Genomic DNA, 57335 nt, shown 5'->3' with positions numbered 1-57335 from the left:
ATGTGTTGCGATGGTCCGGTGCGCCCTTCAGAAAGAACGTTGCCCGACTTTTCCGCCGATTCGCTGGACCCCGCACAATTGCGGGCAGTTGCCGTAGCCGTCGCCGAACGCGCGGCCGAACATGTCCGCTTGCGTCGGCCCGAGGTATTCGGCCTGGTGGGTTCCGGTGCCGCCGAAGGTGGTTCGGTTGCTGCGAAGAGCACGCCCACCGATCCCGTCACGGTGGTAGATACCGAAACCGAACAGGTGATTCGCGACCTTCTGGCGCAATTGCGGCCTGCAGATTCGATCTTGGGTGAGGAAGGTGGGGGAGACACCGACGATGCCGCGGGAGTTCGATGGGTTGTCGACCCAATCGACGGCACCGTGAATTTTCTCTACGGAATCCCCGCGTTCGCAATCTCGGTGGCCGTACAGATCGACGGGGTCTCGGTAGCCGGCGCTGTCGTCGACGTGTCGTTGGAAACCACGTACGCCGCGCATCGTGGCGGCGGCGCAAGCATGACCACGGCCGACGGCGTCGTCAGCGACCTGCAGGCCAATGCGGTGACCGAACTGTCAATGGCGCTGTTGGCCACCGGCTTCGGATACGGAGCGGATCGCCGGAAGGTGCAGGGCACGTTGATCGGGCAGATCTTGCCGCAGGTCCGCGACATCCGACGTATCGGTTCGGCTGCGTTGGATCTGTGCATGGTTGCCACCGGCCGGGTGGACGCTCACTTCGAACACGGACTGAGTCCGTGGGACTGGGCAGCGGGCTCCCTGATCGCTTCCGAAGCGGGCGCCGTGATCAACGTCCCGTCGCCCAATTCCACTTCGGCTGACGGCGAGGTCGTCTACGCCGTCGCTCCGGCAATCGCGGATCAGTTCGCGCAGATGCTCAGCGTGAGTGGCGCGGATCAGCCGATTCCGAGCTGAGGTCGAACCAGGATTTGTCAGCAGCGCGCGGTGCGGGCTGCTTTGAGCAGTGCGATGTCCATCGGGGCGACTTCGGCGTTCGCGGGCTGCTCGGCCAGAGCGTGCAGGATCGCGGTGGCGTCGGTGTTGGGCGTCAGGGCGCCCTTGTTGTAGGTGCCCAGAGCCAAGTCGACGGTGTCGTCGCCGCGGCCGTCCTGGACCAGTTCGGCACAGGGGGCGACCAGCCACACGGAACTGGCGGCGGCGAGGCCGTTCGCTCCGAAGCGGATCTGACCCTGGCACTCCATGTTCTGGTCGACGTAGACAGGGTCGTTTCCGACCTGGACGTCCGGCGCGCTGGCGAAGCCGAACTCGCTCAGTTGCGCTGCCACCTGGGCGGCCTGCCCGTGCTCACCGTTGGCGTTGAACACGCGAACCTTGGTGGCGGCCAGGGGAGCGGGATCGACGTCGAGCAGCTTCGACCGGTCCACGACGGTTCCCAGCGGTAGCGGCGCCGCTGCCGAAGGATCGGAGGAAGGCTGCGGAAGATTGCACGCCACGGTGTCACTGACTTCGGCCTCGGCGCTCAGGATTCGGACCCACAAGACACTGCCGATCAATGCGAGTACCGCGAACACGGCGATCACCGGCCACGCGCGCCGACGGCGGAACGGACGTCCCTGGTCGTCGGTAGAGCTGCCTTCGGTGATCAGAGAAACCACGGTATCCCTCGACTTTCTTGACGAAACTTGTACTTCGCCATCGGGCCGAGCGGTGCCGGCATGACGTTCGGTGCCTACCTTAGAGGGCCTGTGTGACGAGACAGCCGAAGCGAGGCTCGACGCGTCGAGTCCTTGTCGATTGCGAAACGGCAGTTGGCCGATTACCGGCCTGTTTCTACCCGGATTCGGCCCGAAAACATCGCCGAAAGGTCACAGCTTGCTCTTGCCTTGGTGACAATTCGTAGTCATTTTTCGGAAATTTCCGATTCGGTTACTACTTTCGTGCTCGCGTCGGCTACTGTCTGGCGGCCCAGGTCGTTCAACTGGGCATCGGCAGGACGCCGAAATGACAACCAAATGAGGCGCAGATCACGTTCTCGGAAGGAACTTCCGGGCACTAATTCCAGTCCTGCAGCGTTATGCAGCGACAGGGAATGATCTGGATGCCACGGCGGTTTCCATGCGCATCAAGGATCTACTGGATTCTCGGCGCACACGGGACCGGGATACACGAAGAGGATGGGGTAGACGAGATGGCAACTGACTACGACGCACCGAGGCGTACAGAGTCCGACGAGGTTTCGGAGGACTCGCTCGAAGAGCTGAAGGCGCGACGCAACGAAGCGCAGTCAGCCGTCGTCGACATCGACGAGACGGACACGGCGGAGTCCTTCGAGCTGCCGGGTGCCGACCTTTCCGGCGAGGAACTCTCGGTTCGAGTGGTTCCGAAGCAGGCAGACGAGTTCACATGTTCGAGCTGCTTCCTGGTCCATCACCGCAGCCGCCTGGCCAGTGATGCCAACGGACAGCTCGTATGCATGGACTGCGCTGCCTGATCTCCCTTCCCGGTGGTCGACCCGTCATCTCGAGGGTCGACCAAGGGTCGGGGAGTACTGCTTTGCTGTGACCGCGCTGGTCAGCGATCCAGCGCAGCCAGCAGATCAGCGGGACGACGTGTGCTCACCAACCAGTACGGTGTGGGATCCTCCGGATCGTCGAGCACGATCAACACCATTGTCTTGACCCATGGGCGATGTTGGACGAACGCCGACGGATCGAGTTGGCGCCCCATCGCCGCGCTCTTCGCGGATGCCGGCACTGCTGCCGCCCGTGAAATCAGTTCGACCGGCAGGTGGGCTCTACCCACGTGCAGTTCTTTCACCCCTGCTGTCTCCACCACCTCGACGCGCATCCGGCTGAGCCAGAACGCGGCCCAGATCGGGATGGGGAGCAGTACGACGTACGCCAGGTACGAGAGAAGCCCTGGGCGGCCCATGTGGACCTCGGCCGCGAGGAGTCCGGCTACGGCCAGTCCGGCGATCCACCACCAGATCGGCACCCACAGGCGCTCGGAGTACAGCGTCGTGGACGGGGGCGTTGTGGTGGCGACGTCAGGTCGAGATGTTTCGGGCACCTGTCAAGGATAGTCCGTCGCTACGAGTAGTCTTGGCCCACGTGAGCGACCATCTCTCCATCGCCTTGAAGCGACTGGATCCAGACCTGCCCGTTCCACAGCGTGCGCATCCCGGAGATGCGGGTGTGGATCTGTGCTCCACCAGCGACGTCACCATCGAACCCGGCCACCGAACACTGGTCGGAACGGGGATTGCGATCGCTCTGCCGGTGGGCACCGTCGGATTGATCCATCCGCGTTCCGGACTCGCCGCCAAATCGGGACTGTCGATCGTGAATGCGCCCGGAACCGTGGACGCGGGATACCGGGGCGAGCTCAAGGTCTGCTTGATCAATCTCGATCCGGCCACAGCCATCGACATCCGCCGCGGTGACCGAATCGCTCAGCTCGTGGTTCAACGAGTCGAACTCCCGGTTTTCGAGGAAGTCGAGTCACTGGACGACACGACCAGAGGGACCGGAGGCTACGGTTCCAGCGGCGGTCACGCGATACTCGATACCGATGCGCCTGGCGCGGTAGTCGGAGAGGGAGTCTGAATCATGTTCGGACGCAAGAAGAAGACAGACGTCGACGAGGAACCCACCAGCTTCTTCGGTGACGAGAACGACGAGTCGGTGGAGATCGACGGGGTCGAAGAAGACTTCGACGACGGCGCCGGTGACGAATTCGGCGAGGCCGCCGGTGACGAATTCGGCGACGAGTCCGAGGGCCCCTACGACATCACGGAGATCGATTCCGACGATCCGACGGCAGGCCGCGACGGTCAGCGTCTTGATCTCGGATCCGTTCTGGTGCCGATGCCGACCGGCGGACAGTTGCAGGTCGAGATGGCGCCGAACGGTTCGCCGCAGGCCGTACATCTGGTCACCGAGCACGGCCGCATCACCGTTGCCGCCTACGCCGCCCCGAAATCGCCCGGTCAGTGGCGTGAGGTCGTTGCCGAGCTCGCGCAGTCGCTTCGCGACGACAATTCCGCGGTGAGCGTGGAGAACGGTCCGTGGGGCCGTGAACTGGCTGCCGTGACTGCCAACATGGACCTGCGGTTCATCGGCGTCGACGGTCCGCGGTGGATGGTGCGTTGCGTGGTCGCGGGTCCGAGTGGATCCACCGCCGCGAACGCCCCTTTGGTGGCAATCGCACGGGACATCTTGCGCGACACCGTCGTCAACCGAGGATCAGAGCCGCATCCGGTGCGGACACCGCTGCCCGTCGTGCTCCCGCAGGTACTTGCCGAGCAGTTGGCGGCCGCGCACGAGCAGCAGTTGGCGGCAGCGCAGCAGCAACAGGTCGCCGCCCAACAGCAACAGGTCGCCGCCCAACAGCAGCAGTCAGCTCCTCCTGCTCCGCCGGCACCTCCGGCGCGGCCGACCCCGCCGCCGCGTAGCGGCGAATCCGGTTCTGCCATGCAGCAATTGGGCCAGTAACAGAGTTTTTCAGGGTTTCTGTCAAGCGCTCGCGGTGGTATCGGAATCGATCGCCGCGAGCGCTTTGATGCAGGTGGACCCGAGAACGGCGGGGTCGCGCCCGATCATGTCGAGCGTCGTCGTGGCGACTGCGCCGCGGGGGAGTGCATCCGCCCAGGCCTGCGCCACCGCCGCCGGATGAACCGGGTCGTCCACTGCCGAAGCGATGCCGACCGGAACGCTCACCGCCCGTAACGCGCACTCGCTGAGCGAGTGGTACGACGCCGCCTCGTCGAGCGCGGCCGGGAGATCGGGCCACTGCGAGCGCCAGGAGCGCTCGAGTTCGGCCCCGAGCCACGCCGGACTCGACGCGAGCATCGCCGCGATCACCGCCTCCAGACCTTCGGAGCGCAGTTGCCCTGCGGTGAACCTCGCGCTCGCCGCTGCGGGTGCGTCGTCCGCCGACCCGATCCAGGCCGGAAGCGCTGCCAACACACTCACTGTTCGATCGGGATTGTCGGCGGCCCACTGGAGCGCCACGGCTGCCCCGATCGAGACCCCTCCGACGATGATTCGGCCGTACCTGTCCGCGGCTCTGTCCATCGCGTCCAGATAGCCGTCCACGACACGCCGAGGGTCCGGTTCAATTGCGACGATGCGCACACCCAGAGCCGCTAGCGGCGCCCGGAATGCGCGGTCTGCGAAGTGGGCGTCAGAGCCTGTACCTGGGAGAACGACGGCCACGGTCGCCGATTCTGAGATCTGCATCTTTTGATCTTGCCCGGTGCCCCCGAGGCGCGGACTGACCGGTGTGGTTACACGCTCGTAATGGGTCTACAGTGGCGATCACACAGCCCTTCACGTGACGCGAAACCCTTGCGTCACACATGTTCGCAGGAGCGCGCAATGGCACCCGCCGCCGCAGGATATTTTCGTCGACTGACCCAGCGTCTGACCGAGGACGTCGACCAGTTGGACGCCCAGGAAATGGCCGAGTCCAACAAGGCTTCCGGAGGTCAGAAGGCCTGCGATTGTCGTCGCGGTGAAGAGGTCACGATGGTGGGCCGACTCCGTAGCGTCGACGCGTGTCCCAAGTCCGGAAATGCAAGCATCGAGGCCGAATTCTTCGACGGCACCGAGGTGATCAATCTCGTTTGGATCGGGCGTCGCCGGATCCCGGGAATCGAGACCGGTAAGACCCTGCTGATCCGCGGTCGTGTGGGCGAGCGGGACGGTCGCAAGGCGATCTTCAACCCTTACTACGAACTGCGCGGCGAATAGGCGCGTTTCCCGCTTTTACCGTGCAACTCGGTGACTGTGGCACCCTCGACAGGTGACTGAAACAGAACAGCGATCGGTAATCGACCAACTCGGCGGGCTGAGTGGTCTGATCTATTCGTCTTTGCCGATTCTGATTTTTGTCCCGGTCAACAGCATCTGGAACCTCACCGCGGCAATCTGGGCCGCGTTGGGCGTCGCAGTCGCGATCGCGGCCTGGCGACTCTTCCGCAAGGATTCCCTCCAACCCGCCATTTCCGGGTTTCTCGGAGTCGGAGTATCCGCGTTCATTGCCTATCGCACCGGCGACGCCAAAGGATATTTCCTCTTCGGTATCTACACGAGCCTCGCTTACGGCGCTGTCTTCCTGATTTCCATCCTCGTCCGCTGGCCTCTCGTCGGTATCATCTGGGGCTACCTCAACGGGCACGGCAATCTTTGGCGCAAGCACCGCTCTGCCGTCCGCCTCTACGACATCGCGACGGCTGCATGGGCTCTGGTCTTCGGTGCGCGCTATCTCGTTCAGTCACAGCTCTACGACACCGACCACACCGGATGGCTCGCAGTCGCCCGCATCGGCATGGGGTGGCCGCTGACGGGTCTGGTCCTGCTGGTGACCATCTGGGCCGTGCGCAGGGCCGATCGGATCGTCGAGCCGGAACCGGTTGTCGGGCCTGAAAGCAGCGAGCCCACCGCAACGGACACGGGGTCCGAAGAGGTGGGCTCGGTGAATCTGACGAAGCCGCGCGAAGACCGCGATCTCAGCTGATCAGGTCCTGGTACTCAGGGTGCTTGTCGAGGAACTTCACGACGTACGGGCACACCGGGTGAACCTTGAGGCCGCGTGCTCGTAGGTCGTCCAGAGCCTGGCGAACGAGAACCCCGGCCAGCCCGAAACCTTCGAAGGCAGGGTAGATCTCGGTGTGGTTGAACGAGACGACGTCACCGGAGGTGGTGTAGTCCTCGATCCCGGCAAGGTCGCCGTCGGCATGGATCTCGTAGCGGCTCTGGCCTGGATTGTCGGTGACTACGGTGTTTTCGGGTGCCTGTGCCATGTGATTCCCTTTCGTCGTCGGTGTGTTCTCGTCGGTCAATTCTCCAGGCGGAGTGCTACGCGCAACTGATCCTCGGCGTCGACGGCCGCGACGAACAGGAGTTCGTCACCACCTTCGATGGGATCGTCCATCTGCGGAACGATCACACGACCACCACGCAAGATGGTGACCAACGCGCAGTCTCGCGGTAGTTCGAGCTTCTTGACGGCTTTTCCGGCAAGAGGTGTGTTGTCGGGCAACGTGATTTCGACGAGGTTGGCCTGTCCCTGCCGCAGTGTCATCAGTTTGACCAGGTCACCGACGGAGACGGCCTCTTCGACGAGCGAAGCGAGCATCCGCGGTGTCGAGACGGCGACGTCGACGCCCCACGACTCGTCGAAGAGCCATTCGTTGCGGGGATCGTTGACGCGGGCGACAACTCGGCGAACTCCGAATTCGGTTTTCGCGAGCAGACTGAGGACCAGGTTTGCCTTGTCGTCTCCGGTCGCGGCAATCACGACCTCGTACGACTCCATCGACGCGTCCTCGAGTCGGCTGAGTTCGCAGGCGTCCGCGTGTACCCACTTCGCCTCGGGTACCGACTCCGGTTCGATGTGATCGAGTTTGCGTTCGATCAGCATGACGTCATGTGAGCTTCGAATCAGCTCTCGCGCAATGGAGCGGCCTACGGCGCCGGCTCCGGCGATGGCGACCTTCATCGAGAACTTCCAATCACGGTGTAGTGCAACACAGTCGCAGGTTTGTTGTGAGGGACGGCGTTCGGATCAGTCATCTGCGGCCTACCTCAGTCGTCACTCGGCGGCGGGTTGCCGGCCAGTGCGATCGCCTCGGCGACGGTCCCCGACACGGCGGCGATGTAGACCTGATCGTCGGCTTGGATGACGGTCTTGCGGTCGGGGAGAATGCCGGTCCCGAAGCGGATGATGAAGGCGACTCTCGAACTGGTCGCGCCCTCGAGGAGTGCGATCGGCTTGCCCGCCCAATCCTCGTGCAGGGCAAGTTCGGTGATGGCAACAGTGCCCGAAGGATCGCGCCACTTCGCTGTCTGACTTTCCTTGGTCAGCGTGTGCAGGAAACGATCGGTCGACCACGGCACGGTGGCGACGGTGGGAATGCCGAGCCGCTCGTAGACGGCGGCACGCTTGGCATCGTAAATACGTGCGACGACGCGTTCGACGCCGAAAGTCTCGCGTGCGACGCGTGCTGCGATGATGTTGGAATTGTCTCCCGAGGACACCGCGGCAAAGGCGTCGGCGCGCTCGATGCCAGCCCGGACCAGCACGTCACGGTCGAACCCCATTCCCAGAACCTTGGTTCCCGGGAAGTCGAGATCGAGACGCAGAAACGCACTCTGATCGCGGTCGATGACGGCGACCTCGTGTCCGATCCTGGTCAGAGACGCGGCGAGGGACGAACCCACCCGACCGCACCCCATGATGACGACATACACGCCCTACTCCGTTCATGGACCCTCGTGGCGCGATTGCACGCCGAATCGAACGGTACAGCCCCTCACGGGAAGAGCAAGTACAACGGTCGCCTGCGTGCCGGTTGTCACGACAAAAGGTGAAGTTCGGGCGCTGATGACTCCGAATCGGGTGCGACGGCTTACGCTTTGCACGTGTCTAAGCTCTCGACCGCTACCAAGCGGCTCCTGCTCGGTCGGCCGTTCCGAAGCGACAAACTCGGGCACACGCTGCTACCCAAGCGAATTGCACTACCGGTCTTCGCGTCCGACGCGATGTCGTCCGTCGCGTATGCCCCCGAAGAAATCTTCCTGGTCCTCTCCGTCGCCGGAATTTCCGCGTACGCGTACACGCCCTGGATCGGATTGTCCGTGGCCATCGTCATGGCTGTGGTGGTGGCGAGTTACCGCCAGAACGTGCACGCTTACCCGTCCGGTGGCGGCGACTACGAGGTAGCAACGGTCAACTTGGGCCCGACCGCCGGTCTGACCGTCGGTAGCGCGCTGATGGTCGACTACGTGCTGACCGTCGCGGTGTCGATTTCGTCGGCGGCGTCGAACATCGGCTCGGCTCTGCCGTTCGTTGCGCAGCACAAGGTGTTGTTCGCGGTCGCGGCGATCGTGTTGCTGACGGCGGTCAACCTTCGCGGTATCCGTGAATCCGGCACGGCGTTCGCAATTCCGACGTACGCATTCATCGTCGGTATGTTCCTGATGCTCGGGTGGGGATTCTTCCGGATCTACGTCCTCGGTGAGGATGTGCACGCGGAATCGTCGTCGTTCACGCTGAACGCCGAGGATTCGCATCTGTACGGAATTGCCTTCGCGTTCTTGATCGCCCGCGCATTTTCCTCTGGTTGTGCTGCACTGACCGGCGTCGAGGCCATCAGCAACGGCGTACCGGCGTTCCAGAAGCCGAAGTCGCGCAACGCTGCCACTACCTTGCTGCTGCTCGGGTCGATCGCCATCGTCTTGCTGATGGGCATCATCATCCTGGCTCAGAAGATCGGCATCGTCTACGCACACAATCCGCAGGAACAGCTGGTCGGAGCGCCGGAGGGGTACCACCAGAAGACCCTGATCGCGCAGATCGCCGAAGCCGTGTTCAGTGGTTTCCCGATCGGATTCTTCTTCATGGCGATCGTGACGGCACTGATCCTGGTTCTGGCCGCGAACACCGCCTTCAACGGATTCCCGGTACTCGGGTCGATCCTGGCGCAGGACCGGTACCTACCGCGTCAGCTGCACACACGCGGCGACCGACTGGCCTTCAGCAACGGAATCCTCTTCCTGTCCGGTGCTGCCATCGCATTCGTCGTGGTGTTCGGCGCCGAGGTCACCAAGCTCATCCAGCTGTACATCGTCGGCGTCTTCGTCTCGTTCGTGCTCAGTCAGACGGGCATGATCAAGCACTGGACTCGGCATCTGAAGTCCGAGACCGACAAGTCACAACGGGCCCGCATGCAGCGCTCGCGAGTGATCAATTCGATCGGTCTGGCCATGACCGCCACCGTCTTGATCATCGTTCTGATCACCAAGTTCGCCGCCGGCGCGTGGATCGCCATCGTCGCGATGGTCGCGATCTTCATCGTGATGAAGATGATCCGCAAGCACTACGACAGCGTCGCCGCCGAACTCGAGGAGCAGGAGTGGGACGGCGTGCTGCCCAGTCGCACGCACTCGATCGTGCTCGTCTCGAAGCTGCACATGCCGACCATGCGGGCTCTCGCCTACGCGCGAGCCACGCGACCGGACACTCTTGAAGCCATCACGGTCAACGTGGACGAGCCCGACACGCGTGCACTCGTGCGTGAGTGGGAGAAGAGCGACGTGACGGTTCCGCTCAAGGTGATCGAGTCGCCGTACCGCGAAATCACCAAGCCGGTTCTCGACTACGTCAAGCGTGTACGACGCGACGCTCCGCGTGACGTCGTCACCGTGTTCATCCCCGAGTACGTCGTCGGACACTGGTGGGAGCAGATCCTGCACAACCAAAGCGCACTTCGCCTCAAGAGTCGCCTGCTCTTCCAGCCAGGGGTGATGGTGACGAGCGTTCCGTGGCAGTTGAGTTCGTCGGCAAAGGCGAAGCCGCTCGACATCGAGAAGGCCGCAGGTGCGATACGTCGTGGGTACGACACCGGCGAGAAATGACCAGCGGCGAGAAGTGATCAGCGGCGAAAAATGATCGGCAACATCGAAATGGCAGGCGTAGTTCGTTGAGTGAGAATTGGACCGGGCAGAGCTTCGAGGTCGATCTGGGCAACCCCGGCCACGGCGGGTTCGTCGTCGCCCGGCACGAGGGGCGCGTCGTCTTCGTCCGTCACGGTTTGCCGGGGGAGCGGGTGCTCGTCCGGGTGACCGAGGACAAAGGTGGGTCCTTCTGCCGCGCCGACACGATCTCCGTTCTCGACGCATCTCCGCATCGCATCGATCCGACGTGCCCTATCTCCGGGCCGGGCGGGGCAGGTTGCTGCGACTACTCGCATGCGGACCTGAGCGTCCAACGTGAGATGAAGACCTCGGTCGTGCGGGAACAGCTTCTACGACTCGCTCGCGTCGAATCGGATGTCGAGGTGGAGGAGCTGCCCGGAACCGGAGACGGAACGGGCTGGCGCACGCGAGTTCGGCTGGCAGTGGACGGGCACGGCGTCGCGGGATATCACGCCTACCGCAGCAACCGGATCGTGACCGATCTGCGGTGCACCCAGATCGATCAGAGCGCATACGACGGCCTGGGCGGCCCGCAATGGCAGCCTGGCAGTGAGCTGCAAGTCGTTCTCGACGCTGCCGGTGAGCGGCACGTCGTGGAAATCGCCGCACCCGCAGTGTCCAAGACGGGTCGACGCACTCCGGGCCGTCGCGGCGCGATGGCACGCCGAGCGGCGAGCGGCGGTCCACGAAAGACCCGCGTCGCCATCGGGTCGGACACGGTGATCGAGCGCGTCGGCAATCGGGAATGGGCGTTGTCCGCGACCGGTTTCTGGCAGGCGCATCGCGGCGCTGCGGCAGCGTACTCACAGGTGGTCGGTGACTGGGCCGGAGCCGCTTCCGGCGACACGGCCTGGGATCTCTACGGCGGCGTCGGCGTCTTCGCAGCTGTGCTCGCCGACCTTGTCGGTCCTTCCGGGGTCGTGGAGTCCGTGGAATCTTCGGCGCGCGCGGTTGCCGACGGGCGGGCAGCGCTCTCGGATCTCGGTCAGGTCCGCTTCCACAGTGCCCGGGTCGAGAACGTTCTCGCGGATCTGGAGCGTTCGCCTGCCGTCATCGTGCTGGATCCACCCCGGGCGGGGGCGGGCCGTCCGGTGGTGGAAGCGCTCGCCGCAACGGGCGCCCAACGGATTGTCCACATCGGGTGCGACCCGGCGTCTTTCGGTCGCGATATCGGCCTCTACCTGGAGCAGGGCTTCGCAGTCGGTGGACTCCGGGCGTTCGACGCGTTCCCCCAGACTCACCACATGGAGTGCATCGCGCTCCTCGAACGCTGAGACGTCTCGAAATCTTTCCCTGAAACGGTGTGACGCTTCTCGCGTTCACAACAGTTGCTTGCATTACGCAACTAATCGTATAGTTTCGTTCTGCAAGTAGTTTTCCGTTTTCAAGTCACGGCTCGTTCGGGCCACTCGAATTCAGGGGTAGGCAATGTCGGTACAGCCGGAGACGGCCCAGGCGCTCGTCGACACGATCTTCATGTTCGGCAGATCGCTGCGAGCCGCGGTCACCACCGGCGCAGACAGTCTGCTGCCGCCCGCGCTGGTCAGCGTGTTGTTCATGCTGGCAGTGCGGGGGGAGTGCCGACAGAACGAATTGGCCGTCGATCTATGTGTCAGTCAGTCGTCGCTGAGCCGGCAAATGTCGGATCTGGTCGACGCGGGGTATGTCGAGAGAAATCCCGATCCGGCTGACAAACGGGCGTTCCGCATCCGAGTATCGGAAGAGGGGCACGAAGTTTTACGGAAAACCACGCAACGGCGTGCGGCGCGTTTGCGCAACATGCTCGAAGACTGGAGCCAGGAAGAGGCCATGGCCGCAGTGACATCGCTGCAACGTCTCAACGAGACGTTCGGCGCAACGAATCGCCAGGCCTCACCGGCAGTTCCGCACACGGGCGTAGAAAGTATTGGGAGATAAGGCACATGGCAGCAACAGTAGGAGAAACCCGGGCAAGTACCGGAGGTGACGGATCGGCTCGCGAAGCAGGCGCGATGACTCACCGCGAAATTCTCGAAGCACTCACCGGACTCATCGCAGCGCTGTTCACCGCGTTGCTCAGCAGCACCATCGTTTCGACCGCGCTTCCCACCATCATCGGTGAACTGCACGGAACGCAGACGCAGTACGCCTGGATCATCACCACGGCACTGCTCGCCACTGCGGCGTCGACGCCGATCTGGGGCAAGCTGGCCGACCTTTACAACAAGAAGGTCCTGGTCCAGACCGCGATCGTCATCTTCGTGATCGGCTCGGTCATTGCCGGCGCGGCACACAACGTTCCTTTGCTGCTCGGTGCTCGCGTCATCCAGGGCATCGGTATGGGCGGTCTGACCGCTCTCGTCGTAGCCATCATCGGCACGATCATCCCGCCGCGTGATCGCGGTCGTTACTCCGGATACATGGGTGCGGCCATGGCCGTCTCGATGTCCGGCGGACCGATCCTCGGTGGCGTCCTCGTGGACACTGCCGGCTGGCGCTGGTGCTTCTACGTGTGCGTTCCGTTGGCAGTCATCGCACTGTTCCTGCTTCAGCGCACTCTGCACGTCGAGACCGTGAAGAAGGACAACGTCTCCATCGACTGGATGGGCGCCACCCTGCTCACCGCCGGTGTCAGCGTCCTGCTGATCTGGGTTTCGTTTGCCGGCCAGGAAGACTACTACGCCTGGTTCTCGAAAGAGTCGGCTTACTTCGTCATCGGTGGTCTGGCCCTGCTCGGCCTGACGATGTTCGTCGAATCCAAGGTCAAGGACCCCATTCTGCCGATCAAGATCATCACCGAGCGCACCACTGCTCTCGCGATCATCGCCTCGATCGCCGTTGGTGTCGGCCTCTTCGGTGCAACGACCTTCCTGACGCAGTACTTCCAGACCGCCCGTGGATTCGATCCCACCGAAGCCGGATTGCTCACCATCCCGATGGTGGCAGGCATGCTCGTCGCGTCCGTCGGCTCGGGACAGCTGATCACCAAGTTCGGTCAGTGGAAGCCCTTCATCGTCGCCGGCGCTGTTCTCCTGCTGGTCGGTTTCGGTCTTCTGTCGACGATCGACCACGCCACCAGCCTCTGGACCATCGGAATCTTCATCGCCATCGTCGGTCTGGGTACCGGCATGTTGATGCAGAACATCGTGCTTGCGGTGCAGAACACGGTCAGTGTCGAGAACATCGGCGCGGCCAGCAGTATCGTGGCGTTCTTCCGCACCTTCGGCGGCGCGATCGGTGTTTCGGTGCTCGGTTCGATTCTCGCGACCCGGGTCAAGACACTGACAGTCGATTCGGTTTCCACCTTGCCGCCCGAGCAGCAGGCGGTAGCCGGAAAGAGCCTGCAGGACGGACTCGACCTCAGCAACATGCCTGACTTCGTCTCGCAGATCGTCCGGTTCGCTTACGGCGACGCAACAGGACGGATCTTCCTGGTCGCAGCTGTCGTCGCGGTGGTCACGCTCGTATCGGTCATCTTCATCCCGAACCGTCCGCTGCGTACCACGATCGACATCGCGACTCCCGATGCAGAGCAGAAGTTCGAGGAAGAGCGCGAAGAGAAGAACGAGGAGAAGAACCTCACTCGCTGATCCTCACGCCCGGCTGATCTACCTTCAGGCCCCGTCTTCTGAAAGTTCGCTCACGCCATAGCCCATCGAACGCGGACCGAGATCGATTCCTCGATCTCTCCGCGTTCGACGGGTATCGGGGCCGAATCCGCTTTCATTGCCGCGACACGTCCGCGCGTCGGCACGACCTGGTCGAAGTCCTCGAGCACCTCGAGGACTTCGACCAGATCTTTGTCTGCCAGGTCTGCGAACTGCCTCGCCTTCGATTCGGCTGCCGTCCATGCCAACTCGCGTGCTTTTGTCGCCAGATCGCTGCGGTCGTCGAGGTCGAACTCCAGTCCGTCGAGGCGGATGGCATCCCCGCCCACGGATACACACGCCGCGATGACGGCGGCGGGCGAGTTGGCCGCGTCCGGCTCCAGCTCACGCAGTACGACTCGAAAAGTTGTCGATGCGGTGAAACCTGTTGTCTCCTGCCGACCACCGTCACTCCAATGGATCTGTGGATGCACGCTCAGTCCGGCGGTGGTGAGGTCCGCTCCGTGTACACCGCGCGCGTGCAGGGTCTCGGTCAGAGCAGTGGACAGGCGGGCGACGGCATCGAATGCGTCGGAAACGGCTGTCTGCGTCACCGATACTCCGATCGTCAACCGAACGATGTCGGGAACAGCTGTTGCAGTGGCGGTTCCGGTCACCGTGACAGTGGACGACTCCGAGGTGAGGGCGGTGGTCGGCATGTGTACGTCCTATCCGATTCGTCCGGCGGAGATGACACTCCGCAACATCAGGTCCAATTGCTCGTAGGCTCCCGCTGCAAGACGTTCGAGAAGCGCAAGTTTCAACTCGGGCGCCTGCGCGGTCAGTTCTGCATATCGCTCCGGTGTCAGGACGGCCACGGTGACCGTCGAATCGGCGCGAATGTCGTTGAGGAACGGGGTGTCGAGGAACATCGTCATCTCGCCGAACGTCATTCCGGCGGAAAGCGTAGTGATGCGATGCTCGACCCCGTGTGCGTCGGTGAACATGGTGCTGACCTGGCCGCTGAGAATCAGATAGAACCCCGAGGCCGCTTCACCTCGGCGGGCGATCTTCTCGCCGCGGGCATACGTTCGCGTCTCCAATTCCGCCGAGAATCCCTCGATCTGTGCCGCGGAGAGAGCATCGAGAACGGGATGATCCTCGATCGAGATCGTCGACGCCTGTCGATCTGCCTCACAGTGCACCGCAAGCAACGTGTCCTCGCACCACTGCATCGCGGAATCGAGGTCTGCAAAAACTCGACCACTTCTTCTGGCGGGGTCGACGCTCGAACTTCGTTGTCCCAGTAGTCCTTGCGGATCGACGACCGCCACTGCGCAGGCTTGTTCGGCCAGTTGCACTTGAAGTGCAGTGATCATGCGGACCGCGACGTCACTGGCGTCGTCGACGCGGCGCACGTCGATGACGACAACTTCGAGGCCCTCGTCCACCGAGCCGATTTCGCGCACCGCCGATTCGGCGCCGGTGAAGAGGAGATCCCCGTGCAGTTCGTAGACCCGGCTGCGTTTGCCGACGTCGTCGAGCACAGCTTGTTCGGTTGGGGTGCGTCGCACTCGCGACGGCGCTTCGATGACGCTGTACCTGGCCCGGATCGAGGAGCGTGACGCCCGCGTCACATGGAGGAAGTGCAGTTCGAGTTCCTTCGACAGCGCCCGGGCAGCAGCAACTCCACGAACGCTGTTTCCGTGAACGTCGAGTCTGGGGGAGTACACCGCGATGCCGATCTGGCCGGGCAGAACGGCCAGGACCCCGCCGCCGACGCCGCTCTTGGCCGGCAATCCGACCTCTACCAGCCACTTGCCGGCGCCGTCGTACATCCCGCAGGTGGCCATGACGCTGAGGACCTGCTCGACGCCCGCGGGAGCCAGCGCACGCTCGCGCGTGACGGGATTCAGGCCGTTGTTCGCGAGCGTCGCGGCCATCAGACTCAGATCACGGCAGGTCACGTCGATCGAGCATTGACGGAAGTACAGGTCGACGGCCTCGTCGGGATTGCCGGTGATGACGTCGAAGGATCGCAGCATGTGGCCGATCGCGCGGTTGCGGTGACCGGTACGAGCTTCCGAGGTGTAGACCGACTCGTTGAAGCTCAGCTCCCGTCCCGCATATCGCGAGTAAGCCGAGCGAATCCGCTCGAAGCGGACCTCGGCATTGACGCCGGCGACCAGGGATGCAGCCGTGATCGCGCCGGCATTGATCATGGGGTTTCGCGGACGTTCGGTGAGCGGGTCGAGGCTGATTTCGTTGAACGGTTCGCCGGACGGTTCCACATCGATTTTCGCGGCAACCGCCTCACTTCCCCGATCGGCGAGAGCCAACGCATAGGTGAAGGGTTTCGAGATCGACTGAATGGTGAACGGGACTCGTGAGTCACCGATCTCGTACACGTAGCCGTCGACTGTGGCGATGCAGATCCCGAACGAATCGGGGGCGACCGCCGCGAGTTCGGGGATGTAGTCGGCCAACTCGCCCTCGTCGAGTGATCGGACTTCGTCGAATACTCGCGCTATCAGGTCGTCGACCACAGTTCCCATACGTCGACCTTAAGCTGACATGGCGGTCGTTTTGTGGAACAAGAGTCGCCGAGTCGATTGCGACCGATCCCATTTGTCTGTGATTGCGATCACGAGCGATCCGCGGGAATTCGCTGTTACGCGAAGTCACACCGGAATCGGGCCGAGTCCGCGTGTCGGTTCGCCGGAACGCTCCGTAGACTGGCAGCACTGTCGCGAAGACAGCCGCGGCGCGCACCGGTGCAGCTGTGAAGCACGGAGGGAGCGATCTCGTTGGGTGTTCTTGCCCGCATTCAGGGTCCTGACGATCTACGTCAGTTGAGCCACGCCGAGTTGACGGAGTTGGCCGACGAGATTCGTGAGTTCCTCGTGCTGAAGGTCGCTGCGTCTGGTGGTCACCTCGGGCCCAACTTGGGTGTCGTGGAATTGACCCTCGCATTGCACCGAATTTTCGACTCGCCGCAGGACGCGATCATTTTCGACACGGGCCATCAGGCCTATGTACACAAGATCCTGACCGGTCGTCAGGATCAGTTCGACACGCTGCGCAAGCAGGGCGGACTGTCGGGATATCCGTGCCGCGCCGAGAGCGAACACGACTGGGTCGAGTCCTCTCATGCGTCCGCCGCGTTGTCCTATGCCGACGGCCTCGCGAAGGCCTTCGCGCTGACGGGTCAGAATCGCCACGTTGTTGCCGTTGTCGGCGACGGCGCCCTGACCGGCGGAATGTGTTGGGAAGCGCTAAACAACATCGCAGCCGGCAAAGATCGTTCGGTGGTGATCGTGGTCAACGACAACGGTCGCTCGTACGCACCGACCATCGGCGGCCTTGCCGATCATCTCTCGGCGCTGCGCACCGCACCGAGTTACGAGCGCGCCCTCGACAGCGGCCGACGCATGGTCAAGAGACTGCCCTGGGTCGGGCGCACTGCTTACTCAGTCCTGCATGGGATGAAGGCCGGTCTCAAGGACGCGGTCAGTCCTCAGGTGATGTTCACCGATCTCGGTATCAAGTACCTCGGACCGGTCGACGGTCACGACGAAGCTGCCATGGAATCGGCGTTGCGCCGGGCGAAGGCCTACGGCGGACCCGTCATCGTTCACGCCGTCACCCGCAAGGGCAACGGTTACGCGCACGCCGAGAACGACGTGGCCGATCAGATGCATGCCACCGGCGTCATCGATCCCGTCACCGGTCGCGGCACCAAGTCGTCAGCGCCGGACTGGACGTCGGTCTTCTCGGCCGCACTGATCGAGCAGGCTTCGCGTCGTGAGGACATCGTCGCCATCACCGCGGCCATGGCCGGCCCCACCGGGCTCGCGGCATTCGGTGAGAAGTTCCCCGACCGCATGTTCGACGTCGGTATCGCCGAGCAGCACGCGATGACCTCGGCCGCCGGCCTTGCATTGGGCGGACTGCACCCCGTGGTCGCTATCTACTCGACCTTCCTCAACCGAGCGTTCGACCAGTTGTTGATGGACGTCGCACTGCTCAAGCAACCGGTGACAATCGTGCTCGACCGCGCCGGGGTCACCGGAGTCGACGGCGCCAGCCACAACGGCGTCTGGGATCTTTCGCTGCTCGGAATCGTCCCCGGGATTCGCGTCGCGGCACCGCGTGACGCCGACACACTGCGTGAAGAACTGGACGAGGCACTCCTCGTCGACGACGGACCAACTGTCGTACGCTTCCCGAAGGGCGCTGTACCCGAAGCGATTCCGGCCGTGAAGCGACTCGACGGAATGGTCGACGTTCTCAAGGTCAGCGAGGGCGAGCGCGGCGACGTGCTGCTCGTCGCGGTGGGTCCGTTTGCCTCCTTGGCGCTCGAGATCGCCGATCGACTCGACAAGCAGGGCATCTCGGTTGCCGTCGTTGATCCGCGTTGGGTTCTGCCGGTCGCGGATTCGCTGGTGAAGATGGCGGACAAGTACGCGCTCGTTGTCACCATCGAGGACGGCGGTCTACACGGCGGTATCGGTTCGACGGTCTCCGCTGCGATGCGCGCCGCCGGAGTTCACACCTCGTGCCGCGACATGGGCGTTCCCCAGCAGTTCCTCGATCATGCCAGTCGCGAGGCCATCCACAAGGAGCTTGGCCTGACGGCTCAGGACCTCTCCCGCAAGATCACCGGCTGGGTGGCAGGAATGGGTAGCGTCGGAGTCCACGTCCAGGAGGACGCGTCTTCGGCCTCGGCTCAGGGTGAAGTCGCACAAGGCTGACAGGTCGTCTACCGACAAATCTCGAAAAGCGGTGGCCCTCGGATCAATCCGAGGGCCACCGCTTTTCGGTTGAAGGTGTGAAACCGGGAGAGCGCTATTGCACGGATTCGAGTGTGCTGCCTCGCGTTTCCTTCACGAATCTCAGGACGACGAACAGCGACAGTAGCGCCATGACTGCGTATCCGGCGTAGGTGTACGACAGATTCCAATCGGCGAGTGCCGGGAACGTCCAGGACACCAGGAAGTTCGCGACCCAGTTGGTGGCGGTGGCGATTCCGACTGCAGCGGCGCGTACCCGGTTCGGGAACATTTCGGAGATCAGTACCCACACCACGGGACCCCAGGACAAAGCGAAGAAGAAGACGAACGCGTTGGCTCCGATGAGTGCGATCGTGGCGTTGGCGCCGGAAAGCGTCGCTACGGATTCACCGATCTCGTTCTTCGTCACTGTTGCCGAATGGAAACAGAATGCTGCGGTGCCCAGCGATATGGCCATACCGACAGAGCCGACAAGGAGCAGTGGCTTCCGCCCGACGCGATCGATGACGGCGATGGCGACAAACGTACCGACGATGTTCACCAAGGCGCTCACGACGCTGATGAGCAGCGAGCGATCGGCTCCGAAACCAACTGCCTGCCACAGGGTGCTCGAGTAGTAGAAGATCACGTTGATGCCGACCAGCTGCTGCAGTGCGGCGAGTGCGATGCCGACCCAGACCAGATGGGATACGCCGAGCCGCTTCGAGAAGAGCTGACGCACCGTGGTTTTGGCTTGTTTCTCCGTCAGTGATTCGCGGATCTCGTTCATGCGCACGGTGACGGCGTCGTGATCTCCACCTTCGAGATCGGAGATGATCTTGCGCGCACGATCGTCCTTGCCCTGCGCCACGAGGAACCGTGGAGACTCCGGAATCGTGGTTGTCATGATCAGGTACAGGACTGCGGGAACGGCCTCGAGCATCAGCATCCACTGCCAGGCTTCGAGACCCGCGATCTGATTGCGATCGCCACCGGCCGCGGCTTGGAGTGCGTAGTTGACCAACTGCGATACAGCGATTCCGAGAACGATCGCCAACTGGTACATCGAACCGAGGCGACCGCGTATCGCGGCGGGGGAGATCTCCGCGATGTACGCCGGGGCGATGACGGACGCGAAGCCCACTGCCAGGCCGCCGACTACGCGCCAGAAGGTGAGATCGTAGACGCTGAACGGAATTGCGGAACCGACGGCGCCGATGATGAACAGCACCGCGGCTATCTGCATGACGCGGATGCGGCCGAGGCGATCTGCGAGTGTGCCTGCGATCCAGGCGCCGAGTGCTGCGCCGAGCAAGGTCAGCGAGACCGTGAGCCCGGTGCCCGATGCGCCGATGTCGTACTTGTCTCGGATCGCACCGACGGCCCCGTTGATGACGGCGGTGTCGTATCCGAACAGAAAACCACCGAGCGCGGCGGCGCCGGCGAAGAGCACTGCATGTCCGACGTCGGCGCGAGTAGCGCCGGATCCACCGCCGGCGGCGGTTCCGCTGAATGCCATTCCTGCCCCCTCAAAAGGCCCTACGGTCGACACCCCGATGCGTCGATCCATCCCGCGAGCACTCTGCACGCTACGCCCACCGGGGCAGATTTGGCGGGGACTCACGCGCCGTTATCCAGCTGAGTCCATTCCGTGGTCGAATCAACCGTTCGCAGAGATGGAGTATTGATTACAGTGATTATGCAAACAATAAGATCAATGCAGGTGAAGTCGGTTTACTTGCCCGCGAGACGCTCGGCTTTTGTCGCGATGTCCTCGAGATCCTTGGCCATGAATTTCCGGGTCACCCGCGCGCCCAATCGACCGAATACCGCTGTGAAGATCTTCGAGATGCGTGAGGTGGATTCGGATTCGCCGGAGAAAAACATCTCGAGGATCGTGCCTGTGGCGTCAGGCTTCAGGGTGAACCCACTCGTGTAGTTCATGCCGTGGGAGTTGGCTTTGACGACCGTGCGGGTGGGAGCCTCGACCTCGGTGACCCACATGTCCTCGGTTGCTTCCTTGCCCATCATCTTCCGCGTTTCACGCCACTTGGTGCCGACGGCGTATCCCTCTCCGGCGAGACGTTCGATCCGGATCACGCCGGAGAGGGTGTCGGCAGCATTGTCGAGGTCCGTGAGGACCTGCCACACGGTATCGACCGGTGCATTGACGTGTCTGGTCACGGAGATCGAAAGTTCAGCCATGCAGGTGAGCATAAAGACCGCGACCGACACTGCATCTTTTCTAGGCCGAGGCGCGCTTTGCGGCTTCGCTCAACGTCGGTGTGATCTGGCCGAGGACCCAGGGCGTGCTGAGGACGTTGACGTTGCTCAGTCCGCCGATGACGCGGGTGTCGCTGAGGAAGGCGGTAGATCCGCGCTTGACCGCGTCGAGCCCGCCGACTGCAGGGATGCCGGACGGATCGCCGGAGCCGTCGGTGAAGCCGACGATCACATCGGCGTCGATGTCGGCGATGTTCTCGTAGGAGATCGTCTTGAAGAAGGTTCCGCCTGCATTGTCCGCCGCGAGCTTTTCGACGCCGGGCGCATTGACGAATCCGAGTTCCGTCAGCACCTGGACACGCGGATCGGTGGGCAGGTAGACGTTGATGTTGCTCGAATCGGTGTCGAAGTTGACCACTGCCAGTGTCTTTCCGGCGAACTCCGGGTGGGCTGCGGCGGTATCGGCGAGGGTTGCGTCGAGGCCGTCGACGAGCTTGTCGGCCTCTTCGCTCTTACCGACAGCCTTGCCGACGATTCGGGTCTGGTCCTGCCAGGTCGTCTGCCACGCTGCGCCGGGGTAAGCAGCCGTCGGTGCGATCTTGCTCAGCTGGTTGTAGACGGACTCCTCGAAGCCCTCGTACGGCGCCAGGATCACATCCGGTGTCAATGACGCAATGGTCTCGACCGGCGGCTCGCCGCTCGCCGGCATGTCGAAGAGTGTGGTCTTGTCCGCGTCGAAGTAGTCCTGCGCCCACGGCATGACTCCGTTGGCGTCCGCGCCGTAGGTGTACTTGGGCTGGCCGACCGGAGTGAGATCGAGTGCGTACAGGATGTCTTGTGCGTTCCAGCCGAGGGTGACGAGCCGTTCGGGCTTGGATTCGATCGTCGTCGTTCCGAAGGTGTTCTCGATACTGACGGGGAATCCGTCCGTAGCTTGTGATGCTGTCGAGGTGTCCGAATCTGAGGAGCACGAAACGAGAGTGGTGACTGCAATCGCAGCCGCACCGAGGGCGGCGAGGCCCCGAACAGATGTTTTCATGAAGGGCAGCCTAACCTACTGCTATTTGGCGGCCAAACGAAACCGTTCGTGCCGTTTATGCAGGTAGGACTCAGATGTGCACTGCGTTTCGTCGCCCGGAATTTCGGTGCGCGATACTTTCCTCGTGCGATCACAGCAGAAGATTCTCAGCGCCGCCCTAGGCCTGATCGAAGGCGGTGGGTTCGAAGCTGTGAATATCGCTGCGGTGGCCACGGCGGCGGGCGTCTCACGTCAGACCGTCTACTCGAACTTCGGAACGCGCGAAGAGGTTGTCTCCCAGGCGATGGGCGGCCTTGCGATCGAGGTCCTCGGGGAGATCACGGCGCAGGTGGAGTCGGTTGCCACTGCGTGTGAGTATGTCGTGGAATTCATCGTTGCCGCGCGCACAGCGGTTCGCGCGCACCCGATTCTGGCGACGCTGCTGCTTGCCGAGCGGGGCAACCCCGTCTTCGACCTCGAAATGATGAGTCGAGCAATACCTTTCGCTCGTCAGATGCTCGCTCCCATGGTCGAGCGTGGTCTCGCCACGGAGGCAGAGTTGGACGAGACGGTGGAAATCGCCGTGCGCCTGGGGCTTTCGGTTGTTGCTTTCGACAGTGAATTCGTCCATTCCGACGACTCCCTGCGGGCCTTTCTCGGGCGATGGCTTGGGCCCGCGATGCGGTCGACCTCGTAGATCGTCGTTGCTGTCAACACCTTGACACTTCATTGCGAGAGTGTCTAGTTTTGGCGTGCCCGGAATTCTCTGGCGACATTCTTCGAGGGAGCACCAGTCATGTCCGGAGTCAAACGTAGATCGTTCTTGGCCGGTACGGCCGCCGTGGGAGTTGCGATGATGGCGCCACGCACTGCCGAGGCCGCAACCGGGATTCCGCTGACACGTGAAGAGCACCGCGTCGTGGTAATCGGCTCAGGTTTCGGGGGCGGCGTGACGGCTCTTCGCTTGGCTGAGGCCGGAGTTCCGGTCACCCTGCTGGAGAGAGGGATTCGGTGGCAGACGGGGCCGAATGCCGAAACTTTTCCGCATCCCGCACGTCCGGACAAGCGCATCCTCTGGCATCAGTCCAACCCGACCCTGTTCGGTAGGCCGGCGATCTTCGAGCCCTATGCAGGTTTGCTGGAGACAGTGACCGGTGAGAACATGACAGCGATCTGCGCTGCCGGCGTGGGCGGCGGATCGCTTGTGTACCAAGGGATGACGCTGCAGCCGGAAGCGGCGGTATTCAACGTGCATTTCCCGGAGGAACTCGACTATGCACGAATGGACCGCGTCCACTACCCGCGGGTGGCACGGATGCTACAACTGGAAACTGCACCCGAAGAACTGATCTCCAGTCCGAACTACGAGGCGGCACGCGTCTTCGCGCGCAACGCAACGCGTTCCGGTCTTCCGGTGTCGAAAATTCCGATGCCGATCGACTGGAACTTCGCGTTGGCCGAACTTCGGGGTGAGATGAAGCCGTCGTACACCAACGGTGACGGCGCGCTCGGGGTCAACAACGGTGGCAAGCATTCCGTGGACGTCACCTACATTGCGGCCGCGGAAGCGACCGGATTGGTGAATGTCGAGACTCTGCACCAGGTCACCGACGTCGAGCGGGCCGCCGACGGGCGGTGGCGTGTGTACGTGGACCGGACCGACATTTCCGGCAACGTTCTCGAGAACAAGATCTTGACGACGGATGCGCTCGTGATGGCTGCCGGCAGCATGAACACCACCAAACTCCTGGTCCGCGCCGCGGCAACGGGGCGGATCACGGATCTGCCGGACGATCTCGGCGCAGGGTGGGGGACCAATGCCGACCGGATCTACATCTGGTCGGATCTCGCCGAGAACTTCGGTGCGACGCAGGGCGGACCGGTCGTCTACGGCAGCCGGAACTGGGAAGACCCGCACAACGCGTTCACCGTCATACAGGCGTCGTTCCCGCCCGTGGCGTTCGACGCCCACAGCACGGTGATGGTCGGATTCGGTGTGAGCCGCGACCGAGGTCGGTTCGTGTACGACTCGGCGCGGGGTGAGGCGGTGCTCCGTTGGCCGAAGGACGGGGATTCGGCGATCCAGCAAGGCCACATCGGGCCGGCGGCCCACCGGATCGCGGCAGACGGTCTACTCACCGACACGAACGCGATACTGCCGTCCACGTGGCATCCCCTCGGCGGTGCCTGCATGAACTCGGTGTGCGACCTCGACGGTCGAGTTCTCGGCCAGCGGGGGTTGTACGTGCTCGACGGTGCTCTGCTGCCGGGCAACTCCGCCGCGTGCAATCCATCGATGACCATCGCCGCAGTGGCGGAGCGCGCGCTCGAGAACATCGTGAAAGACGATGTGGGAACACTCTTCTGAGTCGCCGCAAACGTCACGGACGGCGTACCCGAGGGCACGCCGTCCGTGACGGGTCTATCGACTTTCTCAGACGCTGGCAACACCGGGCGCGAGGAAGCGCTTGCCGTTGACGGCCTCGGAGGTACCGGTGCGGTCCAGGTACGGCGTGATGCCGCCGTTCCAGAATCCGAATCCGCCGCCGAGCAGCAGGCAGAGGTCGATGTCCTCGGCCGCCGCTACGACGCCCTCGTCGAGCATGATCTGAATTTCCTCGGCGAACGCGCGACGTGTGCGCTCGAGGACCTCTTCCGAGGTGGACGCCTTGTCACCCTGCGGCCACAGTGCGGCGACCTCGGGGTCGACGGCCTGACCGTTCTCGCCCCAGGTCCACACGCCGGGCTTGCGGGCGTCGACGAGTGCTTCGAGTCCGGGTGAGCTCTTGAACCGGTCCGGGTACGACTCCTGCAGGGTCTCGCCGGTGTGCAGTGCCACGGCGGGTCCGACGAGGGCCAGCAGCGTGAACGGCGACATCGGCATGCCGAGTTCGGCGATCGCATTGTCTGCGACGTCGAAGGGGGTGCCTTCGTCGACGGCGGACATGACCTCACCCAAGGTGCGGGTGACGAGGCGGTTGAAGACGAAGCCGGCCTTGTCGCCGCAGAGGACGGCGGACTTCTTCAGCGACTTCGCGGTGGCGAAAGCCGTTGCGAGAGTAGCGTCGTCGGTCTTCTCACCCTTGATGATCTCGAGGAGGGGAAGAACGGCCACCGGGTTGAAGAAGTGGAAGCCCACCACACGCTCGGGATGCTCGAGCCCCGACGCCATCTCCGTGATGGAGAGCGAGGAGGTGTTGGTCGCGAGGATGGTTTCGGGAGCGATGAACTGCTCGAGTTCCGCGAAGACCTTCTTCTTGACGTCCATGTTCTCGAAGACGGCTTCGATGACGAAGTCGGTCTTGGCGAACGCGGCCTTGTCGAGCGAGCCGGAAACGAGTGCCTTGAGGCGGTTCGCGGCGTCGGGGGACAGGCGTCCCTTGCCCTGGAGCTTCTCGATCTCGGTGTGGACGTAGCCGACACCCTTGTCGATGCGCTCCTGGTCGATGTCGGTCAGGATGACCGGCACCTTGAGCTGGCGGACGAAGAGCAGCGCGAGCTGGCTGGCCATGAGGCCAGCACCGACGATGCCGACGCCGCTGACCTTACGAGCGAGTGAGCGATCGGGTGCTCCGGCGGGACGCTTGGCGCGCTTGTTCACCAGATCGAAGGCGTACAGACCAGCACGGAGCTCGTCCGTCAGGAGGAGATCGGCAAGAGCCTCGTCCTCGGCCGCGAAGCCCTTGTCGAGCGAAGCGGCATCGGTGATGTCGGTGCTGCGAGCCAGTTCGAGCAGCTCGACGGCCTTGACGGCGCCGGGTGCATTGCCCTTGGTCTTGCCGTCGACGATTGCCTTCGCGCGGGCGATCGCGTCGTCCCAGCCCTGGCCACGATCGATCTCCGGGCGAGCGGGGGTGACGGTGCCGGCGAGGACCTGCGACGCCCAGGCGAGGGACTGCTCGATGAAGTCGGCGGAGTCGAGAACGACGTCGACGACGCCGAGTTCGAGTGCCTTCTTGGGGGAGAGCACCTTGTTCTGGTTCAGCGAGTTCTCGATCACCACGGTGACTGCGTTGGACGGGCCCACCAGGTTGGGGAGCAGCTGCGTTCCGCCCCAACCTGGGACCAGACCGAGGAATGCTTCCGGAAGCCCCAGCGCGCCCGCGTTGGCGGCAACCGTGCGGTAGTGGCTGTGCAGGCCTACTTCGAGGCCGCCGCCCAGGGCGACGCCGTTGATGAAGGCGAACGTGGGAACGGAGGACTCACGGAGGCGTCGGAACACCTTGTGGCCCAAGCGGCCCAGCTCGAGTCCCTGCTCACGCGAGGTGATCGCGGGAACACCCTTGAGGTCCGCGCCGGCGGCGAAGATGAAGGGCTTGCCGGTGACCGCGACGGCAACCGGGTTGGCGGCAAAGGCTTCGTCGAGGGCAGCGTCGAATGCTGCGAGTCCGCCGGGACCGAAGGACGACGGCTTGGTGTGATCGAAGCCGTTGTCGAGGGTGATCAGTGCAAACGGGCCCTCGATACCGGGAACCGAGATGATCTTGGTGTAGGCGTTCGTGACGACCTCGTCGGCGAATGCTGTTGCAATATCAGACATTTAGTTGACTCCTGCCTGGTAGTCAGCGTGGTTCGGGTTCTCCCAGATGACGGTGCCGCCCATGCCGAGGCCGATGCACATGGTGGTCAAGCCGTAGCGCACGTCGGGGCGTGTCGCGAACTGGCGGGAGAGCTGCGTCATCAGGCGAACGCCCGAGGAAGCGAGGGGGTGGCCACACGCGATGGCGCCGCCCCACTGGTTGACGCGCGGGTCGTCGTCGGCGATTCCGTAGTGCTCGAGGAACGCGAGAACCTGAACGGCGAAGGCTTCGTTGATCTCGAAGAGTCCGATGTCCTCGATCTTCAGGCCGGTGCGGGCCAGAAGCTTCTCGGTGGCGGGAACCGGTCCGATGCCCATGACGGCGGGGTCGACGCCCTGGTAAGCAAAGCCGACCATGCGCATGCCGACGGGCAGGCCGAGTTCGGCTGCGGTGTCCTCGCCGGCGAGGAGTGCGGCGGTGGCGCCGTCGTTGAGTCCGGCGGCGTTACCGGCGGTGATGCGTCCGGCCGGGCGGAAGGGCGTCTTGAGCTTCGCGAGGTCTTCGACGGTGGTTCCGGGACGCGGCGGCTCGTCCTCGGTGGCGAGGCCCCAACCGGCTGAGCTGCGGGTCGCGACGGGAACCAGGGTATCGGCGATGAAGCCGGCCTTCTTGGCGGCGTCGTACTTGTTCTGGCTGTTCACGGCGTACGCGTCCGTGCGGTCCTTCGTGATGGTCGGGAACCGGTCGTGCAGGTTCTCGGCGGTGTTACCCATCACGAGTGCGCTCGGGTCGACCAGGCGGTCGGCGAGGAAGCGCGGGTTGGGGTCTGCGCCCTCACCCATCGGATGGTGGCCCATGTGCTCGACGCCACCGGCGATCACGACGTCGTACTGGCCGAAGCCGATGCCCGACGCGGTGGTGGTGACGGCGGTCATCGCGCCGGCACACATGCGGTCGATGGCGAATCCGGGGACGGTTTCGGGGAGACCGGCGAGGATCGCAGCGGTGCGGCCGATGGTCAGGCCCTGGTCACCGGTCTGCGTCGTGGCTGCGACGGCCACTTCGTCGATCCGCGCGGGATCGAGCTGCGGGTTACGACGAAGCAGCTCACGAATCGCCTTGACGACGAGATCGTCTGCGCGTGTGTCGGCGTACATGCCTTTAGGGCCGGCCTTGCCGAACGGGGTGCGAATGCCGTCGACGAAGACGACGTTGCGTTGGTTGTTTGTGGATGGAGCCACGCGAATTCCTCCTGATGGAGCTGCCCACCGCACCGAAGGGCGGTGAGACGTTGGTTCGGCGATCACGGCCAGGCGTCCGGCCTCGTATCGAGCGTACTACTGCCCATTACTGACCGGTAACTTAACGTGCCGAATTGCTCCAACTTCACACCGGGGTCAGGTCAGGATTCAGGCTCTTCCACTTCGGGCTCGGCCGGGACCACGGAGTTCAGTGCCTCTGCGAGGACGGGAACCGTCAAAGTGCGTTGCCAGCCACGTGCGCCACCGGAAGTGAGCTTGGTCTCGATTGCATTCTCGACTTCGGCGATGTCCGAGTCGGGTTCCAATTTCCAGTCCCAGCACAGGCGCCTGACCAGATCGGGTTGGAGCAGGTTTTCCACCGGTACCGAAACCTCTTTGCTCAGGTCCGACAGTGCTGCGCGCGCCGCCGTCAACCGGTCGGCAGCGGCTGGATCTTGTCGAGCCCAGCGACCGGCGGCGGGGGGCCCGACGATCGGCGGAGTCTTCGGCGGAAGCTCACTGTCGGGGAGCCTGCGCGCGGCTTCGAGTGCATCCATCCAAATACGCGAATAACGGCGTTGACGTGGTCCGCCGAAGACGGGAAGGGAGCGGAGCGCGTCCAACGACTGAGGATCTTTGAGAGCGGCATCGATGATCGCGGAGTCGGGAAGTACCCGGCTCGGAGACACGTCGCGTTTGCGTGCGAGATCCTCACGGGCCTGCCACAGCGCCCGCACTGCCGCCAACTGACGGGTGGTCTTGAGCGAGGTGATGTGCGACGTACGACGCCAACGGTCAGGCTTGGGTTTGGGCGGGCCGGCCAGCCGGATGTACTCGAACTCTTCCTTCGCCCACTCGAGCTTTCCCTGCGATTCGAGTTCAGCTTCCATCGCGTCGCGCAGCTCGAGAAGCACTTCGACGTCGAGGGCGGCGTAGTTCAACCACGCGTCCGGCAGCGGACGCGTGGACCAGTCGGCAGCGCCGTGACCCTTGCGAAGTTCCACCCGCAGGGTTCGTTCGACTATTGCGGCCAGTCCGACTCGCTCGAAGCCCGCCAGTCGTCCCGCCAATTCGGTGTCGAAGAGTTCCGCCGGTGTCAGGCCCAATTCTGCGAGGCCGGGGAGATCTTGATCCGCAGAGTGAAGCACCCATTGCAACGGGTTGATCGCCTCGGCCAACGGCTGTAGATCCTGCGCCGTCGGAATCGGATCGAGCAGGAACGATCCCGCGCCTTCGCGTCGGAGCTGGATCAGGTACGCCCGTGCCGAATAGCGGAATCCAGATGCCCGCTCGGCGTCCACCGCGAGCGGGCCGTGGCCGGAGGCCAACGCGGCCGCGGCGGCTGCGACGCCGGCGGCAGTGGTGATGACTTCCGGAACTCCGTCACGAGGTACGAGCAGCGGAACTACGTCGGAGGTGGGCTCGGTCGCATCATCGGTGACTTCGGACATGGTCACTGACTCTACGTCGCAGTGGGGACAGTGGTTGTCACCTCAGCCTCGAACAGTTCGTCGAGAGCTGCCCCGAAACCTTGCGCGAGCTCATCCAATTCGGGTGCCAGATCAGAGCAACTGACGATGCCGACGTCGAGTTTTCCGTCGAGCGACATCACCGTCACGTTGAGGCCCGCCCCGTGAAAGATCGGACCGAGTGGGAACATTCCTTTGATTTGCGCGCCCAAAAAGTAGAGCGGGACCGGCGGCCCTGGCACGTTGGAGACCACCAGGTTGGACACGACGGGGTGACGTTCGGCGAGCTTGAGTGACGAGTACACGCGCATAGCGGCGCCGAACACCGCCGGCGATGCGAACTGCGACCAGTCTTGAAGCATGTTCGCCCCGAGTGCTTCGTTGTGGTTCTTCGAGGTGGCGTTGTAATCGCTGATCGCGTGCAGACGTTCGACCGGATCGGCGATCTGGGTGCCGAGTTGCGTGAACATGCCCGAGATCTGGTTCGTGCCCGGACGATCGGATTTGCCGTGGACCGACACCGGCACCATGGCGACGAGGGAATCCTCCGGCAGTTCGTCCCGGTCCTCCAGATACTTACGCAATGCTCCGGCGCAGAGCGCGAGAACCACGTCGTTGACCTTGACGCCGTGACGGTCCTTGACGGCTTTGACCTTCGCGAGATCGAGTTGGCTGAACGCGACGTTGCGGTGACCGGTGATCGCGCCGTTGAACGAGGTCCGCGGCGCGGTGAACGGAGCAGGCATCGCTTCACCCTTTCGCGCACGCGTCACCCACTTCGGGAGCATGGCGATCCCGCCGGGGACCAGACGGGCAATTCGTGCGGGTCGGGCGATGACGGCCATGAGTCCGCCGATGGCGATGTCCAGCGTTCCCGCGTCGCCTGCCCCTTGAGCGTCGGGGTCCACCAGGGCCGGTGAATCCGGTTCGAGGCTGCACAGCTGAGCCAGGATGTTTGCGCCGGTTATGCCGTCGGCGGCGCTGTGGTGGATCTTCGACATGACCGCGATCTGTCCGTCGGCGAGTCCCTCGATGACCCACATCTCCCACAGCGGACGCGACCGATCCAATGGCTGGCTGGCGATGTGCCCGGCAAGTTCCGCCAGTTCCGCGTGGGTGCCCGGCGCGGGTACCGCGGTCCGATGGCAATGCCGCTCGATGTCGAAATCGTGATCGTCGACCCACACCGGGTAGTCGAGATTGAGGCGCGAATCCTTGAGTTTGCGCCGGAAGGTCGGCATGGTGGCCATCCGCGAGTCCAACTCGCGAAGCAGCTTCCGGTAGTCGTAACCGCCCGGGATGGTCGTGGGGTCGAGCAGGACAAGTCCACAAACGTGCAATAGCTGGGTCGGTGTTTCCAAGTAGAGGAAGGTCGCGTCGAGTCCGCTGAGACGTTGCATGACTCATTTTAGAACAGGTTCTAGTATTTTTCCGGGGGAATGCTCAAACGAGTAACAGAGTCAGTCGTTCTGCCGCGACAGCGTGGTTATCCCGGCGGGAGGAAGTCCCGCCGCATAGGCGAGAACTTCACAGAAAGCCTCGACGTGGTGGGCCAGTTCGGACGAAGTTGCAGTCCAGGACGCTCGTAGTTCGAGCTGATGGGCTCGGGGCGGCCCGGCAATGTCGCCGTAGCGCACCGAAGTTGTGGCCGTGACCGTACCGCCCAGGGCGACAAAAGGTTCCGGCCCCGCCTCCAATGCGTCCACCAGCCAACTCCAGGCTACTTCGGGAAGCAGTGGATCCGCGGCGACCGCTTCGTCGAGATCGGCCTGGATATAGGCGACCAACCGCATGGTGCCGTTCCACGCCTCGTCGCCGTCCGGATCGAACAGCAGGATGAGGCGGCCGAAAGCGTCACCTTCGGATTGCTCTGCCACGACGTCGGAGTCCGGATGCAGTACCTCCGCCCCCACGGCGTGGCTGTACGGAGCGAGACGCTGCGGCGGACGGATGGGACCGACCTCTATCTCGGGCCGAACCCGCGCAGCGGTCATCGCCTCCACGGCGGCACGGAACTCGGCCGGGTCGGCTGTCGATCCGGATGTCGTCACAGGTCAGGACGTTAGTCGGGGATGCGGGCGGGTAGGTGGAGGCGCGCCGACCGAGTGTGGCTCGGGTGTGTGGCCGCTCACGAACCGCTCGGGTGTCCGATCCGGAGTGTGGGACATGGCAGCATTGAGTCGATCGAAGACACACGTTGGCGGAGAGCGCGAGGACTGATGAGCGGGTTGGACAACATGAATTCAGGCACCACCGGGTCGGCGGAATACAGCGCTCGGCGAGTTTTGCCCGAGGCACCGTTGCTTGCCGCGGCGACCGGACGCACCCCGAGTCGACGGCCGGTGTGGTTCATGCGTCAGGCCGGGCGTTCGTTGCCGGAGTACCGCGAGATCCGCGCCGGGATCGGCATGTTGGAATCATGTTTCGATCCGGCGCTGGTCTGTGAGATCACGATGCAGCCGGTGCGCCGTCACGACGTGGACGCGGCAATCCTGTTCTCGGACATCGTCGTTCCGCTCAAAGCCGCGGGAATCGATCTCGACATCGTTGCCGGGGTCGGACCGGTGGTCGCCAATCCGATTCGCTCTATCGCCGACGTTGCAGCACTCCCGCGACTGGTCCCCGAAGAGGTAGGAGCAATCGCGCAGGCCGTTCGGCTTCTCACCGCCGAGTTGGGCTCGACGCCGCTGATCGGTTTTGCCGGAGCGCCGTTCACGTTGGCGTCGTATCTGGTCGAGGGCGGTCCGAGCCGGAACCACGAGAAGACCAAAGCGCTCATGCACTCCGACCCGAAGACCTGGCACGCGTTGCTCGGAAGCTTGGCCGACACCACGATCTGCTTCCTGCAAGCGCAGCTCAAGGCAGGTGTCGACGCAGTCCAGTTGTTCGACTCGTGGGCCGGCGCACTCTCGCTGGCCGACTACCGGGAATTTGTTCTCCCGCATTCCGAGCGCGTATTCGCCGAGGTTGCCGCTGCGGGCGTTCCGCGCATCCACTTCGGTGTCGGAACCGGTGAACTCCTCGGCGCGATGGGGGAGGCCGGCGCCGACGTCGTGGGTGTCGACTGGCGGATCCCGCTCGACGTCGCGGCTGGTCGTGTCGGTCCGGGTAAGGCACTGCAGGGCAACCTCGATCCCGCCGTCCTGTTCGCCGGTCCCGAGGTGATCGATCGCGAGGTACGCCGGATCGCCGCCGAAGGGGATCGCGCGATCGAAGCCGGTGCCATCGGCCACATCTTCAACCTCGGCCACGGCGTCCTGCCCGACACCGATCCCTCGGCGATCACCGCGGCGGTGGAGCTGGTGCACTCGCTGTGACGACCACTCGGGCGTCGGTCGCGGTGATCGGAGGCGGAATCTCCGGTCTGGTTGCCGCGTACCGGCTTCGGCGCAATCTGGGTTCCGATGCCGACATCACGGTCGTCGACGACTCACCGCGACTGGGCGGGAAGCTGCGAACAGTCGATCTGGGCGGCGGACCGATCGACGTCGGTGCCGAGGCGTTCATCGCCCGTCGGCCCGAGGTTCCCGCGCTTCTCGCCGAGCTGGGGCTGACCGATCAGATCGTCTATCCCGCGGGCCTGAGCCCGTTGATCTGGTCTCAGGGATCACTGAATCGGTTGCCCACCGGAACCCTGATGGGAATTCCGGCGTCGGCGGAGTCGGTGCGAGATCTTGTCGACGAGCAGACCCTGGCGCGCATAGCGGCCGAGCCGGCTTTCCCGTTCGAGTGGACCCGCGGTTCCGATTGCAGTGTTGCCGAACTGGTTTCGCAGCGATTCGGTGATCAGGTGGTCGGCCGATCGGTGGATCCGCTTCTGGGAGGGGTGTACTCGGGGCTGGCGGAGACCATCGGCGTCCGCGCAGCATTACCGACGCTCGCTGCGGCGCTCGATGCCGGGGCTCAGAGCCTCACGGATGCAGTCGCGGCTGCGTTGCCGACCCCTGGGCCCGGACCGGTGTTCGGAGCGCTCAGGGACGGTTACGGCGTCCTGCTCGATGCGCTGCGGGAGGCCGCCGACGCGACATTCGTCCGCGGAGAGGCCTCGGAGTTACGCCGGGACGGGACGGGTTGGCACGTCGATCCGCTCGGCACCGTGGACGCGGTCATTCTGGCGGTCCCGGCGCCGCGTGCAGCGACGCTGTTGGCCGGAGTCGATACGGATATTGCGAGTACCGTCGCTCGGATCGAACTGGCGTCGTCCGCGGTGGTGGCGCTCCGCTTGTCCGGGCAGGTCGAACTGCCGCAGAATTCGGGGATTCTTGTTGCCACCGACGCCGACCTGACCGCCAAGGCGTTCACGTTGTCGAGTCGAAAATGGACGCACCTCGCTGATCGCGGCGAGCATCTCGTTCGGGTGTCGTTCGGCCGATTCGGTGCATCGGAGATCGTCAACCGGCCCGATGGGGAACTGATCGAACTCGCGCGGGCCGATCTCGAGGTCGTGACCGGAATCACCGAGGAGCCGAGAGCGAGCTTCGTCCAGCGGTGGCACGGAGGCCTTCCGCAGTACGCCCCAGGTCACACGGAAATCGTGGCTGAAATCGAGTCCGAGATGACGCAGTTCGACGGTCTCGAAGTGGCTGGGTCGTGGCTGCACGGTGTCGGGGTTCCGGCGTGTGTCGCAGTCGGCACGACGGCGGCTACACGGATATTCGAGCGAGTGGCACGATAGACCCATGGCACGCCTTGATTTCGACAAACTGAACTCTGAAATCCGTTACCTCATGTTCTCCGTGTTCCAGGTGGAACCCGGTGTGCTGGGCGATGATCGGGAAGCTGCGGTCAAGGACGCCCGCTTGTTCTTCGAGGGTCTCGAAGACAAGGGCGTCGTGGTTCGCGGCATCTACGACGTCGCAGGCTTGCGCGCCGACGCGGACTTCATGATCTGGACCCACGCGGCCAGTATCGAGGAGCTGCAGGCCGCGTACGCGGATTTCCGTCGCACCACGGTCCTCGGACAGGCGAGTGCTCCGATCTGGAGCAACTCGGCGGTGCACCGCCCCGCGGAGTTCAACAAGAGCCACGTGCCCTCCTTCATCGCGGGTGAGGATCCGGGCGACTACATCTGCGTCTACCCGTTCGTCCGCTCGTACGAGTGGTACCTGCTCCCCGACGAGGAGCGTCGCAAGATGCTCGCCGATCACGGTATGGCTGCTCGTTCGTACAAGGACGTTCGCGCCAACACGGTCCCGGCCTTCGCGCTGGGGGACTACGAGTGGATTCTCGCGTTCGAAGCGCCGGAGCTCATCCGTATCGTCGATCTGATGCGCGATCTGCGTGCCACCGAAGCTCGCTTGCACGTTCGCGAGGAGGTGCCGTTCTTCACGGGGCCGCGCGTGGACATCGAGAAGCTGGTCCTTTCCCTTCCCTGACCTACTTCGAAGGTAGTTTCTGTGACAACTGCACCGAACCGGCGTCGTCAACACATGTCCCATTGGGGAATGTTCACCGCCGAGTCGGTCGCCGGCGAGGTGACCGCAGTGCATCCGTACGAGGGTGATTCGAACCCCTCGCCGATGCTCGGTAACCTCGCCGGTTCGGTGCGCAGTCGAGCTCGCGTTGCCGGCCCGGCGGTGCGCCGAGGTTGGCTCGAGAACGGACCGGGTCCCAGCGACCAACGTGGAGCGGACGAATTCGTCTCGGTCTCCTGGGACGAGCTGACCGAACTCCTCTCGCGCGAGTTGCGTCGCGTGGTCGACACACATGGAAACAACGCGATCTTCGGTGGCTCGTACGGTTGGGCCAGCGCCGGTCGATTCCATCACGCGCAGAGCCAAGTTCACCGATTTCTGAATCAGCTGGGTGGATACACCAAGTCGGTCCACAGCTACTCGCTCGGTGCCACCGGCGTCATCATGCCGCGTGTGGTCGGAACGCACTGGAAGTTGTTCGCGCGCTCCACGTCGTGGGACGTCATCGCGGAGCATTCCGATCTCCTCGTCTCGTTCGGGGGAGTGCCGATCAAGAACACCGGAGTCAATGCCGGTGGTACGAGCGATCATCCGACGCTCGGGGCGCTCAACGCGTTTCGGGCCCGCGGCGGAAAGATCGTGTCGTTCAGTCCGCTGCGTGACGACGTCGATGGCGACTGCGAGTGGATCGCACCCGTTCCGGGCACCGACGTGGCAATCATGCTTGCCCTGGCGTTTGTCCTGGCGTCGGAGAACCTGCACGATCGCGAATTCCTGGGCCGCTTCTGTGTCGGCTACGAACGCTTCGAGGACTACCTGCTCGGACGGACGGACGGAGTCCCGAAGGATCCCCGCTGGGCGCAGGAGATCTCCGGAGTTTCTGCCGAGTTCATCACCGACCTGGCTCGGAGAATGGCGTCTGGCCGGACGCTGGTGACCGTCACGTGGTCGTTGCAACGCATCAAACACGGTGAGCAGGCGCCGTGGATGGGCGTGACACTCGCAGCGATGCTCGGCCAGTTCGGTCTTCCGGGTGGCGGTTTCGGGCACGGCTACGGTTCGATGAACGAACCCGGTCTAGCCCCGGTCCCGTACCCGTTGCCGACATTTTCCCAAGGTCTGAATCCGGTGTCGGATTTCATACCGGTAGCCGCGATTTCCGATCTGCTGCTCTCGCCCGGGGAGGAGTTCGACTACGACGGCCGACGCCTGACCTATCCCGACATCCGGTTGGTCTACTGGACCGGTGGCAATCCCTTCCATCACCATCAAGATCTCCCGCGGCTGCGACGCGCGTTTGCACGGCCGGACACGATCGTCGTTCACGATCCGTACTGGACGCCGATGGCTCGCAGCGCCGACATCGTTGTCCCGTCGACCACCTCGCTCGAACGAAATGACCTGAGCTGCACTCGGAACGACCCGCTTCTGGTTGCGATGCAGCAGGTCGTTCCACCTTTCGAGAACTCGCGTGACGATTACGACACGTTTGCCGATCTGGCTTCTGCGCTCGGATTCGGGGAACAGTTCACCGAGGGGCGATCCTCACAGGAGTGGATCGAGCACCTCTACGATCAATGGCGGCCGTTTGTCGATGCAGACGGCGGCAACACACCGACGTTCGAGGATTTCTGGGCAGACGGGCACTACCGGATGCGAACCGAAGACAACCTCGTGCTCTTCGGCGACTTCCGCGAGGATCCCGAGAAGTATCCGCTCTCGACTCCCAGTGGGAAGATCGAGATCTTCTCCGAGACCATCGAGTCCTTCGGCTACGACGACTGCTCCGGGCATCCGCGCTGGTACGAGCCCGACGAATGGTTGGGTGGCCCGCGTGCCTCGCAGTTTCCGCTTCACCTGATCGCCAACCAGCCCAAGTCGCGGCTGCACAGCCAACTCGATCACGGCGCTGCGAGCCAGGCGTCGAAGATTCAGGGACGCGAGCCGATTCGTATGCACCCCGATGCAGCGGCCGCGCGCGGCGTGTCGGCCGGAGACGTGGTGCGCGTGTTCAACGATCGTGGGGCGTGCCTTGCTGGTGTGATCGTCGATTCGGATTTGCGGAGCGATGTCGTCCAGCTGTCCACCGGTGCGTGGTACGACCCGCTCGATCCTGCCGATCCCGACGCCATGTGTGTGCACGGAAATCCCAACGTTCTGACGCCGGACATCGGTACGTCGTCACTCTCGCACGGCTGCACCGGCCAGCACGTTCTGGTACAGATCGAGAAATTCGACGGGGACCTGCCGCCGGTCAAGGCGTTCGATCCGCCGGTGCTTCGTTCGCGCTGACGGAACCGATCGGCCACCTCTCGCGTCGAACCTCGTGAGCGCCTGAATCAGGTGTCACGATCTATCGAAGGCGGGGGCCATCGTGAGTGCAGCGGATGTTGGTTCGATGCGGGGGCAAGTCGAAGTTCTTCGGGCCCAGATCGATTCGATGCAGGACGTTCTGTTGGAGCGGACGCGATCGCTGGCGGACTTGCAGGAGAGGATCGCTCGATCCAGGGCGAGCGCGCGTTCGAGTGACGGCTGCGTGGAAATCGTCGTGGACGCTTCGGGGGCAATTGTGGGAGTTACCCTCTCGGGGAGTTCTTACGGCAAGCATTCGCCGGCAGCGTTGGGGAATCTGATTCTGGATACGGCCACCTCTGCGGCAGAAGACATGCGCCGACAGGTTGCCGAGATGACGAAGCCGTTCACGGAGGCGGCCACAATCGACTTGCCGGACCTGGTTCCGGGTGTGCTCGGATTGCGCGAGATTCTCGAGCCTCGTCCGAGCTCCACACCGGTCACCGGCGACGAACACTGGGACCGCACCGTTCTGAGGAGCTCCGGCAATGTCTGAACTAGGTGTGGACGTGGCCGCGATGAAGAGTGCTGCACCAGCCTTCGCGGTGGTCGCTGCCGATCTCGACGAGGCTCGGAGCGCTCTCGACGCAGTGGTCGCCGCCGAAGAGGGTTGCTGGGGAGGTGACCAGTTCGGAACCACATTCTCGGGCGCATATGTTCCCGGTTCGGCGTCAGCGGTCGGTGGGATGTCGCTGGTCGCGGGCGCGCTGCGCGAATTGACCGCCACGCTGATCGAGATCGCCGATCGTTTCGAATCGATCGACTCCTCGCTCGCCGACGACATGGCGGGTGGGCTCTGATGGGACTCGAGATTCCGGGCTGGTTACAGGCGGTTGCGTCGGTCGCGGTAGGCAGCGACTGGCCGCAAGGAGACGAAACGGCACTGTGGCGATTAGGTGATGCCTGGTCAGGTGCGGCTGATCAAATCGAGGCTTCGGCTGCTGCCGGTGGTTACGGATTGCAGGCCGTACTTGCATCGATCGACGGTCAAGCCGGCGACTCGTTGTCTCGGTACTGGTCGGAGGCCGGCGGAGTTGCGGAGGTCTTCGAGCGGTTGTCCTCTGCTGCAGCCGAACTGGGCCAGTCGTGCACCGATACGGGCACGGACATCGAGTACACCAAACTGTCGATCCTCGCGGCGCTGAGCGCACTGGCGCTCGAAATTGCCGCCATGGTGGCGGCCGCTGTCCCGACGTTGGGTGTCAGTACCGCCGGGGTCGTGGCGGCTGAGGTGGCAACAACCCTCACGGTCCGAATGTTGTTGCAGCAATTGTTGATACGAGTGATCGAGGCTGCGGCAGTGGAAGCTGCGGCAGCCGTCTTCTCCGGTCTCGCCATTCAACTGGGCCAGATGTCGATGGATCACCGCCAGTCGATCGACGGTGGCAAGGTCGTGACCGAAGGGCGCGACGGTTTCATCAAGGGGCTCGCGAACGCAGGATTGAAGACGACGCCGGATCGTGTCGGGCCGGACCCGAACCCGCTTCCGACCGGTTCGAGGTTGCAGGAGATCGCGCGAGGCGCCTTCGACGACGCGGTCTCGGGAGCGTCCGCTGCGATCGTGACGAAGGAGGTCACGGGCGGCGACGCCTCACTGACGGACATCACTTCCGGCGCGATCGGTGGCGGGACCGGGTCCGTCAAAGACGGTCTTGTCGCTCGCAACGAAGACCTGAATGCGGCCGGTCTGAACCCGACTGCGCTGAACTGGGACTTCTGAGTCGAAGTCTCGAACCGTGGGCTACTCCCGTACCACGGGGGGTAGCCCACGGACTGCTTACTCAGCAGGCTTGAGAACCAGCGAGATCGAGTTGATGCAGTACCGCTGATCGGTCGGCGTCGGGTATCCCTCACCCTCGAAGACGTGGCCCAGGTGGCTGTGGCACTTCTTGCAGATCACCTCGACGCGGCGCATCCCGAGGCTCACGTCTTCCTTCAGGATGACGGCGTCGGAGTTTGCGGGATCGAAGAACGACGGCCACCCGCAATGTGATTCGAATTTCTCCGTGCTGCGGAACAGCTCGGCGCCGCACGCGCGGCAGGAGTACACACCTTCGGTGGTGGTGTCGGTGTATTCGCCCACGCCGGGCCGTTCGGTGCCGGCTTGCCGCAGAACCGCGAACTCCTCCGGCGTCAATTTTTCGCGCCACTCGCTCTCGGTGTACGTGACCTCAGGTGTGCTGTCGATGCCATCGTGTGAAGAACTCATGCCTCCACGCTAATGCTTTGTCGCCGTTTCGGCTTCGCCGGCAGGTGAGACGGCTGCGAGCGGGAGATCGAGGAGGTAGGCGGGATCGATTCCGCGATCCAAGCGGCCTTCGCGACGCGCGACCAGATACCGGTATCCGAGGACACAGAAGATCACGATCAGCAGGAGGCTCCAGCCGAGGGTGCTCTTGGTGTATTCGGCAGCCCGGCCGAAGGTTGGCCAGCGGTTCGACCACCAGCTGTCGAAAGTCATGAAGCCGTAGACGGCGAGCCAGGCCGGCCAGTTCCGCATGACCGAGTTCTTGAGCACCACGGACATCAGGAGCGGGAGCAGCATCATCGAGTAGTACATCTGACCGAGCGAGGGCAGCAGGAACGATGCGGTCATGATCACACCGGTTGCGGTGGTGAGGAAGAAGAGTTCGTCGTTGCGGTAGTAGCGGTACAGAAGCCACAGAGAGACGGCAACCATGGCGGCCAACACGACGCGCAGCAGCAGGATCAACCATTCGGGCAGACCGAAGTAGGCGCCGTTTCCGACAATCGAACTGTTGAAGTAGTCACGCGATTCGAGAAGGTACGGCACGGTGCGGCGGACGAAGTCCATCGGATCCGACGCCAGTGGCCACGCCACGACGGTGAGAATGAACGGGATGCCCAGGGCGGTGACGAACACCTTCCACTGGCCGCGAACGAGTGGCAGCAGGAGCAGCGGCGCGAGCGTGGGTTTCACTGCGATGGTGAGCCCGATCGCGGCGCCGGCCCACAGATCCTTCTTGCGCATCAGCAGCAGGAGGAAGGCAATTTCGCCGAGCAGTACGAGCCCGTTGATGTTGGTGAACACCAATGTGTTGGTGACCGTCTCCGACATGAAAGCGCCGAGCACGAGAATCGGCGCGGCAATGGAACTGATCGTCAGGTCGAACAGGCGCAACAGCAGGTAGAGGGCCACGAGGATGGCGACGGCATTGACACCGATGAACAGCCACCGCGAACGCTCGGGATCGAGGATGGCCAGGGGCGCCATCAACAACGAACCCGATGGTGGGTAGAGGTAATGGGGGTCTACCGAGTTGAAATCTGCGGTGTAGACGTCACGCCCGTTCCAGAACGCCAGTGCGGCGTTGTAGACCGGTCGGAAGTCATCGGTGATGGCGCCGTTGACTGCTGTGACGATGACACGATTGAGCACGGTCATCACGGCGATCGGCCACAAAACGAAGTTGACGACTTGTTGGGTTGTCCGCCCGGTACGCGGCTCGAGCTGTCGAAGGAACACTTCGGCACGGTACACCGGAGCAGGGTGTGATCGGGGGATGCACCCCTTTTCGGTCGTGGTGGACAAGCGCCCGAGTCAGGCCGGGCACACGCTTCCGTTGCTGGGCAGGGAGGCGTCGCTGAGGTAGAGGCGCATCGCCTGTTGAGCGCACGTCGACTGCGCCGCGGGATGACCCGCACCCTGCCAGTCCAGGGTTGCGAAGCGCGACCCTGCGTTAGTCACGACGCCGGTGACGGTCGAGAGTCCGGAGTTCCCGACGGCCGGGTCACCCTGACCGCTCAGCACGAGGACTGGGGGCTTCAACTGATTTGGCAGGGGAGAGTTGGCGGTCGACGGCCAGCTGGCGCATGCGAGCAATCCGAGCGCGGCTTCTCGACCGAATACCGGATAGTTGGTGCCCCACGTGTCCGCAAGCTCACGCGCACGCCCGATCCCCGGCCACTGCATACCGTCTGTGCATCGTCCGATGAACTGGCCGTCGCCATCCACATCGTTCTCCGCCCGGGCGGCGCGCTCTCGAATCGGTGAAGCATTTCCGGTACCGAGCGCGGTCAGAGCGTCGGCGAGTGAGCGGGTCTCTTGCTCACGATTGGTTCCGGCTGTCCACAGGCTTGCCGAAATCGCGTTAGACACTGCTGCGGCGGACAGTGGTTGGAATTCATCGGCCCGAGCGCGTTCCATCAAGTCGGTGACCGCTTTTTTCGGATCCGGTCCGAGCGAGCACCCCAGCGCCACGCATCGCTGAGCGAACGCGGTCAATGCCGCTTCCTCGCCCTGCACGCGGCTCTCGGCTTCGGTGGCAGCGTCAGTGGCCACAGGAGCGGGAGAATCGAGGATCAATCTCGCGAGGTTGTTCGGGTGGGCTGCCGCATAGCTCAGCGCTATGTCCGAGCCGGACCCTGCTGACCACAGAGCGATGGTCTCGACGCCCCACCGTGTGCGCAACGCGTCGATGTCCTCGGCTGCGGAGTCGGCGCCGAACTTCAGTTCCTGGGGGTCGAGGTAGTCCGTGCAGGCAATGGTGGCGTCGTGACCGAGGGCCGCGACCGCATCGGCGGCGTCACCGGTGGTGTCCGAGTCGAATTGGCCCAGATCGTGAAGTCCGCGCCGAATTTCCGGCGTCATGCAGTCGATTGCGGTGGACCTGTCGATTCCGCGGCGATCGAGGGCAACCACGGGATGTTCGGCGAGAACCGTGTTCAAGCCGGATGCGGCGAGCATGGCGAGCGAGTTTCCCGACGAACGATCGGTGCCGGATGTGAACACGATCGGGTATGCGTCGGCAGGCGTCGACGACGTACGAGCGCGGGTCAACCCGGCCGTGAAGTTGCCGTCGATGGCGCCGGTCACGTCGATGGGGGCACTGAATTCTGCGCATTCGAGGATGACTCCGGCGCTCGACGCTGCGAGAGCCTGGTCTGCGAGTGACGTGCCGGTGCAGTCTCGCCACGGTAGGTCGTCGGTCGGGACGCCAGGGACAGCCGGCGGCGCATCGGGCGACGGGCCCTCGCTCTGGGCAGGGCTGCCGTCGGTGCGGCCTTCGACCGCGACGGCGGGCCGAAGCGACGGTCCGGCGCCGCACGCACAACACGTCGCGAGGACGACGGCCATCAAAGCAACTCTGCGCATGCCGACCAGAGTGCCAGGTTCACCGATGTGGCTGGTGACGAACCCATCGAGTGAGGATCGTGCCGTCCGAATCGCCGAGGATGTGCGCGGGACGCATGGCTGTGGGCATTGCGTTGGGGGAGAGTGAGATTCGGCCGACTTTGCTACCCACCATTTGAGGTGACGTGGTGATGCAGAGTTCGTCGACGGCATTGTCCTCGATCAACTGGCCGAAAAGTGACGGGCCGCCCTCGCACAGCACGCGACGGAGTTTGCGAACCGACAAAGCCCTGTCGATGTCGCCGCTGGTGACGTTCGGCGAGTCCGTCACCTCCACCTGCGCTCCGGCGGATCTCAGCGCCGAAATTGCCGCGGAGTCCGCGTCGCGACCCACGACAAGGATCGGTGGAACTTCGGTATCGCGAAGGAGTCGGCTTCCGGGGTCGATCGACGCGTGCGCCGAGACGACCAGGATCGGTGGCACCGGAGCAAGGCCGCCGGCCGTGCGTCGGGCCCGGGCTGCGTCCGAGATCTGCACACCCCCGTAGTTCTCGGCTCGCGCTGTGCCTGCGCCGACCACGACGACGTCACAGAGTTCGCGCAAGATCCCGAAAACCGACTTGTCTGCAGGTGTGCCCAGTCCGCCGCTCACCCCGTCGACGGAGACGCACCCGTCGATGCTGGAAACGAAGTTCACGCGCATCCAGGGTTGCGAGAGATTCTCCGGATAGGCATACAGGCTGCGGAGCTCGTCTTCGTGGCCTGGTGTGAAGTAGGTCGCAATATCCATACGGTGCACATGAGAGATCACATCACGTAGATACCCTTGACGGATGCATGAACGTCTTGTCGATCGCAGCCCGGTGGTACCCGCCGATCAACTGGTAGCTCAAATGGTGCCTCCCGCAATGTTCGACGAGGTGAGTTTTGCGTCCTACATTCCTGATCCGAAGGAACCGAGCCAGGCAGCCGCTGTCGCCAAGGCCGAGGAATTCTCCAAGCGCGTCACCAAAATCCGTAGTGGTGGACGCCGTGGATTGTTCGGCAAGAAGACCCAGGCGACCGGCGCCGGCCTGTACCTCGACGGTGGATTCGGTGTCGGTAAGACGCACTTGCTGGCATCGATCTTCCACAGCGTTCCGTCGCCGAAGGCGTTCGGAACCTTCGTCGAGCTGACACACGTCGTCGGCGCTCTCGGCTTCAACAAGGCTGTCGAAGCGCTCGCCGACCACAGCGTTCTCTGCATTGACGAATTCGAGCTCGACGATCCGGGCGACACCATGCTCGTCTCCCGCCTCCTCTCGGAGCTTTCCGCGCGCGGCGTGTCCATCGTCGCGACGTCGAACACGCTTCCCGGTCAGCTCGGTGAGGGTCGCTTCGCCGCGCAGGACTTCCTGCGCGAGATCAAGAAGCTCGGCTCGATCTTCGAGACGATTCGCGTCGACGGCCCTGACTACCGTCACCGTGACCTTCCGCCCGCGCCGGAGCCCATCTCGTCGGAGGAATTGGTTTCTCGGGCCGACGCCATCGACGGCGCCACGCTCGACAACTTCGACGAGCTGTGCAAGCACCTCAGCACTCTGCATCCGTCGCGGTACAACAAGCTGGTCGAGGGTGTGAAGGCCGTCTTCATCGACGGCGTCCACCCCGCAACGGATCAGTCGGTTGCACTGCGCATCGTGGTTCTCGCCGACCGCTTGTACGACGCGAGCATCCCGGTCACCGTCTCCGGCGCACGCCTCGACGAGATCTTCACTCCCGAGATGCTCGCCGGCGGGTACAAGAAGAAGTACCTGCGCGCGACCTCGCGGCTGCTCGCACTTTCTCGTTTCGAGGTCGCGGCCGGCTGATCGGCACGCCCGTCAGCTGACGGGGCGCTCCATCACGAAATCGTGGTGGAGTTGTGCGCCCACGAGGAAAGTCTTCGTGCCGACCTGGGTGAAACCGTGCTTGGCGTAGAACTTCTGGGCACGCAGATTCTCCTGATTGACACCAAGCCAGATTCCGGCACTTCCACTGCGTCGTGCGTGGTCGACGACGGCGTCCATCAAGGATGCTGCCGCGCCGGTCCCGTGATTACCCGGAAGCACGTACAACTTGCTCAGTTCTGTCGTCGGGCGGAGAGTCACAGCAGCTTTGACGTCCGGGTCGGAGGGCTCATCGTCGACAAGCATCGCGTAGCCGACGATCGAATTGTCGCGAATGACCTTGAGAACGGTTCGCGTCGGATCGGTGAGGTACTCGGAGAACTTGTCGACGGAGAGAACGTTGTCGATGAAGGCGCTGATGTCGTCGTCCGACGCGTCCGGCGGACACGCCAATGGAAATGTCACCGCTGCAACGTCGGCGATTGCTTCGGAATCCCAGATTCCGGCCCGGTCAACGGTGATCGTCACGTCAGTTTCTACCTCTCGCGCACACAATTCGGTCGATCAAGTACACCACTTTCCATGGGCGCAATGCTCAAGCGGCGTTCTCGGTGACCGGACTTGTGGCTCGTTTCGGCGCGAAGGCGGGAGCAAGAACTATCAAGATCGCGCAGAACGCCAGCGGAATCAGGAACCCGATGCGAAGGTCACTGAAGGCAGCGACTGCGCCGACGATGCCACCACCGACCACGGTGCCGACGTAGTTGAAGAGGTTGATGCGTGCGATCACCGCGTCGACCTGATCCGGGGGCGCCATCCGGCCGGCGGCGCTGAAGCAGATCGGAGCGATCACCGGTACGCCGAGCCCGACGATGAGGAAACCGGCGATGGCAACGGCGGGAGATTGCGCGAGCACAACGACTGTCATACCGACTACGCCGATGAGAGAGCCGATCCGCACGACGGTAGTCTCACCGAACTTCCCGACCCAGTAGTCGCCGGTCAGTCGCGCGATCAGTGCGGCGATTTGGTACGCCGCCACGGACAGGGCAGCGGTACCGGCGTCGGCGAGCAGTTCGTCCTTGACGTAGAGAGTCGACCAGTTTCCGACGCTGAAGTCGACCGCGTAGAACAAAGCCATCGCGACGCCGAGGAGGACGAAGGCGCGGGTAGGGACGGTGAACTTCGCGGTGCTCGTGATGTTTGCATCGGCAACCGGAGACTCGGACCGATCCAGCAGTTGCGGGCCGAAGGCCAGAAGCATCAGTCCGACAACAACTCCCGCGATCACCTGCGTCACGCGGATCGAAATGTCGAGACCTGCGGTTGCCGAGATGAAGAGAGCGCCGACAATCGCTCCGACGCTCCAGGAAGCATGGAACGAGGAGAGGATGAACCGGCCCTTGGCGTGTTGGATCGAGACCGCCTGCATGTTGGCGGCCGCGTCGACCATGCCGAGTCCGATGCCGTAGATCGCCAGGAAGACGAAGAACATGGCCGCGTTGGGCGCAATACCCGTTGCCCCGCCGAAGACTGCGATGACGGCGAGTCCGGTTCGCAGAGTCATCTTGCTCGACGTCCGTACCGCCAGCATCTCGGCGAGCACGCTGCCGAGGCCGGCGATGACGGACACAGTGACAACCGCAACCACAACCAGCGTCTCGCTCAGCTCGAACAAGTCCTTGTACTGCGGAAGCTGCGTCAGAATGGCGGCGAGCAGAAATCCTTGAAGTCCGAAGGCCACCGAAGTGGCGATCCGGGCCCTCGTCAGGGTGCGGGTGTTATCCGTCATCAAGCAGGGCCTTTGTCTCGTTCGTTCGGTTAGGCCGAACGGTACTGGATCTTGATACTGGTCGAGTGTCCAACAAAGCTGCGTGTTTTGCACGGTTCTTTGATTAACTGACCGACATGACTCGGCAGCCGACACCAGAATTTCCGTCTTCCTTCGTCTGGGGAACCGCTACTGCGGCCTATCAAATCGAGGGAGCTGTGGCCGAAGACGGTCGCGGACCGTCGATCTGGGACGAGTTCTGTGACCGTCCCGGTGTAGTCGTCGGGGGCGACACCGGGACGGTCGCTGCCGATCATTATCACCGCTGGGAATCGGACATCGAACTGATGACACAGCTCGGGCTCGACGCCTATCGGCTCTCGCTGTCCTGGTCGCGAATACTCCCCACCGGATCGGGGACGGTGAACGCGAAAGGGCTCGACTTCTACGACCGATTGATCGATCGACTGTGTTCGGTCGGAATTACCCCCGCTGTCACGCTCTTTCACTGGGATCTGCCCCTCGCCTTGCAGGAGCAGGGCGGCTGGATGAACCGCGACACCTCGTATCGACTGGGGGAGTACGCGCAGGTTGTCGGTGAGCGACTGTCGGATCGCGTCGGAATGTGGATGCCGCTCAACGAACCGGTAGTGCACACGCTCTACGGGCATGCTTTGGGAGTTCACGCCCCGGGACTGGCCTTGGGGTTCGAGGCCTTCCAGGCCGCGCATCACCAGCTGCTCGGGCACGGCCTCGCTGTCGAAGCGCTTCGGTCAACCGGGTGTACGAACATCGGAATCGCCTCCAATCATGCTCCGGTGCGGGCAGCTTCGGATTCCCCGGAAGACGTGATGGCTGCCGACATCTATGAACACGTCGTCAATTGGATGTTCGCCGACCCGGTATTGGTCGGAAAGTACCCCGCAGACGAATTTGCACAGCTGCTCAGCGGCCCTGTCGAGGAGGACTTGAAAATCATCGGGGCGCCGCTCGACTGGTACGGGATCAATTACTACGAGCCGACGATGATTGCCGCTCCAGTGGAAGGTCAGGGGACCGAGGGCGTGCTCGAGGTCGACCTACCGCCAGGCCTGCCCTTTGCTCCTGTCGCGATAACTGGTTATCCCACAACCGATTTCGGGTGGCCGATCGTTCCGGAAGGACTGGGCGAGATCTTGCGGACGTTCCACGCGCGCTTCGGTGATGCACTGCCGCCGATCTACATCACGGAAAGCGGATGTTCTTTCCACGACTCGCCGGATGCCGCGGGGATCGTCGAGGACGAAGCACGAATCGATTATCACGATGCGCACCTTCGCGCCCTCCGGTCGGCCATCGACGACGGCGTCGACGTCCGCGGTTATTTTGTGTGGTCGCTTCTCGACAACTTCGAATGGGCCGCTGGATACAAGGAGCGATTCGGCCTGGTGCACGTCGATTTCGACACTCAGAAGCGCACACCGAAGTCCTCGTTCGAGTGGTACCGCGCTTTGATCGCCGACCACAAGGCGGCTCAGGTCTGACCTGTGCGTAAGCGGTCTGGGTTGCTGTGCGGAGGCGGTCAGGGTTGCTTTATGGAATCAGGCCGCCTAGCCTCTTCTCTCATGAAGCGAATTCTCGTAGTAAGCCGCCGTAGCGGGGTCTGAATCGGACCGACCCCTCGCTGCGGGTCGTCTTGCTACCAGTTGGTCCTCCACTTCATTCCAGGAAGACCACGATCATGACTTACAACTTCGCCTTCGCTTCTGATTCCTCTTCTACGGCTGCTGATCCTTTCGCGGCGCGCCACGGAAAATCTCTGCCTGCCGGCCTGCGTGCAGAATGCTCTGCGATGTCCTGGACCGAGTTCGAGTCCACGTACGCGGCTATGAGCGGCCCGGTCCGTCTGGGCGCGTGGTCATCCGAAAAGATTGCACCGGGTCGGTGGACCTTCGAAGCGACTCTCGGTCTGGGGGAGCGCATCCAGAAAGCGTCCGCCACCTCGACCGGCGCGATCTCGGCTATGACCTCGATGCTGCACGACGCGGGAATCTCGCTCGAGATCCTGTCTTTCCACCAGCACCAGATTGGTCACCGCACTGCGACGTTCATCTTCACCGAGTGCGACGGACGTCGGAGCTGGGCGATGGGTATTGCGGAGTCGTCCACGGAGTCCTCGTTGCGCGCGATGACCTCGGCAGCGAACCGCTTCTCTCACTGATCAGCTCCATCACCCTGATCAGCTACTTCAAACGCAGCGCTGACGCGGATTCCCCAGGGGGCTTGCGTCAGTACTGCGGTTAGTGTTTTCGGTGCTCAAACGCAAGAAGCCGGAACCCTGAGGTTCCGGCTTCTTGCATTCTCAAATGGTGCGCGATACTGGGATTGAACCAGTGACCTCTTCCGTGTCAGGGAAGCGCTCTCCCGCTGAGCTAATCGCGCGGGTTCTGGAGAAAAATGGAGCGGACGACGGGATTCGAACCCGCGACCCCAACCTTGGCAAGGTTGTGCGCTACCAGCTGCGCCACGTCCGCATGAGCAATGAACTCCGTTACCGGAACTCAGTACTTTTCTAACTTATCAGACCTGCAAGCAGGCCTTGACCATCAGGCCCGAAGGCCTGACGTGGTGCGCGATACTGGGATTGAACCAGTGACCTCTTCCGTGTCAGGGAAGCGCTCTCCCGCTGAGCTAATCGCGCGAGGTGGAGACGGGAATCGAACCCGTGTGCACGGCTTTGCAGGCCGTTGCCTCACCACTCGGCCACTCCACCGTAAAAGGTTGAGTCACACCTCTCGAGCGGACGACGGGATTCGAACCCGCGACCCCAACCTTGGCAAGGTTGTGCGCTACCAGCTGCGCCACGTCCGCATCGCACCGTGTTGCTTGGGGAGCTGCTCGCTCTCCTCGGTGCGTTGGAAACATTAGCCGACCGTGTCGGATACACACAAATCACCAGCTCAGTGGCGTGTTCGGAGTCGAATCGGCCCGTCGCGCGCGTTGCAACTGTCCGTCTCGGCGATGAATACGGTCTGAAATCAGCTCGAATTCGTAGATTTCGGGGTCGCCTGGAGCAAAACGAATGCCAACCTGGTGATTCGTATTCATCGCGCAGCCGTGTTAATGTTCCAACTCGTTCGAGCGCATGCGTTCGGATGACTTACGGTCCCGTGGCTCAGTGGGAGAGCGTCCGCTTCACACGCGGAAGGTCGCTGGTTCGATCCCAGCCGGGACCACAGAAAACATTGAAGGCGTTCCCGATTATCGGGGACGCCTTCAGTCGTTTGAGAGCACAGTCGTTTGAGAGCACAGTCGTTTGAGAGCACAGTCGTTTGAGAGCACAGCTGTTCGATGGCACGGTCGTTTCGGCATGCAGACCGTCGTCGCAGGTCGCCGGGCGACGATTTCGGTAGCCTGGTCGAAGAGACATTTCGCGACCGAAAAGGTGACCGACTTGAGTACCGAAAAGGTCGATGCTGCCGTCGATGATTCAGACCTGTCCGTCTTCCAAGACGCTGAGTCCCGCTGGGAGCGGTGGCGTGCTGGAATCGCCGCGCGCCCCACCCTCAATCTTGCGTACCGCATCGGCGTCGGAGTCGTCGGCGTGATCGTGCTCGCCGCAGGTGTCATAGCTATTCCGTACCCCGGCCCCGGATGGCTCATTGTGTTCGCCGGCCTGGGCATCTTGGCGTCGGAGTTCGCCTGGGCTCATAGACTCCTTCATTTCGCGAAGGCTCGGTACGACAGGTTCATGGAATGGTTCGGCAAGCAGTCGCTGTTCGTCAAAGGGTTGGGCGTTCTGTTCACCACAGTGTTCGTCCTGGCGACTTTGTGGGTGCTCGGCACCTTCGGCCTGATCGGGACATGGGTAGGGCTGGACTACTCGTGGCTCGAGTCGCCACTGTGAGCTGAACGAGGTCGGTTTCCTTCACTCGGTTGTCTCGACATGTCGGTAGGGCCGATAACATGATCGTGCGCGTGCTCGCAGTGGGTGCGACGCCTGTCTTACTTGTCGCAATACCTTAGGAGCACATCGCCGTGACCAGTCCCGCGCCAGAGCACTCAGCCGCCCCACTTCGGGTGCCCGCGGGGACGACCGCCGGGACTGCAGTGCGTGAAGCCGGATACCCCACGAAGGGGCCCGACGTGATCGTCGTCGTGCGGGACGGCGAGGGAACGCTCAAGGATCTGTCGTGGACTCCTGAGGTCGATGTCGACGTCGAGCCGGTCGCGGCATCCACCGAAGACGGTCGCAGCGTCATCCGACACTCCGCGGCCCACGTCCTCGCTCAGGCGGTCCAGAAGGAATTCCCCGATGCGAAGCTGGGCATCGGGCCGCCGATCAAGGACGGCTTCTACTACGACTTCGCGGTGGATCGTCCGTTCACTCCGGAAGATCTGACCAAGCTCGAAAAGCGTATGAAGCAGATCATCAAGGGATCGCAGCGCTTCTCGCGTCGAGTGGTCGATTCGATCGAGGACGCCCGGGTCGAGTTGGCCGGCGAGCCTTTCAAGCTCGAACTCATCGACGACAAGTCCGGAATCGACGATCCCGAGATCATGGAGGTGGGTGGCAACGAGCTGACCATCTACGACAATCTCGATCCTCGTACCGGCGACAAGATCTGGTCCGATCTGTGCCGCGGTCCGCATATTCCGACCACCAAGCACATCCCGGCGTTCAAGCTGACGCGTAGCTCCGCCGCGTACTGGCGCGGAAATCAGGACAACGCCGATCTTCAGCGTGTCTACGGCACCGCGTGGGAGTCCACCGAGGCTCAGGACGAGTACCTCGAGTTGCTCGCCGAGGCCGAGCGTCGTGATCACCGCAAGCTCGGTACCGAACTGGACCTCTTCAGCTTCCCCGACGAACTCGGCTCCGGTCTGCCGGTCTTCCATCCCAAGGGCGGCATCATCCGTACCGAGATGGAGAATTACTCCCGCAGCCGCCACATCGAGGCCGGCTACGAGTTCGTCAACACTCCGCACATCACCAAGGGCCATCTGTACGAGGTCTCCGGTCACCTCGACTGGTACCGCGACGGCATGTTCCCGGCGATGCACGTCGACGAGGAACTCAATGAGGACGGCACCGTGCGTAAGCCGGGCCAGGACTACTACCTCAAGCCGATGAACTGCCCGATGCACAATCTGATCTTCCGTGCGCGCGGACGTTCGTACCGTGAATTGCCGTTGCGGCTCTTCGAGTTCGGCTCGGTCTACCGCTACGAGAAGTCCGGCGTCATCCACGGTTTGACCCGTGTGCGCGGCATGACTCAGGACGACGCTCACATCTACTGCACCCGTGAGCAGATGCGCGATGAGCTGACCACCACGCTGCAGTTCGTACTGAACTTGCTCAAGGACTACGGCCTCGACGACTTCTACCTCGAGCTGTCCACCAAGAACCCGGACAAGTTCGTCGGTAGCGACGACGTCTGGGAAGAGGCGACCGCAACGCTCGCCGAGGTCGGCGAAGCCTCCGGCCTGACTCTGGTCCCGGACCCGGGTGGAGCCGCGTTCTACGGTCCCAAGATCTCCGTTCAGGTCAAGGACGCACTCGGCCGCACCTGGCAGATGTCGACCATCCAGCTCGACTTCAACCTGCCCGAGCGGTTCGAGCTCGAATACACCGGCAACGACGGCGTCAAGACTCGTCCGGTCATGATCCACCGCGCTCTGTTCGGCTCGATCGAACGGTTCTTCGGTGTCCTCACCGAGCACTACGCCGGCGCTTTCCCGGCATGGCTGGCACCGGTGCAGGTCGTCGGAATCCCCGTGGCCGAGGCATTCGCCGATCACCTGTTCGACGTCACGAAGAAGCTCAAGGCTGCCGGTGTGCGCGCCGAGGTCGACTTCAGTGACGACCGCATGCAGAAGAAGATCCGCAACCACACCACGCAGAAGGTCCCGTTCATGCTCCTGGCGGGTGAGCGTGACGTGGAAGCCGGCGCGGTCAGTTTCCGCTTCCGCGACGGAACCCAGATCAACGGAATTCCCGTCGACGACGCCGTCCGGATCATCACCGAGTGGATCAGCCGTCGCGAGAATGCCTCGCCGACAGCCGAACTGGTGCAGCCAAGCGTGGCGCAGTGAGCGCCCCCGGTGACGAGGGACCAGGTTCGCTGATCGACCACGGCGTCGGTGACCCTGACCATTTGCAGCGCATTTGGTCGCCGCATCGGATGTCGTACATCACCGAGGCGCCCAACACCCCGGGTACGACGGGTGAGCCGTTCATCGACATCCCGAAGATGTCGGACGAAGAAGGGCTCATCGTCGCCCGCGGTGAGCATGTCTACGCGGTTCTGAACCTGTACCCGTACAACCCCGGGCATCTCATGGTGGTTCCGTATCGCAAGGTCGCGGCTCTCGAAGATCTGACGCCGGAGGAGAGCGCCGAGTTGATGGCGTTCACCCAGCGTGCGCTGCGGGTGATCAAGAGTGTGTCGAATCCTCACGGATTCAACGTCGGCCTGAATCTCGGTGCCGCTGCGGGCGGTTCGCTGTCCGAGCACCTTCACCAACACGTAGTGCCCCGCTGGGGTGGCGACGCCAACTTCATCACCGTGCTCGGTGGGGTGAAGGTGATGCCGCAACTGCTGCGGGAGACCAGGGGACTACTCGCCGGTGCCTGGCAACAATAGATCGATGCGTCCGGCTTCATGGCAGGATGCTTTGCTGCGACGAGTTCCAATCCGGAACTCACGACGGGGAGGTTTCCTGCGGTGTTGAGCTTCTTCGGACGCGAATCGGTGTCCAAGGTGACGGCACCTATGGGGAAGGCGCTGGTCAAGACCGGCCTGACGCCAGACGCGGTGACGGTAATCGGCACGGTGGCGAGTGTCGCCGGGGCGGTGACTCTGTTTCCGTCCGGACACCTGTTCTGGGGAACCATGTTCATTTGGTTCTTCGTCATGTTCGACATGCTCGACGGCGCCATGGCCCGCGCCCGCGGTGGTGGAACGCGTTACGGGGCCGTCCTGGACGCCACCTGTGATCGCGTGGCCGACGGTGCGATTTTTGCCGGCCTTGCGTGGTGGGCGGTCTACCACGAGAACAGCAAGTGGCTTCTCGTGGCGACGCTCATCTGCCTCGTCACCTCGCAGGTCATCTCGTACGCGAAGGCACGCGCCGAGGCGAGCGGGCTGACCGCCGACGGTGGTTGGATCGAGCGTCCGGACCGGCTGATCATCGTGTTGGTCGGATCGGGCCTTACGGGCATGGGTCTACCGTGGGCAATCCACATCGCGATGTGGGTACTTGCCGCCGGAAGTATCGTCACTGTCTTCCAGCGAGTGCTCGCGGTCCGCAATTCACCTGGCGCTCGGGAACTTCTGTCGATCGCCCCGGCCGCATCAACGGTCGAAGGTGAGTCGAACACCGACGGCGAGGCAGAGCAATGAGTTTTGCCGAGCGTGCAACCGATCTGGGATACGCCGCGGGTTGGCGTCTGGTCCGAAGCCTGCCGGAATCGGTGGCGGTCAAGCTGTTCGACGCCGGAGCGGATTTCGCGGTCCGCAAAGGCGGACCCGAACAACTCAGGAAGAACCTCGCGAGAGTTCTGGCGACGACACCGGAGGAAGTCCCGGATCAGCTGATCAAGGATTCGATGCGCTCGTATGCCCGGTACTGGCGTGAGGCGTTCCGTCTACCGTCGATGGACCTGGTCGCCACCGGTAAAGCATTGCATGCGCTGGTCGAGGGCCAGGAATATCTGGAAAAAGCGATGGCGGCAGGTCATGGCGCAGTGCTGGCGCTGCCCCACAGTGGCAACTGGGACATGGCCGGCGTGTGGTGCGTTCAGCAGTGGGGTGGATTGACCTCGGTGGCCGAGCGTCTCAAACCCGAATCCCTGTACGAACGGTTCGTCGAATATCGCGAGAGTCTCGGCTTCGAGATCTTCCCGCTCAGCGGCGGAGAGCATCCTCCGTTCGTCGAACTTTCCAAGCATCTGCGTGAGAACAAGATCGTGTGCCTGTTGGGGGAGCGCGATCTGGCGAAGAAGGGTGTTCCCGTCACGTTCTTCGGAGAACCCACACGCATGCCGGCAGGCCCGGCGAAGCTCGCGATCGACACCGGAGCGCCGCTTCTACCGGTCCACTGCTGGTTCACTCCCGACGGGTGGGGTTTCAAGATCGACCCGCCGATCGACGTTTCCGGCGGCGTCGGCCCGGCCACGCAGGCACTGGCCGACCGATTCGCGGTCAACATCGCAGAGCACCCCGCTGACTGGCACATGCTTCAGCCGCTGTGGCGCTCGGATCTCTCCGAATCGCGGCTCGCCCGCATGGAGGGTGAATGAAAATCGGCATGATCTGCCCGTACTCCTTCGACGTCCCCGGCGGGGTGCAGGCGCACGTGGTGGATCTGGCCGAGGTGCTGATCGAACGCGGCCACAAGGTGAGCGTCCTTGCGCCGTCGTCCGACGATGACGAGTTGCCGGATTTTGTGGTCTCCGCTGGTAAAGCCGTCGCGATTCCTTACAACGGTTCTGTTGCGCGGTTGTCCTTCGGCCCGACGGCGAATGCCCGCCTCCGCAAGTTCATCGCGGAAGGTGACTTCGACGTTCTGCACATCCACGAACCCAATGCGCCGAGTCTGTCCATGCTCGCGTTGCGTATCGCGGAAGGCCCGATCGTGGCCACCTTCCACACGTCGACCACGAAGTCTTTGGTGCTGAGCACATTTCAGGGTGTCCTGGCGCCGTATCTCGAGAAGATCAGTGGCCGGATCGCAGTCTCGGAGTTGGCGCGTCGTTGGCAGGTCGAGTCCCTCGGATCCGACGCGGTCGAAATACCCAACGGCGTCGACGTCGCAGCGTTTGCCGAGGCCGACATGTTGCCCGGCTATCCGCGCGAGGGTGGAACCATTCTGTTCCTCGGGCGCTACGACGAACCGCGCAAGGGAATGGCCGTCCTCCTCGGTGCACTACCGGAGTTGGTCGAGCGTCATCCTGATCTCGAAGTGATCGTGGTCGGGCGCGGCGACGAGGAAAAACTCCGTAAAGAGGCGGGCAAGTACTTCAAGCATCTCCGACTGCTCGGGCAGGTCAGCGACGAGGAGAAAGCGTCGGCACTTCGCAGCGCGGATGTCTACTGCGCGCCCAACCTCGGCGGCGAGAGCTTCGGGATCGTGCTGGTCGAGGCCATGGCGGCTGGTACCGCCGTCGTCGCGAGTGAGTTGGACGCCTTCCGTCGTGTTCTTCGCGACGGCCAGGCCGGCTTGCTGGTCCCCATCGGGAACTCCGATGCCCTGGCCGAGGCAATCGATTCCGTTCTCGGCGATCCGGACCGACGCCGTGCTCTGGTCAACACCGCTACAAGTGTTGTCGCCGAATACGACTGGCCGGTCGTTGCCGAGCAGATCCTGCGTGTTTACGAGACCGTCACGGTCGGCGGCACCGGCGTTCGTGTGGTGGGGTCATGACCTTTTCCGCTCTGACGATCTTCATTCTCGGACTTGTCGCCGCCGTCGTCTTGGTCGTCGGGCTGTGGGCCTATGGGACGGCGAATCGACTCGATCGGCTGCATGTGCGTTCGGATCAGTCCTGGTTGGCGCTCGATGCGGCGCTGTCCCGCCGTGCAGCGGTGGTCCGCGCGGCGGCCGTGGACATGAGCGCCGACGACGCTCGCAGATTCGTCACCTTGGCGGACGCCGCTGAACGGGCAGACCGGCAAGACCGGGAACTCGCGGAGAACCGGTTGTCCAACGCTCTAGCCGCCTACGGCACGACGTCGCTGCGACCTCAACTGGTGGCCGAGCTGGCCGACGCCGAAGCGCGGGTTCTGATCGCCAGACGGTTCCACAACGACGCGGTGCGAGACACCCTTGCACTCCGTACGCGTCGACTTGTTCGCTGGCTTCACCTCGGTGGAACTGCGCCGCTGCCTCAGTATTTCGAGATCTCCGAGCGCACCACCGCGGCCGCGGTGCCCGAGGGCATCACCGTCGATACGTCGCGGACCTCCGCCCGTGTGGTGATGCTGGACGAGGACGATCGGGTGCTGCTGCTGCGCGGGCACGATCCTCAGATCCCGAACACGTACTTCTGGTTCACCGTCGGCGGCGGGCTCGAACGCGGTGAACATCTGCGGGCCGCTGCCGTTCGTGAGATCGAGGAGGAAACCGGATTTGTCGTGGCTTCGGAGGATCTGCGAGGTCCGCTCTGGCGTCGTGTGGCGATTTTCCCGTTCGACGGTGAGCTGATCCGTTCGGAAGAGCTGTTCTTCGCAACGCGCACTCACGGCTTCGAGCCGGTCTTCCAAGGCCATACGGAATTGGAGCAGCGCGCGATTACGGGCCATCGCTGGTGCAGTGCCGACGAGATCCGCCGACTGGCCAAGTCCGGTGAGCCCGTCTACCCGTTGGATCTGGCAAACCTCCTGGTGGAAGCGGCGACGATTGCGGACGGTACCGAGGATCCGGAAGTGCGCTCCATCCGCTGATCCATTCGGCAGATCAGGTGCCGCGGCCATTTAAGGCCAGCAATGGCAAATTGGATACGGAATCGAAGGCCGGTTGGTCCTAGAGTTCTGGCAGAGGCCTCCGTGCGAATGAACTCGTGTGTTCGCCGTGCCTCGTTTCTTTTGTCACGCCACTACTGCAGGAGTTTGCTGTGAGCACCCCCGACTCTGCCCCCACCACCGCCATCGGCACCGCACGCGTCAAGCGCGGCATGGCTGAAATGCTCAAGGGCGGTGTGATCATGGACGTTGTCACCGCTGAGCAGGCCAAGATCGCCGAAGACGCAGGCGCCGTCGCCGTCATGGCACTCGAGCGGGTCCCCGCGGACATTCGCGCACAGGGCGGCGTCTCGCGCATGAGCGACCCGGACATGATCGACAGCATCATCTCCACCGTCAGCATTCCCGTCATGGCAAAGGCACGCATCGGTCACTTCGTCGAAGCGCAGATCCTGCAGAGCCTCGGCGTGGACTACATCGACGAGTCCGAGGTCCTGACCCCGGCCGACTACGCCAACCACATCGACAAGTGGAAGTTCACCGCTCCCTTCGTCTGTGGCGCCACCAACCTCGGCGAAGCGCTGCGTCGCATCAACGAAGGTGCCGCCATGATCCGCTCGAAGGGTGAAGCCGGCACCGGAGACGTCTCCAACGCCACCACCCACATGCGCACCATCCGCGGCGAGATCCGTCGGTTGACGTCGCTGAGCGAAGACGAACTGTACGTCGCTGCCAAGGAACTGCAGGCCCCGTACGAACTGGTCGTCGAGGTCGCCAAGGCCGGCAAGCTGCCGGTCACCATGTTCACCGCCGGCGGCATCGCCACCCCGGCAGACGCTGCGATGATGATGCAGCTCGGCGCCGAGGGCGTGTTCGTCGGATCGGGCATCTTCAAGTCCGGCAACCCGAAGCAGCGCGCCGAGGCCATCGTCAAGGCCACCACGTTCTACGACGACCCGGACGTGCTCGCCAAGGTCTCGCGCGGACTCGGCGAGGCAATGGTCGGCATCAACGTCGACGACCTGCCGGTTGGACACCGCCTCGCAGAGCGCGGCTGGTGACACCAGGTTTGACGACCGGGCCCAGTGCCTGAAGGTTTTCGACACCGAAGGGGCGCCGGGTTGCAGATGCAACCC

53 protein-coding genes and 6 tRNA genes are annotated in these 57335 nt (G+C 63.4%); 32 read left to right on the top strand and 27 right to left on the bottom strand.

All coding sequences use genetic code 11. The annotated features are described in order from the left end of the window. Window positions 1-39: 39 nt before the first annotated feature. A complete protein-coding gene (locus tag ACWF6P_RS27340; RefSeq protein WP_378630592.1) occupies window positions 40-918 on the top strand; it encodes an inositol monophosphatase family protein in 879 nt (292 codons plus the stop codon). 17 nt (window positions 919-935) lie between these two features. Here ACWF6P_RS27340 and cei read toward each other — a convergent pair whose 3' ends face one another. Next, window positions 936-1619: an envelope integrity protein Cei gene (gene cei, locus ACWF6P_RS27335; protein ID WP_378445822.1), complete on the bottom strand. Its 684-nt coding sequence runs from the start codon at window positions 1617-1619 to the stop codon at window positions 936-938. A gap of 533 nt (window positions 1620-2152) precedes the next feature. On the opposite strand from cei, the gene ACWF6P_RS27330 reads away from it, so the two are divergent. After that, window positions 2153-2455 (top strand): DUF4193 domain-containing protein, encoded by a 303-nt coding sequence (locus ACWF6P_RS27330; protein ID WP_003942593.1) that lies wholly within the window; start codon window positions 2153-2155, stop codon window positions 2453-2455. 80 nt (window positions 2456-2535) lie between these two features. Here ACWF6P_RS27330 and ACWF6P_RS27325 read toward each other — a convergent pair whose 3' ends face one another. Beyond that, window positions 2536-3033 carry a DUF3093 domain-containing protein gene (locus tag ACWF6P_RS27325; protein WP_075833062.1) on the bottom strand — a complete coding sequence of 166 codons (498 nt, stop codon included), beginning with the start codon at window positions 3031-3033 and terminating at the stop codon, window positions 2536-2538. Between the two features lie 41 nt (window positions 3034-3074). On the opposite strand from ACWF6P_RS27325, the gene dut reads away from it, so the two are divergent. Together dut and ACWF6P_RS27315 are read left to right on the top strand one after the other, a co-directional pair. Further along, window positions 3075-3569 (top strand): dUTP diphosphatase, encoded by a 495-nt coding sequence (gene dut, locus ACWF6P_RS27320; protein WP_003942635.1) that lies wholly within the window; start codon window positions 3075-3077, stop codon window positions 3567-3569. Window positions 3570-3572: 3 nt separating this feature from the next. After that, window positions 3573-4457 carry a DUF3710 domain-containing protein gene (locus ACWF6P_RS27315; protein ID WP_452623155.1) on the top strand — a complete coding sequence of 295 codons (885 nt, stop codon included), beginning with the start codon at window positions 3573-3575 and terminating at the stop codon, window positions 4455-4457. Window positions 4458-4478: 21 nt separating this feature from the next. Here ACWF6P_RS27315 and ACWF6P_RS27310 read toward each other — a convergent pair whose 3' ends face one another. Then, window positions 4479-5204, bottom strand: coding sequence for an alpha/beta fold hydrolase (locus ACWF6P_RS27310; RefSeq protein WP_452623154.1), 726 nt, complete (start codon window positions 5202-5204; stop codon window positions 4479-4481). Window positions 5205-5342: 138 nt separating this feature from the next. Here ACWF6P_RS27310 and ACWF6P_RS27305 point away from each other — a divergent pair, with 138 nt between their 5' ends. Together ACWF6P_RS27305 and ACWF6P_RS27300 are read left to right on the top strand one after the other, a co-directional pair. Beyond that, on the top strand, window positions 5343-5717 hold the full coding sequence (locus ACWF6P_RS27305) for an OB-fold nucleic acid binding domain-containing protein (RefSeq protein ID WP_003942613.1): 375 nt from the start codon (window positions 5343-5345) through the stop codon (window positions 5715-5717). 52 nt (window positions 5718-5769) lie between these two features. After that, a complete protein-coding gene (locus ACWF6P_RS27300) occupies window positions 5770-6483 on the top strand; it encodes a DUF3159 domain-containing protein (protein WP_378533358.1) in 714 nt (237 codons plus the stop codon). On the opposite strand, the gene ACWF6P_RS27295 is transcribed toward ACWF6P_RS27300, so the two are convergent. From ACWF6P_RS27295 to ACWF6P_RS27285, 3 genes are all read right to left on the bottom strand, one after another. After that, a complete protein-coding gene (locus ACWF6P_RS27295) occupies window positions 6476-6769 on the bottom strand; it encodes a GNAT family N-acetyltransferase (protein ID WP_378533356.1) in 294 nt (97 codons plus the stop codon). The genes ACWF6P_RS27300 and ACWF6P_RS27295 overlap by 8 nt on opposite strands. Before the next feature lie 35 nt (window positions 6770-6804). Next, window positions 6805-7467 (bottom strand): potassium channel family protein, encoded by a 663-nt coding sequence (locus ACWF6P_RS27290; RefSeq protein ID WP_003942632.1) that lies wholly within the window; start codon window positions 7465-7467, stop codon window positions 6805-6807. Between the two features lie 86 nt (window positions 7468-7553). Further along, window positions 7554-8219 carry a potassium channel family protein gene (locus ACWF6P_RS27285; protein WP_283304515.1) on the bottom strand — a complete coding sequence of 222 codons (666 nt, stop codon included), beginning with the start codon at window positions 8217-8219 and terminating at the stop codon, window positions 7554-7556. A 171-nt stretch (window positions 8220-8390) separates the two neighbouring features. On the opposite strand from ACWF6P_RS27285, the gene ACWF6P_RS27280 reads away from it, so the two are divergent. The 4 genes from ACWF6P_RS27280 to ACWF6P_RS27265 all read left to right on the top strand — a co-directional run bounded on the left by ACWF6P_RS27280 (window position 8391) and on the right by ACWF6P_RS27265 (window position 14014). Further along, window positions 8391-10385 (top strand): APC family permease, encoded by a 1995-nt coding sequence (locus ACWF6P_RS27280; RefSeq protein WP_452623153.1) that lies wholly within the window; start codon window positions 8391-8393, stop codon window positions 10383-10385. A gap of 65 nt (window positions 10386-10450) precedes the next feature. Next, window positions 10451-11719, top strand: a complete 1269-nt coding sequence (locus ACWF6P_RS27275; RefSeq protein ID WP_452623152.1) for a class I SAM-dependent RNA methyltransferase — start codon at window positions 10451-10453, stop codon at window positions 11717-11719. A gap of 154 nt (window positions 11720-11873) precedes the next feature. Then, complete coding sequence (locus ACWF6P_RS27270; RefSeq protein ID WP_378533350.1) at window positions 11874-12362, top strand: MarR family winged helix-turn-helix transcriptional regulator; 489 nt, start codon at window positions 11874-11876, stop codon at window positions 12360-12362. A 5-nt stretch (window positions 12363-12367) separates the two neighbouring features. Further along, complete coding sequence (locus tag ACWF6P_RS27265; RefSeq protein WP_452623151.1) at window positions 12368-14014, top strand: MDR family MFS transporter; 1647 nt, start codon at window positions 12368-12370, stop codon at window positions 14012-14014. A 50-nt stretch (window positions 14015-14064) separates the two neighbouring features. Here the strand turns inward: ACWF6P_RS27265 and ACWF6P_RS27260 are convergent, their stop codons facing one another. Then, window positions 14065-14730: an SIMPL domain-containing protein gene (locus ACWF6P_RS27260; protein ID WP_452623150.1), complete on the bottom strand. Its 666-nt coding sequence runs from the start codon at window positions 14728-14730 to the stop codon at window positions 14065-14067. 9 nt (window positions 14731-14739) lie between these two features. Beyond that, window positions 14740-16566 (bottom strand): glutaminase A, encoded by a 1827-nt coding sequence (glsA, locus tag ACWF6P_RS27255; RefSeq protein ID WP_452623149.1) that lies wholly within the window; start codon window positions 16564-16566, stop codon window positions 14740-14742. Window positions 16567-16818: 252 nt separating this feature from the next. Here glsA and dxs point away from each other — a divergent pair, with 252 nt between their 5' ends. Next, the gene (dxs, locus tag ACWF6P_RS27250) at window positions 16819-18765 is read left to right on the top strand and encodes a 1-deoxy-D-xylulose-5-phosphate synthase (protein ID WP_452623148.1); all 1947 of its coding nucleotides are present in this window, start codon (window positions 16819-16821) and stop codon (window positions 18763-18765) included. Between the two features lie 94 nt (window positions 18766-18859). On the opposite strand, the gene ACWF6P_RS27245 is transcribed toward dxs, so the two are convergent. The 3 genes from ACWF6P_RS27245 to ACWF6P_RS27235 all read right to left on the bottom strand — a co-directional run bounded on the left by ACWF6P_RS27245 (window position 18860) and on the right by ACWF6P_RS27235 (window position 22045). Further along, window positions 18860-20302, bottom strand: coding sequence for a sugar porter family MFS transporter (locus ACWF6P_RS27245; protein ID WP_378445834.1), 1443 nt, complete (start codon window positions 20300-20302; stop codon window positions 18860-18862). A gap of 215 nt (window positions 20303-20517) precedes the next feature. Next, complete coding sequence (locus ACWF6P_RS27240) at window positions 20518-20988, bottom strand: SRPBCC family protein (RefSeq protein WP_452623147.1); 471 nt, start codon at window positions 20986-20988, stop codon at window positions 20518-20520. A gap of 40 nt (window positions 20989-21028) precedes the next feature. Beyond that, on the bottom strand, window positions 21029-22045 hold the full coding sequence (locus ACWF6P_RS27235; RefSeq protein ID WP_452623146.1) for an iron-siderophore ABC transporter substrate-binding protein: 1017 nt from the start codon (window positions 22043-22045) through the stop codon (window positions 21029-21031). 124 nt (window positions 22046-22169) lie between these two features. Between ACWF6P_RS27235 and ACWF6P_RS27230 the strand changes: the two genes are divergently transcribed. Together ACWF6P_RS27230 and ACWF6P_RS27225 are read left to right on the top strand one after the other, a co-directional pair. Then, entirely contained in the window at window positions 22170-22721 is a 552-nt protein-coding gene (locus tag ACWF6P_RS27230; RefSeq protein ID WP_452623145.1) for a TetR/AcrR family transcriptional regulator, read from the top strand. 99 nt (window positions 22722-22820) lie between these two features. Then, entirely contained in the window at window positions 22821-24392 is a 1572-nt protein-coding gene (locus ACWF6P_RS27225) for a GMC oxidoreductase (RefSeq protein WP_452623144.1), read from the top strand. A 66-nt stretch (window positions 24393-24458) separates the two neighbouring features. Here the strand turns inward: ACWF6P_RS27225 and ACWF6P_RS27220 are convergent, their stop codons facing one another. The 5 genes from ACWF6P_RS27220 to ACWF6P_RS27200 all read right to left on the bottom strand — a co-directional run bounded on the left by ACWF6P_RS27220 (window position 24459) and on the right by ACWF6P_RS27200 (window position 31305). Further along, the gene (locus ACWF6P_RS27220) at window positions 24459-26564 is read right to left on the bottom strand and encodes a 3-hydroxyacyl-CoA dehydrogenase NAD-binding domain-containing protein (RefSeq protein WP_452623143.1); all 2106 of its coding nucleotides are present in this window, start codon (window positions 26562-26564) and stop codon (window positions 24459-24461) included. Next, window positions 26565-27785, bottom strand: coding sequence for a thiolase family protein (locus ACWF6P_RS27215; protein ID WP_003942598.1), 1221 nt, complete (start codon window positions 27783-27785; stop codon window positions 26565-26567). A gap of 161 nt (window positions 27786-27946) precedes the next feature. Next, complete coding sequence (locus ACWF6P_RS27210; protein WP_452623142.1) at window positions 27947-29236, bottom strand: HRDC domain-containing protein; 1290 nt, start codon at window positions 29234-29236, stop codon at window positions 27947-27949. An 11-nt stretch (window positions 29237-29247) separates the two neighbouring features. After that, complete coding sequence (locus ACWF6P_RS27205) at window positions 29248-30654, bottom strand: WS/DGAT/MGAT family O-acyltransferase (RefSeq protein WP_452623141.1); 1407 nt, start codon at window positions 30652-30654, stop codon at window positions 29248-29250. Window positions 30655-30714: 60 nt separating this feature from the next. Further along, on the bottom strand, window positions 30715-31305 hold the full coding sequence (locus ACWF6P_RS27200; protein WP_003942604.1) for a DUF3000 domain-containing protein: 591 nt from the start codon (window positions 31303-31305) through the stop codon (window positions 30715-30717). Window positions 31306-31473: 168 nt separating this feature from the next. On the opposite strand from ACWF6P_RS27200, the gene hemE reads away from it, so the two are divergent. The 7 genes from hemE to ACWF6P_RS27165 all read left to right on the top strand — a co-directional run bounded on the left by hemE (window position 31474) and on the right by ACWF6P_RS27165 (window position 38740). Further along, a complete protein-coding gene (gene hemE / locus ACWF6P_RS27195; protein WP_452623140.1) occupies window positions 31474-32571 on the top strand; it encodes a uroporphyrinogen decarboxylase in 1098 nt (365 codons plus the stop codon). Beyond that, on the top strand, window positions 32568-33929 hold the full coding sequence (locus ACWF6P_RS27190) for a protoporphyrinogen oxidase (RefSeq protein WP_452623139.1): 1362 nt from the start codon (window positions 32568-32570) through the stop codon (window positions 33927-33929). Before hemE ends, ACWF6P_RS27190 begins: the two co-directional genes overlap by 4 nt. A 4-nt stretch (window positions 33930-33933) precedes the next feature. Beyond that, entirely contained in the window at window positions 33934-34629 is a 696-nt protein-coding gene (gene hemQ / locus ACWF6P_RS27185; RefSeq protein ID WP_019748269.1) for a hydrogen peroxide-dependent heme synthase, read from the top strand. Between the two features lie 54 nt (window positions 34630-34683). Continuing rightward, window positions 34684-36960, top strand: a complete 2277-nt coding sequence (locus ACWF6P_RS27180; protein ID WP_452623184.1) for a molybdopterin guanine dinucleotide-containing S/N-oxide reductase — start codon at window positions 34684-34686, stop codon at window positions 36958-36960. Window positions 36961-37042: 82 nt separating this feature from the next. Continuing rightward, window positions 37043-37516: a YbaB/EbfC family nucleoid-associated protein gene (locus ACWF6P_RS27175; RefSeq protein ID WP_452623138.1), complete on the top strand. Its 474-nt coding sequence runs from the start codon at window positions 37043-37045 to the stop codon at window positions 37514-37516. After that, window positions 37509-37820 carry a hypothetical protein gene (locus ACWF6P_RS27170; protein WP_452623137.1) on the top strand — a complete coding sequence of 104 codons (312 nt, stop codon included), beginning with the start codon at window positions 37509-37511 and terminating at the stop codon, window positions 37818-37820. The genes ACWF6P_RS27175 and ACWF6P_RS27170 overlap by 8 nt, the downstream gene beginning before the upstream one ends. After that, window positions 37820-38740 carry a WXG100-like domain-containing protein gene (locus ACWF6P_RS27165; RefSeq protein ID WP_452623136.1) on the top strand — a complete coding sequence of 307 codons (921 nt, stop codon included), beginning with the start codon at window positions 37820-37822 and terminating at the stop codon, window positions 38738-38740. The genes ACWF6P_RS27170 and ACWF6P_RS27165 overlap by 1 nt, the downstream gene beginning before the upstream one ends. A 57-nt stretch (window positions 38741-38797) precedes the next feature. On the opposite strand, the gene msrB is transcribed toward ACWF6P_RS27165, so the two are convergent. The 4 genes from msrB to ACWF6P_RS27145 are packed head-to-tail and all read right to left on the bottom strand — an operon-like array spanning window position 38798 to window position 42905. Beyond that, window positions 38798-39229, bottom strand: coding sequence for a peptide-methionine (R)-S-oxide reductase MsrB (msrB, locus tag ACWF6P_RS27160; RefSeq protein WP_378533315.1), 432 nt, complete (start codon window positions 39227-39229; stop codon window positions 38798-38800). A gap of 9 nt (window positions 39230-39238) precedes the next feature. Then, window positions 39239-40522 carry a glycosyltransferase family 87 protein gene (locus ACWF6P_RS27155; protein WP_452623135.1) on the bottom strand — a complete coding sequence of 428 codons (1284 nt, stop codon included), beginning with the start codon at window positions 40520-40522 and terminating at the stop codon, window positions 39239-39241. A 60-nt stretch (window positions 40523-40582) separates the two neighbouring features. Beyond that, on the bottom strand, window positions 40583-42136 hold the full coding sequence (locus ACWF6P_RS27150; protein ID WP_452623134.1) for an alpha/beta fold hydrolase: 1554 nt from the start codon (window positions 42134-42136) through the stop codon (window positions 40583-40585). A 19-nt stretch (window positions 42137-42155) separates the two neighbouring features. After that, on the bottom strand, window positions 42156-42905 hold the full coding sequence (locus tag ACWF6P_RS27145; RefSeq protein WP_452623133.1) for a pyrimidine reductase family protein: 750 nt from the start codon (window positions 42903-42905) through the stop codon (window positions 42156-42158). Window positions 42906-42948: 43 nt separating this feature from the next. Here ACWF6P_RS27145 and zapE point away from each other — a divergent pair, with 43 nt between their 5' ends. Beyond that, window positions 42949-43965, top strand: a complete 1017-nt coding sequence (gene zapE / locus ACWF6P_RS27140; RefSeq protein WP_003942629.1) for a cell division protein ZapE — start codon at window positions 42949-42951, stop codon at window positions 43963-43965. A 12-nt stretch (window positions 43966-43977) separates the two neighbouring features. On the opposite strand, the gene ACWF6P_RS27135 is transcribed toward zapE, so the two are convergent. Further along, window positions 43978-44511, bottom strand: coding sequence for a GNAT family N-acetyltransferase (locus tag ACWF6P_RS27135; RefSeq protein WP_452623132.1), 534 nt, complete (start codon window positions 44509-44511; stop codon window positions 43978-43980). 67 nt (window positions 44512-44578) lie between these two features. After that, entirely contained in the window at window positions 44579-45775 is a 1197-nt protein-coding gene (locus tag ACWF6P_RS27130; protein WP_452623131.1) for an MFS transporter, read from the bottom strand. 116 nt (window positions 45776-45891) lie between these two features. Here ACWF6P_RS27130 and ACWF6P_RS27125 point away from each other — a divergent pair, with 116 nt between their 5' ends. After that, window positions 45892-47277, top strand: coding sequence for a GH1 family beta-glucosidase (locus ACWF6P_RS27125; protein ID WP_452623130.1), 1386 nt, complete (start codon window positions 45892-45894; stop codon window positions 47275-47277). Window positions 47278-47474: 197 nt separating this feature from the next. Next, complete coding sequence (locus ACWF6P_RS27120) at window positions 47475-47954, top strand: alpha-isopropylmalate synthase regulatory domain-containing protein (RefSeq protein ID WP_452623129.1); 480 nt, start codon at window positions 47475-47477, stop codon at window positions 47952-47954. 146 nt (window positions 47955-48100) lie between these two features. Here the strand turns inward: ACWF6P_RS27120 and ACWF6P_RS27115 are convergent. From ACWF6P_RS27115 to ACWF6P_RS27095, 5 genes are all read right to left on the bottom strand, one after another. Further along, window positions 48101-48175 (bottom strand) — tRNA-Val (locus ACWF6P_RS27115). A 16-nt stretch (window positions 48176-48191) separates the two neighbouring features. Then, window positions 48192-48267, bottom strand: a tRNA-Gly gene (locus ACWF6P_RS27110). A 92-nt stretch (window positions 48268-48359) separates the two neighbouring features. After that, a tRNA-Val gene (locus tag ACWF6P_RS27105) sits at window positions 48360-48434 on the bottom strand. A gap of 1 nt (window position 48435) precedes the next feature. Beyond that, window positions 48436-48506, bottom strand: a tRNA-Cys gene (locus tag ACWF6P_RS27100). Window positions 48507-48531: 25 nt separating this feature from the next. Next, window positions 48532-48604: transfer RNA gene (locus tag ACWF6P_RS27095), tRNA-Gly, on the bottom strand. Window positions 48605-48897: 293 nt separating this feature from the next. Here ACWF6P_RS27095 and ACWF6P_RS27090 point away from each other — a divergent pair. The 9 genes from ACWF6P_RS27090 (at window position 48898) to pdxS (ending at window position 57260) form a co-directional block, all read left to right on the top strand. Continuing rightward, a tRNA-Val gene (locus ACWF6P_RS27090) sits at window positions 48898-48969 on the top strand. A 260-nt stretch (window positions 48970-49229) separates the two neighbouring features. Next, window positions 49230-49640 carry a TIGR02611 family protein gene (locus ACWF6P_RS27085; RefSeq protein WP_378446114.1) on the top strand — a complete coding sequence of 137 codons (411 nt, stop codon included), beginning with the start codon at window positions 49230-49232 and terminating at the stop codon, window positions 49638-49640. A 131-nt stretch (window positions 49641-49771) separates the two neighbouring features. Next, the gene (thrS, locus tag ACWF6P_RS27080) at window positions 49772-51829 is read left to right on the top strand and encodes a threonine--tRNA ligase (protein ID WP_452623128.1); all 2058 of its coding nucleotides are present in this window, start codon (window positions 49772-49774) and stop codon (window positions 51827-51829) included. After that, entirely contained in the window at window positions 51826-52380 is a 555-nt protein-coding gene (locus ACWF6P_RS27075; RefSeq protein WP_264614478.1) for an HIT family protein, read from the top strand. The genes thrS and ACWF6P_RS27075 overlap by 4 nt, the downstream gene beginning before the upstream one ends. An 81-nt stretch (window positions 52381-52461) precedes the next feature. Next, window positions 52462-53139, top strand: coding sequence for a phosphatidylinositol phosphate synthase (gene pgsA / locus ACWF6P_RS27070; RefSeq protein ID WP_452623127.1), 678 nt, complete (start codon window positions 52462-52464; stop codon window positions 53137-53139). Beyond that, window positions 53136-54038 carry a phosphatidylinositol mannoside acyltransferase gene (locus ACWF6P_RS27065; protein WP_452623126.1) on the top strand — a complete coding sequence of 301 codons (903 nt, stop codon included), beginning with the start codon at window positions 53136-53138 and terminating at the stop codon, window positions 54036-54038. Before pgsA ends, ACWF6P_RS27065 begins: the two co-directional genes overlap by 4 nt. Further along, the gene (locus ACWF6P_RS27060) at window positions 54035-55162 is read left to right on the top strand and encodes a glycosyltransferase family 4 protein (RefSeq protein WP_378533293.1); all 1128 of its coding nucleotides are present in this window, start codon (window positions 54035-54037) and stop codon (window positions 55160-55162) included. The genes ACWF6P_RS27065 and ACWF6P_RS27060 overlap by 4 nt, the downstream gene beginning before the upstream one ends. Then, window positions 55159-56181, top strand: coding sequence for an NUDIX hydrolase (locus ACWF6P_RS27055; protein ID WP_452623125.1), 1023 nt, complete (start codon window positions 55159-55161; stop codon window positions 56179-56181). The genes ACWF6P_RS27060 and ACWF6P_RS27055 overlap by 4 nt, the downstream gene beginning before the upstream one ends. A 170-nt stretch (window positions 56182-56351) precedes the next feature. Next, window positions 56352-57260, top strand: coding sequence for a pyridoxal 5'-phosphate synthase lyase subunit PdxS (gene pdxS, locus ACWF6P_RS27050; RefSeq protein WP_003943338.1), 909 nt, complete (start codon window positions 56352-56354; stop codon window positions 57258-57260). Window positions 57261-57335: the final 75 nt, after the last annotated feature.

The sequence above is a fragment of the Rhodococcus sp. NPDC055024 genome (genome assembly GCF_053608585.1).
Note: the sequence above shows the minus strand (reverse complement) of the source record. Positions and strands in the feature narration are given on the sequence as shown.

Bases quoted from the DNA above. Each gene is read 5' to 3' on its own strand.
- ACWF6P_RS27065 (WP_452623126.1), top strand. From the start codon at position 53,136: ATGAGTTTTGCCGAGCGTGCAACCGATCTGGGATACGCCGCGGGTTGG.
- ACWF6P_RS27210 (WP_452623142.1), bottom strand. From the start codon at position 29,236: ATGTCCGAAGTCACCGATGATGCGACCGAGCCCACCTCCGACGTAGTT.
- ACWF6P_RS27265 (WP_452623151.1), top strand. From the start codon at position 12,368: ATGGCAGCAACAGTAGGAGAAACCCGGGCAAGTACCGGAGGTGACGGA.
- ACWF6P_RS27130 (WP_452623131.1), bottom strand. From the start codon at position 45,775: ATGACGGATAACACCCGCACCCTGACGAGGGCCCGGATCGCCACTTCG.
- ACWF6P_RS27305 (WP_003942613.1), top strand. From the start codon at position 5,343: ATGGCACCCGCCGCCGCAGGATATTTTCGTCGACTGACCCAGCGTCTG.
- ACWF6P_RS27290 (WP_003942632.1), bottom strand. From the start codon at position 7,467: ATGAAGGTCGCCATCGCCGGAGCCGGCGCCGTAGGCCGCTCCATTGCG.
- ACWF6P_RS27240 (WP_452623147.1), bottom strand. From the start codon at position 20,988: ATGGCTGAACTTTCGATCTCCGTGACCAGACACGTCAATGCACCGGTC.
- ACWF6P_RS27225 (WP_452623144.1), top strand. From the start codon at position 22,821: ATGTCCGGAGTCAAACGTAGATCGTTCTTGGCCGGTACGGCCGCCGTG.
- ACWF6P_RS27170 (WP_452623137.1), top strand. From the start codon at position 37,509: ATGTCTGAACTAGGTGTGGACGTGGCCGCGATGAAGAGTGCTGCACCA.
- ACWF6P_RS27220 (WP_452623143.1), bottom strand. From the start codon at position 26,564: ATGTCTGATATTGCAACAGCATTCGCCGACGAGGTCGTCACGAACGCC.
- hemQ (WP_019748269.1), top strand. From the start codon at position 33,934: ATGGCACGCCTTGATTTCGACAAACTGAACTCTGAAATCCGTTACCTC.
- ACWF6P_RS27145 (WP_452623133.1), bottom strand. From the start codon at position 42,905: ATGGATATTGCGACCTACTTCACACCAGGCCACGAAGACGAGCTCCGC.
- ACWF6P_RS27245 (WP_378445834.1), bottom strand. From the start codon at position 20,302: ATGGCATTCAGCGGAACCGCCGCCGGCGGTGGATCCGGCGCTACTCGC.
- glsA (WP_452623149.1), bottom strand. From the start codon at position 16,566: ATGGGAACTGTGGTCGACGACCTGATAGCGCGAGTATTCGACGAAGTC.
- ACWF6P_RS27260 (WP_452623150.1), bottom strand. From the start codon at position 14,730: ATGCCGACCACCGCCCTCACCTCGGAGTCGTCCACTGTCACGGTGACC.
- zapE (WP_003942629.1), top strand. From the start codon at position 42,949: ATGCATGAACGTCTTGTCGATCGCAGCCCGGTGGTACCCGCCGATCAA.
- ACWF6P_RS27205 (WP_452623141.1), bottom strand. From the start codon at position 30,654: ATGCAACGTCTCAGCGGACTCGACGCGACCTTCCTCTACTTGGAAACA.
- ACWF6P_RS27315 (WP_452623155.1), top strand. From the start codon at position 3,573: ATGTTCGGACGCAAGAAGAAGACAGACGTCGACGAGGAACCCACCAGC.
- ACWF6P_RS27055 (WP_452623125.1), top strand. From the start codon at position 55,159: ATGACCTTTTCCGCTCTGACGATCTTCATTCTCGGACTTGTCGCCGCC.
- ACWF6P_RS27295 (WP_378533356.1), bottom strand. From the start codon at position 6,769: ATGGCACAGGCACCCGAAAACACCGTAGTCACCGACAATCCAGGCCAG.
- ACWF6P_RS27180 (WP_452623184.1), top strand. From the start codon at position 34,684: ATGTCCCATTGGGGAATGTTCACCGCCGAGTCGGTCGCCGGCGAGGTG.
- hemE (WP_452623140.1), top strand. From the start codon at position 31,474: ATGAGCGGGTTGGACAACATGAATTCAGGCACCACCGGGTCGGCGGAA.
- ACWF6P_RS27060 (WP_378533293.1), top strand. From the start codon at position 54,035: ATGAAAATCGGCATGATCTGCCCGTACTCCTTCGACGTCCCCGGCGGG.
- msrB (WP_378533315.1), bottom strand. From the start codon at position 39,229: ATGAGTTCTTCACACGATGGCATCGACAGCACACCTGAGGTCACGTAC.
- ACWF6P_RS27310 (WP_452623154.1), bottom strand. From the start codon at position 5,204: ATGCAGATCTCAGAATCGGCGACCGTGGCCGTCGTTCTCCCAGGTACA.
- ACWF6P_RS27165 (WP_452623136.1), top strand. From the start codon at position 37,820: ATGGGACTCGAGATTCCGGGCTGGTTACAGGCGGTTGCGTCGGTCGCG.
- ACWF6P_RS27150 (WP_452623134.1), bottom strand. From the start codon at position 42,136: ATGCGCAGAGTTGCTTTGATGGCCGTCGTCCTCGCGACGTGTTGTGCG.
- ACWF6P_RS27120 (WP_452623129.1), top strand. From the start codon at position 47,475: ATGACTTACAACTTCGCCTTCGCTTCTGATTCCTCTTCTACGGCTGCT.
- ACWF6P_RS27235 (WP_452623146.1), bottom strand. From the start codon at position 22,045: ATGAAAACATCTGTTCGGGGCCTCGCCGCCCTCGGTGCGGCTGCGATT.
- ACWF6P_RS27125 (WP_452623130.1), top strand. From the start codon at position 45,892: ATGACTCGGCAGCCGACACCAGAATTTCCGTCTTCCTTCGTCTGGGGA.
- ACWF6P_RS27270 (WP_378533350.1), top strand. From the start codon at position 11,874: ATGTCGGTACAGCCGGAGACGGCCCAGGCGCTCGTCGACACGATCTTC.
- ACWF6P_RS27330 (WP_003942593.1), top strand. From the start codon at position 2,153: ATGGCAACTGACTACGACGCACCGAGGCGTACAGAGTCCGACGAGGTT.